This window comes from Mycobacterium palustre (assembly GCF_002101785.1).
Taxonomy (GTDB): domain Bacteria; phylum Actinomycetota; class Actinomycetes; order Mycobacteriales; family Mycobacteriaceae; genus Mycobacterium; species Mycobacterium palustre.
Genome location: NZ_LQPJ01000146.1, coordinates 1 through 45,038, shown reverse-complemented (window position 1 = coordinate 45,038; position 45,038 = coordinate 1). Strand labels below are relative to the sequence as shown.

Genomic DNA, 45,038 nt, shown 5'->3' with positions numbered 1-45,038 from the left:
AACAGCACACCCGCGACCACACAGGTGGGGCCACTTTCGACCGCCCACCCGGGGCCAAATCAGGCTGTCACAGCCAGATTCACCTATCAAACGATCGATCTAGCAGCCAAGAGCGGCGATGGGTCAAGTCCAGGGACGTGGTGTACGTCGTCGTCGTGTGATTGTTCGAGTTGGTGGTTTAGGCGGTTAGTGCCGCGGGGGTGGCCTCCTGTTGGGTCGACGAGTTGTGGTCTGCTCGGGATTTGCTGAGGACCTCGAGGCCGAGGTAGCGCCGCGATTGGGCCCATTCGTCGTGTTGTTCGGCCGGTACCGCCCCGACGAGGCGGATCAGTGCGTCGCGGTCGGGGAAGATGCCGACGACGTAGTGCGTCAAGCACCTCCAGCAAGGCAGACTGGTCCAGGGCCATCGCGATGTTCCTCTCGGTAGTGATTCTTGGTCGTTTCACCACAGAGACTCACGCGATGGCCCCTCCACATCGGCACCGACACGCCGCTATTTACACCACACCCCGGGACGTGAACAATTGCAAGCAAGAAGAAGGCAAGCAAGATAACTGCGTTTGTTGAGGCGCAGGAACAGCTAGCAACCTTCGTCGGCGCAATTGAAGCCGGGCAAGAGAGCCAACGCCAGTACCAAAGTTACTGGCGGACGAGGCAGACTGACGACGGAAACGCCATTGGTATGTCGGTGTCGCAGCTGGAAGAAAACGTCGCCGCAATGGAGCGCGCCTATGACGATGCAGAGCCGCCGTCTGGCCTTACGCCGATTGACGCGGCTTTTGCAAGGGAGCGCGCAGAGAAAACAAGAAGCGCGCTTCTCCCTGTGCTGCAGACTCGGCGCGGCATTCTCGGCAAGATTCGACAGGACGTGTACGACTACCTGATTTCGGTCGAAATGGACCTACTTGCGGGCAAAGCAAACAGCGACATCTTTCGGCGGGCGCAGCTGTATATCAACGAAGCTTTAAGGAAGTACGCGCCTGAAGCTCTCGACATGTTCGTGGCTGCCCAAGAACGCTTGAGCTCGGGAACCAGTGAGGACTACGCGCATGCCTTGACCTCATGCCGCCGAGTCATCAAAGAGCTAGCCGATGCTCTCTACCCAGCTACCGGTGAAGACGTGGAGGGCATCGACGGCGTAAAGCGTGGGATGACCGACGAACGCTACAAGAATCGCCTCACCGAATACGTCCGCACTCAGGTCGAAGGCACACGTCAGCGGCGGACTGTCATGCAAATTGTCAGCGACCTCTACACCCGCCTCAACGCGCTGGATGGCCTCGCAAGCAAGGGAGTCCACGACAAAATCACCCAGGCCGAAGCCGAAACCTGTGTCGTCTGGACCTACATGCTGGCCGGAGACATTGTGCGGATTGCAGACGGGACGTGCGCAGTTGGTCGAAATCGACTGAAGTTGCTGGCCAGCCGCCAGCGGGCAGTTTGGGTGACAAATGGGTGACAAGAGCGGTGCTCGAACACCTGAGCGAAGCTGCTCCGTGCCAGCGATGTCACCCTGACATGCGGCTTCGGTCAGTGCCCCCGGCACGATTCGAACGTGCGACCTAGGGATTAGAAGTTACTCACCGGGCACGCGCACGACCAGCGGCTTCCGACCGCGTACCCGCAGGTAATGAGCCGTTTCCCAGTGGCTGAAGTACGGCCTCAGTACGCGCTCGGTACGGGCCGAATATGCCCCCAGTCGCCGGGGTGACGCCGGGCTGATCGGCGTGTGTGCCTGTAGCTACCTCAGCGCGTGAGTACACTCGCCGGTCGGGACGGGCCGACGATGGAAGGGGCGTGATGCTTCCGCACGGCACAAAGGCCAAGACCATGAAGCTGCGCCGCGTTGCTGATGACGGCACTGTCATCGAATTCGACATCCAGGCCCAAGACTTAGGGCTTGAGCACGGCATCACGTTCAGCGTTGACGCCGATGTCGAGGTCGGCGACGAGGTCACCGACACGCTGCCTAACGGCAAAACGAAGACGATGCGGATATGTGAGGTGCAAGTCCACCAGAGCCCATTTCGGGGAGGCCGCGGCAGGTTAGACCACACGGCCGCGAAGTACGAGGTGGTATCAGCAAAACTCGCTATGCGCCAGCCGACACCAATCAGCCTGCCTGGGCTGCATCCGTTGATCTCTGCTGCCAGTGGATCGCAGGTCGCAAGTGGTCACTACGACAATGCGGTCTTCGACGCCTTTAAGGCCGTTGAGGACCGGGTGAAAGTGTTGGCCGGCCAACCGAAAAACTCGAGTGGAGCTGCACTCAGCGGAAAGGGATTGATGACGGCGGTCTTCAACGAGCAGAGTCCGCTTCTAGACGTTACATCCGACAACGCAGATGCAAATCAGAAGGCAGACGAGCGCGAGGGTTTCAAATTCCTGTTTATGGGCGGGGCGCAAGCATTGCGCAACCCTCGCGGACACGGCCCGAACCTCCGGACAAGCGAGCCGGAAGCTAAGGAGATGCTCGCCACGGCCAGTCTTTTGATGCGGGCACTGGACCGCGCCGAGATCCGTCAACAGGGCGCGCAGCAGTAGCTACCTGCCGCGCTTGCGCTTTGGTCCGGCGCTGCTCTTGGCGCGGCGACCTACCTTAGTGTTGCCCTTAGCGCGGGCGGCCTTGGCGAACTTCGCCCGCGCGGCTGCTTGCTTCTTGGTAGCCATCGGTGTTATTCCCCTTCTCTTGGGGCGGTAGCCGGGGCGGGGAGGTTGGTCGGCAACCCCTCAGAACCCGCCCCGGCCACGTCTTACCCGGCTACCTGCACGCCGTCGCTGTCAACCTCAACGAAGACGGGCGCGTTGGTGCCGTGCTGCTTCTCGTCAATCAGCAGATGGTCCAGCTGGGCGTCGGTGAACTGGCTGGACTCGATGAGAAACCCATTGTCTTTCGACCATACGTGCGTCGCTTTGGGGTCTTTGAGCTCGATGCCTAGGGTGCGCCACTCATGCGGCTGAATGGTGCGCTTATCCGCGGTCCCAACATATTTCACGAACGGCCCAGTGCGGCCTTTCTTGGTGACATGGCGCGTGCGCTTCGTGGCTGATTGGTCATGGTTGCCTCTCTGTTGCCTTATCCACCGAGCGTGTAGCCGGGGAAGCCCTGTGCCTCCTCGCGTGGCCGGCGGTGCTGCCGGGGCGGGCCGACACGTTCAGGGTTGCGCCGTCCAGGCGGATCAATGCGCGGGGCACGCGCGCGGTAGACACCACCCTCGCTCGGCGGCCGGTCATTAAGGTGCGGCGCGACCGGCCCTGGGCCGAAACTGAACTCTGTTGACTGGTCCCCGATTTGGTCGCGATGTAGCCGAAGCGGGTCTTGCGCCCCGCACAACGACTGCCCTGGGGGCGATACCTCGCGGTATGGCTCGGGGTTGTGAGTGTAACGACGGCCCACGGCTTTACGTCTCGATGGCTGGGGCGGTGTAGAGGGCGTTCGTGGTGATCTGGGCGACCACCGCCGCGCCCCGATGGCGCGTGCCCACGCCGAAGCCCCTGGCGAAGAATGACTCCTGGATCGGGTACGGCCCGCGCCCAGGAATGTGTCTGAGGCCGCGATAGGCGGGATTGACGTGCTCGCGGAAGCCGACCGGATTGGCGTCGGAGTTGGGCCCGCCCGTAGCCAGCACTACCGCATACCCAAGCGGCATGTACTGGGACTTCATGACAAAAGCATTTTCGTAGGAGCCCCAGACCTGAAGGCCGTTGTACTCGGCACTCGGTATTGGGCCGTGGATGGTTTCGTTGGAAATCCACGCAGGCATAAGGGCGCTCGGGATGAAGTCATAGTTGGGGACCGTCGCCCCGCCGTAATCAACGCCAGCTTTCCAAGACGCGATTTTCGACAAGTCGAAGTCAACCGGGTTGACGATCAACACGAATTGCGTAGCGGGGTGGACGCCCTACCCCTGCTCATAGACGTGGTAGATCATGGCTTCAACGTCGCCAGAGTCGAGAGTTGTTGAGCCGGTGGTGAGGTAATGCGTGCGGTCACCAGCAAACGTCTTGCCGAGGTAGGGCGGGGGCACCATGCCATCGGCATTCCATAAGCCGTAACATGTGTGGCCCCACTCGTTGAGACTTGTCGCGGGGTCCAGCAAACGACGCAAAATCGTTCCGCAGCAGAGCTTGTTGTCTGCCTCAAATACTCGTGTAACTTGGGCAGTGATTTGCTCAGCGGTGGCTTCTCTAAGAAAACGCCAAGTGGCCCTGAGTGATATGTCAAAATCTTTGAAATTGTACCCAAGTTTGAGGACATCTGCGGGCGGGCTGATTGCGCGCGGCACACCGAATTCAGTTGCCTCCTCAAAGGAGTCACTGCTGATACTCTGCGCGATGGTGTCGGCTACGTTGACGGTCTTGTACGAGAGTAAGTCCGTGATGCTCTTGCGCTCCGTGTTGTAGAGCTGCAGTACGTCTTGGATTTCCGCCCAGACCTCGTTGAGGTCAACACCATCCGCTGTCAGGTTGACGAGCACGTCGCCGTGGGTCGATACACCGCCCTATCGGGGAGCGGGTAGCCCAGGAAGAACACACCCTGACTTAGAGCTATCCCTTCCGCTGCAGGCGTCAACGTCATGCGTTCGTCCACAAGTTTGTTGTCGCCGAGCGCAAAAACTGCAACGTCAGCACCGGATTTGTCAACGGGACGCGTTGGGGCTGAATCTGCTCTTGGAGGTTGTTTTGGTGCTGATGAACCGTCATCGTGCCGCCGCCGGGGAGCGCATCGTCAATGAAGTGCTTAGCCGTGATCAGCCACTGCCGGTCGTGGCGGCTAATCACAAAGCACGTCGCCGAATGGTTGCCGGCGGTGATCCTGAACGTCCGAAGCCAAACTTGCATGGGGACGATCTGGGGCACCGGCGGCGGTCGAAAGGTCATGACTCCATGGTCCCACCGGGCACCGACAGCAGAAGAGGCACGGAGCGCGGGTGTCGCGCTCGACGTGCCTCTTCTCAAGATGTTGGCGGGATTCGAACCCGCGGCCTCCCGCTTAGCAGGCGGGCGCTCTATCCGCTGAGCTACAACATGTCTTCTTCCGCTCTGCATACTACCCCTTGGGTGCGACAATCCGTCGGAACACAACATCTTGTGTTAGGCGTGTCGCTTGAGGTCCGTTCGGCGAGCGCCGGGTGAATCGCCCACCCGCCCGGGTAACGCCCGGGTGAACGACCGCCGCGAGAGCGACCCTACGGCCCCTGGCCGCCTACCAGCCGATACAGAGTGCCCCCGGCACGACTCGAACGTGCGACCTAGGGATTAGAAGGCCCTTGCTCTATCCAGCTGAGCTACGGAGGCAATGCGCAGGTCAGTCTATCGAACCCGACACGCCGGCACGACTCGCCGAGCGCGACGCGCCCGAAACCCCTTCCGCCACCGCGCTTATCGGTTATGGTGTGAAGCCTCGACACACGCACAACACCGGTTGATAAGCAGCCGTTTACCGCAACGAAGCGTGTGCATAACGTCGAGGGGTGGCGTTGCTATGAGCGTGGCCTTGAACCTGACTTCGCGCTGTTCGCGCGCCGGTGCCCAAGCGCTGCGCATGGCGGCCGACGCCAGAGACACCTACCGAGCCGGCGCCTTGCTGCTGCGCGGCTCGCCGTTCGCGGTCGGCTGGTTCGCCGGCTGGCTGACCACCGAATTCCCGCCCCACGTGCTGACCGGACACGCGCTGTCGCGGGTGTCGCCGCCGTCCATCGGCCGCGTCGGCGCCAGCTGGGCCGCACAGAAGGCCGACCGGGCCCTCACCGCCGCGCTCACCGAATGCTTCGGACCCGACTTCCAAGACCTGGTGCGCCACCCGGCCTGCGCCGCGTCGGGCTGCGCGCCGCGCAGCGGGCTGCTGAACCGGCCCGGGCCGCACCGCCGCTACGCCGCGCAAACCTCCGACATCCCCTACGGCCCGGGCGGCACCGCGCACCTGCTCGACATCTGGCGCCGCCACGACCTGGCCCCTGGGCATCGGGCGCCGGTGTTGATCCAGGTCCCCGGCGGGGCGTGGGCCATCGGCGACAAACGGGTGCAGGCCTACACGCTGATGAGCCGGATGGCCGAACTTGGCTGGATCTGCGTGTCGATCAACTACAGCAAGAGCCCGCGCTGCAGCTTCCCCACCCACCTCATCGACGTAAAAAGGGCCATCGCCTGGGTCCGCGAAAACATCGCCGACTACGGCGGCGACCCCGACTTCGTCGCGATCACCGGCGGGTCGGCGGGCGGACACCTGGCCTCGCTGGCCGCGCTCACCCCCAACGACCCCAGGTTCCAGCCCGGTTTCGAGGACGCGGACACCTCCGTGCAGGCCGTCGCGCCGTACTACGGCGTCTACGACTTCACCGACGCTGCGAACATGCACGAGCTGATGCTGCCGTTCCTCGAGCACTTCGTGTTGAAGGCCCGCTACGCCGACGACCCGGAGCGGTTCCGGGCGGCGTCGCCGATCTCGTACGCGCACCGCGGGGCGCCGCCGTTCTTCGTGCTGCACGGCGCCAAGGACGAACTGGTTCCCGCCGGGCAGGCGCGGGCGTTTTGCGCGGCGCTGCGCGCGGCCGGGGCCGCCACGGTGGGCTACGCCGAACTCGCCAACGCCCACCACGCCTTCGACATCACCCCGACGGTCCGGTCCCGGTTGGCCGCCGACGCCGTCGCCAACTTCTTGGGCGTCATCTACGGGCGGCGCTTCGATTCGGTGGCGGATTCGTTGCCGCGGTCGGCATCTTCGGCCAGCTGAGCGCCATCCGGACCGCGCCTTTCACCGGCGCGGCAACCCGACTAGCGTTGTTGCGGTGACAGGGTTGACGCGTCGAGACCGGGATCATGGCTGACTCCGACGGGGCCGTGAAGTTGTCCGACGAGCTCGGACCGGTCGACTACCTGATGCATCGCGGCGAGGCCAACCCCCGCACCCGCTCGGGCATCATGGCGCTGGAACTGCTCGACACCACGCCGGACTGGGAGCGCTTTCGCAGCAGATTCGAAAACGCGTCCCGGCGCGTGCGGCGCCTGCGGCAAAAGGTCGTGGTGCCGACGTTGCCGACGGCCGCCCCCCGGTGGGTGGTCGATCCCGACTTCAACCTCGACTTCCACGTGCGGCGGGTCCGCGTCTCGGGGTCCGGCACGCTGCGCGAGGTGTTCGACCTCGCCGAGGTGATGCTGCAGTCGCCGATGGACATCTCGCGCCCGCTGTGGACGGCCACGCTGGTCGAGGGCCTGGACGACGGCAAGGCTGCGACGCTGCTGCACGTCAGCCACGCCGTCACCGACGGTGTCGGCGGGGTGGAGATGTTCGCCGAAATCTATGACCTCGAACGCGACCCGCCACCCAAACCGACGCCGCCGCAACCCGTTCCGCAGGATCTCACGCCCAACGACCTGATGCTCCAGGGCCTCAGCCGGCTGCCGTTCGCGCTCGTCAACGGAGTGGTGGGCGCGGTGGCCGGGGCGGTGTCGGCCGCCGGCAAGGCGGTGCTCGACCCGGTGTCCACGGTCGGGGGAGCGGTGGGCTACGTCATGTCGGGCATGCGGGTGATGAACCGGGCCGCCGAGCCGTCGCCGCTGCTGCGACGACGCAGCCTGGCCAGCCGCACCGAGGCGATCGACATCCCGCTCTCGGATCTGCACCGGGCGGCCAAGGCCGGCGGCGGATCGATCAACGACGCCTACCTTGCCGGCCTGTCGGGCGCGCTGCGGCGCTACCACCTGGCCCTGGGCGTGCCGATCAGCACGCTGCCGATGGCGGTGCCGGTCAACCTGCGGGCCGAGGCCGACACGGCCGGCGGCAACCGGTTCACCGGCGTCAACCTGGCGGCGCCGCTGGGCACCGCCGACCCGGTCGCCCGGATGAAGAAGATCCGCGCGCAGATGACCCAGCGCCGCGACGAGCCCGCGATGAACATCGTCGGGTCCATCGCCCCGCTGCTGAGCGTGCTGCCCACGCCGGTGCTCGAGGGCCTGACCGGATCGGTGATCGGTTCAGACGTGCAGGCCAGCAACGTGCCGGTGTATCCGGGAGACACCTACATCGCCGGGGCAAAGGTGTTGCGGCAGTATGGGATTGGGCCGCTGCCGGGGGTGGCGATGATGGTGGTGCTGATTTCCCGCGGTGGCTGGTGCACGATCACGGTCCGCTACGATCGGGCCTCGGTGCGCAACGAGGCGTTGTTCGCCCAGTGCCTGCTGGAGGGTTTCGACGAGATCCTGGCGCTGGCCGGTGACCCCGCACCCCACGCGGTGCCGGCCTCGTTCACCGAGCCGGCCACCTCGGCGCGGACGGTAACGGGCTCATGAGCCCGCCGCAAGAACAGGAGACCCCCAAGCCGGGGGAGGACATGCGGCTGCCCGGGTCGGTCGCCGAGATCATGGCGAGCCCGCCGGGTCCCAAGGTCGGCGCGTTCTTCGACCTGGACGGAACACTCGTCGCTGGTTTCACGGCGGTCATCCTGACCCAGGAGCGGCTGCTGCGCCGCGACATGGGCGTCGGCGAGCTGCTCAGCATGGTGCAGGCCGGCCTCAGCCACACGTTGGGGCGCATCGAGTTCGAAGACCTCATCGGCAAGGCGGCCACCGCCCTGGCCGGGCGGCTGCTCGACGACCTCGAGGAGATCGGCGAGCGGCTGTTCGTCCAGCGCATCGAGTCGCGGATCTACCCCGAAATGCGCGAGCTGGTGCGGGCCCACGTGGCGCGCGGCCACACCGTGGTGCTCAGCTCGTCGGCGCTGACCATCCAGGTCAACCCGGTCGCGCGCTTCCTCGGGATCACCAACATGCTCACCAACAAGTTCGAGGTCAACGAGGACGGCATCCTCACCGGGGGCGTGCAGAAGCCGATCCTGTGGGGGCCGGGCAAAGCCGCTGCGGTGCAACGGTTTGCGGCCGAGAACGGCATCGACCTCAAGGACAGCTACTTCTACGCCGACGGCGACGAGGACGTCGCGTTGATGTACTTGGTCGGCAACCCGCGCCCGACGAATCCCGAGGGCAAGATGGCCGCGGTGGCCAAGCGCCGCGGGTGGCCGATTCTGCGATTCGAGAGCCGCGGCCGGGTGGGCATCCGGCGGCAGTTGCGGACGCTCGCCGGCTTCGGCTCGATGTTTCCCGTCGCCGCAGGCGCGGTGGGCATCGGCGTGCTGACCCGCAACCGGCGCCGCGGCGTCAACTTCTTCACCTCGACCTTCTCCCAGTTGTCGCTGGCGATCGCCGGGGTGCGCCTGAACGTCATCGGCGAAGAGAACCTGACCGCGCAGCGACCCGCGGTGTTCATCTTCAACCACCGCAACCAGGTCGACCCCGTCATCGCGGGAGCGCTGGTGCGCGACAACTGGATTGGCGTGGGCAAGAAGGAACTCGAAAAGGACCCGATCATGGGCACGCTCGGCAAGTTGCTCGACGGCGTGTTCATCGACCGGGACGATCCGGTCGCCGCCGTCGAGACGATGCACGAGGTCGAAGAGCGCGCCAAGCGGGGCCTGTCGATCGTCATCGCGCCCGAAGGCACCCGCGTCGACACCACCGAGGTGGGGCCGTTCAAGAAGGGGCCGTTTCGCATCGCCATGGCGGTCGGGATCCCGATCGTCCCGATCGTGATCCGCAACGCCGAGATCGTCGCCGCCAGAAACTCCACGGTGGTCAATCCCGGCACCGTCGACGTCGCGGTGTTCCCGCCGATTTCGGTGGACGACTGGACGCTCGAGACGCTGCCCGACCACATCGCCGAGGTGCGCCAGCTGTACCTGGACACGCTGGCCAATTGGCCGGTCGACCAACTGCCCGACGTCGGGCTCTACGCCGAGAAGAAGGCGGACAGGAAGGCCAAGGCCCGGCCCGCAAAAGCGCCGGCAAAGAAGGCGGCCCCCAAGAAGGCCACGGCGAAGAAGGCCGGCGCCAAGAAGACCGCGGCCAAAAAGCCAGCCAAGGCCACCAAGCACCACTCCAAGGTCACACCCAAAGACGGTGCGGCACAAGGGCCTAACGCCCAGAAGGCCACGGGCGTCGAATCGCCGACCTCGTCGCCCCGAGGGGGGCCGTGACCAAATCGGCCGCCGATCCCAGCGCGGCGCTCACCGCGCAGGATTCGCTGGTGTTGGCGTCGATGGCCTCGCCGGTGGAGCGGGATCTGGTCATGGCCTGGTTGGACCAGAAGCGAACCGCCGACGCCGAGGCGAACTTCGAGGTGCTGGCCCTGCCGGAGCGCGATGCGCCGCCTACGGCGCTCAGCGCGCTGGTCGAGCGGCTCGAATCCGAAGTCGGCGAGGACCGTTCGATCGTGCCGGTGCGGGTGTTCTGGCTGCCGCCGGCCGACCGCGGCAGGGCCGCCAAGCTGGCCGGCCTGCTGCCCGGCCGCGACCCCTATCACCCCAGCCCGCGCCAGCAACGTCAGATCGTGCGCAGCGATCCGCAACGCGCGCGGGTGGTGGCCGGCGAGCCGGCCAAGATCGCCGAGCTGCGCCAGCAATGGCGCGAGACCACCGTCGGGCAAGGCGAGCACGACTTCGCCCAATTCGTCACCCGCCGCGCCATCTTGGCGTTGGAACGCGCCGAATACCGAATCCTGGGGCCGCAGTACAAATCTCCGCGGCTGGTGAAACCGGAGATCTTGGCGTCCGCGCGGTTTCGCGCCGGCCTGAAACGAATCCCGGGTGCCACCGTCGAGGAAGCCGGCAAAATGCTCGACGAACTGGCCACCGGCTGGAGCCGGGTCTCCGTCGACCTGGTGGGCGTCTTGGGCCGGGCCCTGAGCCGCGGCTTCGATCCGGACATCGACTACGACGAGTATCAGGTCGCGGCGATGCGCACCGCGCTCGACAACCACCCGGCGGTGCTGCTGTTTTCGCACCGGTCCTACATCGACGGCGCCGTCGTGCCGGTGGCGATGCAGGAGAACCGGCTGCCGCCGGTGCACGTGTTCGCCGGCATCAACCTGTCGTTCGGGGTGATGGGGCCGCTGCTGCGCCGCTCGGGCGTCATCTTCATCCGCCGCAACATCGGCGAAGACCCGCTCTACAAATACGTGCTGCGCGAGTTCGTCGGCTACATCGTCGAAAAGCGGTTCAACCTGAGCTGGTCCATCGAGGGGACCCGCTCCCGCACCGGCAAGATGCTGCCGCCCAAGCTGGGGCTGCTGTCCTATGTGGCCGACGCTTACCTGGACGGCCGCAGCCAAGACATTCTGTTGCAACCGGTTTCGATCGGCTTCGACCAGCTGCACGAGACCGCCGAGTACGCCGCGTACGCGCGCGGCGGCGAGAAGACGCCGGAGGGTGTCGTCTGGCTCTACAACTTCATCAAGGCGCAGGGCGAGCGCAACTACGGCAAGATCTATGTCCGGTTCCCCGAGGCCGTCTCGATGCGCCAGTACCTCGGGCCGCCGCACGGCCCGCTGGCCCACGATCAGGACGCCAAAAGGCTTGCGCTGCAAAAGATGTCGTTCGAGGTCGCGTGGCGGATCTTGCGGGCCACCCCGGTGACGGCGACCGGTCTGGTGTGCGCGTTGCTGCTGACCACCCGCGGCGCGGCGTTGACGCTCGGTCAGCTGCACCACACCCTGCAGGACTCCCTGGACTATCTGCAACGCAAGCAAACCCCGATGTCGGCGAGCGCGCTGCGGTTGCGCACCCGCGACGGGGTGCGCGCGGCGGTCGACGCGTTGTCCAACGGGCACCCGATCACCCGCGTCGACGGCGGCCGGGAGCCGGTGTGGCGCATCGCTCCTGAGCACGAGCACGCCGCGGCCTTCTACCGCAACTCGTTGATCCATGCGTTCCTGGAGACCTCGATCGTCGAGCTCGCGCTGGCCTGCGCGCGGCGCGCCGAGGGCAACCGCGTCGAGGCGTTCTGGACCCAGGCGATGCGGCTGCGCGACCTGCTGAAGTTCGACTTCTACTTCGCCGACTCGGCGACGTTCAGAAACAACATCGCCGAAGAGATGGGCTGGCACGACAACTGGGAGGCGCACGTCAGCGCCGGCGGCGACGAGATCGACGCGATGCTGTTCGCCAAGCGCCCGTTGATGTGTCATGCGATGCTGCGGGTGTTCTTCGAGGCGTACGGGATCGTCGCCGACGTGTTGCGTGACGCGCCGGCCGGCGTGGGATCCAAGGAACTGACCGAGCTGGCGCTCGGGGTGGGGCGGCAATACGTGGCGCAGACGCGGGTGCGCAGCAGCGAATCGGTGTCGACGCTGCTGTTCGCCACGGCGCGGCAGGTCGCGGACGACCAGGACCTGATCGGGCCCGGCCCCGACCTGGCCCAGCGGCGGGTCGCCTTCCGCCGAGAGTTGCGCGACATTTTGCACGATTTCGACCACGTCGAGCGGATCGCGCGCGAGCAGTTCATCGCCCGCGAGGTCGAGGCCCGCCGCGAGCGGCTGCACAGCCAAATCCGGTAGCCGCGGCGCGCCCAATACGCTGGGTGCATGACGGTGGCCCAACCCCAAGCCAGGCCGCGCGCGCCGGTGTGGGCGCCGCTGGTCGGGGTGGCGGTATTGGCGGGCTGCACGGCCGCCGGGATCGGGGCGCTGTCGCTGGCGGGCGCGCTGACCGCCACCGGCTTGCCGGACCCGGGCCCGGCGACCACGCTGGGGCTGCCCTTCGTGCGGGCGGCCGGGGAGATCGCCGCGGTCCTGGCCGTCGGGTCGTTCCTGTTCGCGGCGTTCCTGGTGCCGCCGCTACCCAGCGGCGTCCTCGACGCCGGCGGGTACCGCGCGCTTCGGCTGGGGACCGTGGCGTCGGGGGTGTGGGCGGTGTGCGCGGCCCTGCTGGTGCCGCTGACCATCTCCGACGTCTCCGGTCATCCGGTGGCCGACCTCGACCCGGGTGCAATCTGGTCGTTGGCGGGCCTGATCAACACCGCGTCGGCGTGGTGCTGGACCGCGATCCTGGCCGCGGTCGTCACCGTGGCGAGCCTGGCGGTGCTGCGCTGGTCCTGGACGCCGCTGCTGCTGGCCGGGGCGTTGCTGACCTTGATCCCGCTCGCGCTGACGGGTCATTCGTCGGCCGGCGGTTCCCACGACCTGGCCACCAACAGCCTACTGATCCACCTGGTGGCCGCCAGCCTGTGGGCCGGCGGCCTGCTCGCGCTGTTCGCCCACGCGCTGCGTCACGGCGACCACACCGGCCTCGCGACGCGGCGCTTCTCGCTGCTGGCGCTGTGGTGCTGGGTCGCGATGGCGCTCAGCGGCTCGGTCAACGCCCTGGTGCGGGTGCTGCCGTCGGACCTGCTGACCACGAGCTACGGGCGGCTGGTGGTCGCCAAGTTTGTCGCGCTGTGCGCGCTGGGCGTGCTGGGCTGGCGCCAGCGGCGCTCGACAGTGCTTGCGCTGCAATCGGATTCGGTCCCGACGAGGGCGCGCAGGGCGCTGATCAGGCTGGCGCTCATCGAGGCCGCGGTGTTCGGCTTGACGTTCGGCGTCGCGGTCGGCCTCGGCCGAACCCCGCCGCCACCGCCCCCAAGCAGGCTCCCGTCCATCGCCGAAGCCGAGATCGGCTACGACTTCGACGGGCCGCCCACCGCCGCGCGCATCCTGTTCGACTGGCGCTTCGACCTGATCTTCGGCACCGCCGCGATCGTTTTCGCCGCGCTGTACGTGGCCGCGGTGGTGCGGCTGCGCCGCCGCGGCGACAGCTGGCCGCCGGGCCGGGTCGCGGCCTGGCTGCTGGGCTGTATGGCGCTGCTCTTCGTGACCTCGTCGGGCGTCGGGCGCTACATGCCGGCGATGTTCAGCATGCACATGGTGGCCCACATGGGGTTGTCGATGCTGGTGCCGATCCTGCTGGTGCTGGGTGCGCCGGTCAGCCTGGCGCTGCGGGCGCTGCCCGCTGCCGGCCGCGGCGACCCGCCCGGCATGCGGGAGTGGCTGCTCGCGGCCCTGCACAGCCGCTACTCGCGGTTCCTGACCAACCCCCTGGTCGCGACCCTGTTGTTCGTGGCCGGGTTCTACGGGCTCTACCTGTCAAGCCTTTTCGACACCGCCGTGAGCAGCCATGCCGGGCACGTGGCGATGAACGTGCACTTCTTGCTCAGCGGCTACCTCTTCTATTGGGTCGTGATCGGGGTCGACCCGACGCCACGGCCGATCCCGCCGCTGGCCAAGGTGGGCGTGGTGTTCGCCTCGCTGCCGCTGCACGCCTTCTTCGGCGTGGTCCTGATGGGCTGGCGAAGAGTCCTCGGCGCCGACTACTACGGCTCGCTCGGGCTGAGCTGGCACACCGATCTGCTGGGGGATCAGCACTTGGGCGGCGGGATCGCCTGGGCGGCCGGGGAGGTGCCACTGGTGATCGTGATGCTCGCGCTGCTGATCCAGTGGGCGCGCAGCGACCGGCGCACCGCCAAGCGGCTGGACCGCGCGGCCGACCGCGACGACGACGCCGACCTGGTGGCCTACAACGCGATGCTGGCCGAACTGGCGCGACGCGAGAAGCCCGGGAGCGCGCAGCCGCGCTGACCATCTCAGGCGGGGTTCAGGGCGTCGCTGTCGGCGGTGACCCCCGCGGCGGGGGCGATCGGCATCGCTTCCAAGTCGGAGGCCGCGAGCATCTCCTCGATGCAGGCTTGGGAGCCGCCGAGATAGGTGCTGTCGAGGTCGATGTCGGTGGCCACGCACCACGCGCGGTCGTCGGGCCACCACAAGTTGCACGAGCGGTGCGAAAAAGGACCGGTTCCCACCGACTGGGCCGCCGCGGTGACCGGACCGCGCGCCAGGTGGTAGCTGCGCTGCGGTAGCCGGAACGTCGGGCGGCCATGAAACGCCTCGTCGAGGTCCCCGTGCCCGTACCACACGGCGAACCAGCAGCGCTGGGCGGTCGCGGTGTGCCCGGCCAGGGCGCGCGCCAGCGACGCGGCGACATCGGCGGGTAGCGTCCCGACCTCCGGCGCCTCGTCGAAGACGCCGGGTTGGTTGGCGGGGTACCCGGGGCAATACCGCGACCGGTAGCCGATCAACCGCGTGAACTGCATCTCCGGGTGCACGGTCCTGCGGTTGGTGCGGGCGATCTGCGCCCAGCGCACGGGTAGCCCGCCGTCGCGGGCGGGGTGAAACACCCGGGCGTAGGCGGCGAAGACGGCCGGAACGAGCGACCCCACGTCGAGGGCAAAGCTACGGATGCTCTCGGTCAGCCAACGCGCCGGGCTCAGATCGTCGACGACCTCGAGCGCACCGACCGACACCACGCCGTCCACCGTAGGGTGCGCGTCGCGATCAGGTGTAGTGGTAACGGGCTTGGAAGATTTGCATGCCATCGCCGACCACGCGGTAGACGAGCCGATGCTCCGGGGTGATCCGCCGAGACCAGGCGCCGACCAGCCCGTATGTCAACGGCTCCGGCTTACCGATGCTCCCCTGAGGCACTCGGCGAGTTATCCACAGTCACGGTTTTCTCCACAAGGGCGGCGGGTGGGACGGCGCGTCGAGGGGGACTCGTCGGTGGTGCCGAGCTGAATGAAGGCCGGATAGGGCGGGTGACGCGGTCGCCGCGCCAAGAGAGAAATGCAACCGAGAAGGGATCAGCCCATGTTCGAGACACCGCTGACGGTCGTCGGCCACATCGTCAACAACCCCGAGCGCCGACAGGTCGGCACCCAGGAGGTCATGAAGTTTCGCGTCGCCAGCAATTCCCGCCGGCGCACCGCCGACGGCGAGTGGGAGCCCGGCAACTCGCTGTTCATCAACGTCAACTGCTGGGGCAGGTTGGTCACCGGCGTGGGCGCCGCGCTGGGCAAGGGCGCACCGGTGATCGTGGTGGGCCACGTCTACACGAGCGAGTACGAAGACCGCGACGGCAACCGACGCTCGTCGCTGGAGATGCGTGCCACTTCCGTCGGACCCGACGTGTCCCGCGCGATCGTGCGCATCGAGCGGCCGGGCTACACCGGTCCGACGGCGGACGAAGCCACCTCACCTGCTGCGGATGCGGCCGAAGCCGCCGGCGAGGACGCCGAGGCCGGTGACGGCGCCGAGTCCGCCGGCACGGGCCCGCTGCCGCTGTCGGCCTAGCGGCCCGGCCGGGGCCGCGCGGCGGTTGCCTAGGATGGTCCGCGAGACCAATCCGGATCAGAAAGGCATAACCGCGCATGGCTGAGTTCATCTACACGATGAAGAAGGTCCGCAAGGCGCACGGCGACAAGGTGATCCTGGACGACGTCACGTTGAGCTTCTTCCCGGGCGCCAAGATCGGTGTCGTCGGCCCCAACGGCGCCGGCAAGTCGAGCGTCTTGCGGATCATGGCCGGCCTGGACAAGCCGAACAACGGCGAAGCCTTCCTGGCCAACGACGCCACCGTCGGCATCCTGCAGCAGGAGCCGCCGCTGAACGAGGAGAAGACCGTTCGCGGCAACGTCGAGGAGGGCCTGGGCGACATCAAGGTCAAGCTCGACCGCTTCAACGAGGTCGCCGAGCTGATGGCCACCGACTACTCCGACGAGCTGATGGAGGAGATGGGCCGGCTGCAAGAGGAGCTCGACCACGCCGACGCGTGGGACCTCGACTCGCAGCTCGAGCAGGCGATGGACGCGCTGCGCTGCCCGCCGCCGGACGAGCCGGTCACCAACCTGTCCGGCGGGGAGCGGCGCCGCGTGGCGCTGTGCAAGCTGCTGCTGTCCAAGCCCGACCTGTTGCTGCTCGACGAGCCGACCAACCACCTCGACGCCGAGAGCGTGCAGTGGCTCGAACAGCATCTGGCCAGTTACGCCGGGGCGATCCTGGCCGTGACCCACGACCGGTACTTCCTGGACAACGTCGCCGAATGGATCCTCGAGCTCGACCGCGGCCGCGCCTACCCGTACGAGGGCAACTACTCGACCTACCTGGAGAAGAAGGCCGAGCGGCTGGCGGTGCAGGGCCGCAAGGACGCCAAGCTGCAAAAGCGGCTGACCGAGGAGCTGGCCTGGGTCCGGTCCGGGGCCAAGGCCCGTCAGGCCAAGAGCAAGGCCCGCCTGCAGCGCTACGAGGAGATGGCCGCCGAGGCGGAGAAGTCGCGCAAGCTCGACTTCGAGGAGATCCAGATCCCGGTCGGCCCGCGGCTGGGCAACGTCGTCGTCGAGGTGGAGCACCTGGACAAGGGCTTCGGCGGGCGCACCCTGATCAAGGATCTTTCGTTCACCCTGCCGCGCAACGGCATCGTCGGGGTCATCGGCCCCAACGGCGTCGGCAAGACCACGCTGTTCAAGACGATCGTCGGGCTCGAGCAGCCGGACAGCGGCACGGTCAAGGTGGGGGAGACCGTCAAGCTGAGCTACGTCGACCAAAGTCGCGCCGGCATCGACCCCAAGAAGACGGTGTGGGAAGTCGTCTCGGACGGGCTGGACTACATCGAAGTCGGCCAGAACGAGATCCCGTCGCGGGCGTATGTCTCGGCGTTCGGATTCAAGGGCCCCGACCAGCAAAAACCCGCTGGCGTGTTGTCCGGCGGCGAGCGCAACCGGCTGAACCTGGCGCTCACCCTCAAAGAGGGCGGGAACCTGATCCTGCTCGACGAGCCGACCAACGACCTGGACGTCGAAACCCTGAGCTCGCTCGAGAACGCGCTGGAAAAGTTCCCCGGCTGCGCGGTGGTGATCTCGCACGACCGCTGGTTCCTCGACCGCACCTGCACACACATCCTGGCGTGGGAGGGCGACGAGGACAACGAGGCCAAATGGTTTTGGTTCGAGGGCAACTTCGGCGCCTACGAGGAAAACAAGGTGGAACGGCTCGGGGTGGAAGCCGCCAGGCCGCACCGGGTTACCCACCGCAAGCTCACGCGCGACTAGTGTCAGCTCTGCCCCGCGACGACGCGGCCCGGGCGGCCGTCGAGGGCGGGGGCGGCACACGGCACACGCGTCCGTCGCGAGTTGGGAGCAATCGGCATGGCGATCGATCCCGGGGCTAAGCACGACTTCAAGCCCTGGACCACGTTCACCAAAAACGAAGACATCCCGGACTGGATCGCCAACGCCTACATCGAGAGCTATCGCGGCCCCCGCGGCGACGAGCCGGGAGCCGCGGAAGCCGCGCGCGTCGACCCGGCCGCCTTGGTCACCCCGGCCATGCTGCGCGCGCACTATCGCCTCGGCGAGTGCCGACCCGAGTCCGGAAGCTGCGTGTGCGTCCACCCGGCCGACGACCCCGAAGGGTTCGGGCCCTCGCTGCAGGTGGTCACCCATCACGGCAGCATGCTGTTGGATTCCGTCACCGTGCTGCTGCACCGGCTCGGCGTCGCCTACGCCGGGATCATGACCCCGGTGTTCGACGTGCACCGCAGCCCCACCGGCGACCTGCTCAGCGTCGAACCCAAAGCCCCAGGCAGCTCGCAATACGACGGCGAGGCCTGGATCTACGTCCCGCTGTCGCCCTCGGTCGACAGCAAGGTCCTCGCCGAGGTCGAGCAGCTGCTGCCCAAGGTCCTCAGCGACGTCGAACAGGTCGCCACCGACGCCGCGACGCTGATCACCACCCTGAGCGAGCTGGCCGCGGCCGTCGATACCAACGCCGACGGTCACTTTTCGGCACCCGACCGCCAGGACGTCGCCGAGCTGCTGCGCTGGCTGGGTAACGGAAACTTCCTGCTGCTCGGCTATCAGCGGTGCCGGGTGCACGACGGACTCGTATCGCCCGCCGGCGCAACGGGTCTCGGCGTGCTACGCAGCCGCACCGGCTCCCGGCCCCGGCTGACCGACGACGACCACCTGCTGGTCCTGGCCCAGTCGGTGGTCGGCAGCTATCTGCGCTACGGCGCCTACCCCTACGCGATCGCGGTGCGCGAATACGTCGGCAGCGAGGTCATCGAACACCGCTTCGTCGGGCTCTTCACCGTCGCCGCCATGAACGCCGACGTCCTGGAGATCCCGATGATCTCGCGGCGCGTCCGCGAGGCGCTCGCGATGGCCGATGGCGACCCCATCCACCCCGGCCAGCTGCTGCTCGACGTCATCCAGACCGTGCCGCGCTCGGAGCTGTTCACCCTGAGCGCCGAGCGGCTTTTGGCGATGGCTAAAGCGGTGCTGGACCTGGGGTCCCAACAACGCGCGCTGTTGTTTTTGCGCGCCGACCGGCTGCAGTACTTCGTGTCGTGCCTGGTGTATCTGCCGCGCGACCGCTACACCACGGCGGTGCGGCTGCAGATCGAGGACATCCTGGTCCGCGAATTCGGCGGCACGCGCCTGGAGTTCACCGCACGTGTCAGCGAATCGCCTTGGGCGCTTATGCATTTCATGGTCCGGCTGCCCCAAAAAGAGGAAGGCGCCGCGCCGGTCGACGTCTCGGAAGCCAACCGGGTCCGGATCCAGGGGTTGCTGAGCGAGGCCGCGCGGACCTGGGGTGACCGCCTAATCGCCGCGACGGCCAACCTCGCCGACGGCACCGTCAACCGCGCCGACGCCGAGCACTACGCCACCGCCTTTTCCGAGGTGTACAAGCAGGCCGTCACGCCCACCGACGCCATCGAGCACATCGCGATCATCAAAGCGCTGTCCGATGATTCGGTGAAGCTGGTGTTCTCGGCCCGCGGCGACGAGGGCGCCGCCCAGCTGACCTGGTTTCTGGGCGGGCACACCGCGTCGTTGAGCCAGCTGCTGCCGATGCTGCAAAGCATGGGCGTCGTGGTGCTCGAGGAGCGACCGTTCAACGTCACCCGCGCGGACGGCATGCCGGTGTGGATCTACCAGTTCAAGATCCAACCCCACCCGACGATCCGGCTCTCGCCGACGACCGAAACCGATTCCACCGCAGAGCGTTTCGCCGACGCGGTCACCGCGATCTGGCAGGGCCGCGTCGAAATCGACCGGTTCAACGAGCTGGTGCTGCGGGCGCAGCTGACCTGGCAGCAGGTGGTGCTGTTGCGCGCGTACGCGAAATACCTACGCCAGGCCGGCTTTCCGTACAGCCAGTCGCACATCGAATCGGTGCTCAACGAGCACCCCTCCACGGTGCGCTCGCTGGTCACGCTGTTCGAGGCGCTGTTCGATCCGCGGGCGTCTTTTTCCACGGGCTCGCAGACCAGCCGCGACGCCCAAGCGGCCGCCGCCGCGGTCGCCGCGGACATCGACGCTTTGGTGAGCCTGGACACCGACCGCATCCTGCGCGCGTTCGCGTCGCTGGTCCAGGCGACCCTGCGCACCAACTACTTTGTGACGCGGCCGGGTTCGGCCCGGGCCCGCGACGTACTCGCGCTCAAGTTGGACGCCCAGCTGATCGACGAGCTTCCGCTGCCGCGCCCCAAGTTCGAGATCTTCGTGTACTCGCCCCGGGTCGAAGGCGTGCACCTGCGCTTCGGCCCGGTCGCCCGCGGCGGCCTGCGCTGGTCCGACCGCCGCGACGACTTCCGCACCGAAATCCTCGGTTTGGTCAAGGCGCAAGCGGTGAAGAACGCCGTCATCGTGCCCGTCGGCGCCAAAGGGGGATTCGTCGTCAAACGGCCGCCGCTGCCGTCGGGCGAGGCCGCCGCCGACCGCGACGCCAGCCGCGCCGAGGGCGTCGCCTGCTATCAGCTGTTCATCTCGGGGCTGCTCGACGTCACCGACAACGTCGACCATGCCACCAAGAAGGTCAGCCCGCCGCCGGAGGTGATACGCCGCGACGGCGACGACGCCTATTTGGTGGTGGCCGCCGACAAAGGCACCGCCACCTTCTCCGACATCGCCAACGACGTCGCCAAGTCCTACGGGTTTTGGCTGGGTGACGCGTTCGCGTCCGGGGGATCGGTGGGCTACGACCACAAGGCCATGGGCATCACCGCCAAGGGCGCGTGGGAGGCCGTCAAGCGCCACTTCCGCGAGATGGGCGTCGACACCCAGTCCGAGGACTTCACCGTCGTCGGCATCGGCGACATGAGCGGCGACGTGTTCGGCAACGGGATGCTGCTGAGCAAGCACATCCGGCTGATCGCCGCGTTCGACCACCGGCACATCTTTTTGGACCCCGACCCCGACGCCGCCACCTCGTGGGAGGAGCGCCGGCGCATGTTCGACCTGCCCCGATCGAGCTGGGACGACTACGACAAGTCGCTGATCAGCGAGGGCGGCGGGGTGTACAGCCGCCAACACAAGGCCATCCCGATCACCCCGCAGGTCCGCCACGCCCTCGGCATCGACGGCGACGCCGACGAGATGGCCCCGCCGGACCTGATCAAGGCGATCCTGCAGGCCCCCGTCGACCTGCTGTTCAACGGCGGCATCGGCACCTACATCAAGGCCGAATCCGAGTCCGACGCCGACGTCGGCGACCGGGCCAACGACCCGGTGCGGGTCAACGCAAACCAGGTGCGCGCCAAGGTGATCGGCGAAGGCGGCAACCTCGGGGTGACCGCGCTGGGCCGCGTCGAGTTCGACCTCGCGGGCGGGCGGATCAACACCGACGCGATGGACAACTCCGCAGGCGTGGACTGCTCCGACCACGAAGTCAACATCAAGATTTTGATCGACTCGCTGGTCACCGCCGGCAAGGTCAAAGCCGACGAGCGCAAAGAGCTGCTGGAGTCGATGACCGACGAGGTCGCCCAACTGGTGCTCACCGACAACGAGGAGCAGAACGACCTGATCGGTACCAGCCGCGCCAACGCCGCCAGCCTGCTGCCGGTGCACGCGATGCAGATCAAGTACCTGGAAGGGCGCGGGCTCAACCGCGAGCTGGAGGCGCTGCCGTCGGAGAAGGAGATTCACCGGCGCATCGAGGCCGGCATCGGGCTCACCTCCCCGGAGCTGTGCACCCTGATGGCACACGTCAAGCTCGCGCTCAAAGAGGACATGCTGACCACCGAGCTGCCCGAGCAGGACGTCTTCGCATCCCGGCTGCCGCAATACTTTCCGACGCCGCTGCGCGAACGGTTCACCCCGGAGATCCGCGCGCACCAGCTGCGCCGCGAGATCGTCACCACGATGCTGGTCAACGATCTGGTCGACGCCGCGGGCATCAGCTACGCCTTCCGGATTACCGAGGACGTCGGCGTCGGGCCGATCGACGCCATACGCACCTACGTGGCCACCGACGCCATCTTCGGCATCGGTCACATCTGGCGGCGCATCCGCGCGGCCAACCTGCCCGTCGCGCTATCGGACCGGATGACGCTGGACACCCGGCGGCTGGTCGACCGGGCCGGGCGCTGGCTGCTCAACTACCGCCCGCAGCCCTTGGCCGTCGGCGCCGAGATCAACCGATTCGCCGCCAAGGTCAAAGACCTCTCGCCGCGAATGTCGGAGTGGCTGCGCGGCGACGACAAGGCCATCGTGGACAAGGAGGCCGCGGAATTCGCCGAGCAGGGCGCGCCACCGGATTTGGCCTACCGGGTCGCGGTCGGCCTGTATCGCTTCAGCCTGCTCGACATCATCGACATCGCCGACATCACCGAGATCGACCCCGCCGAGGTGGCCGACACCTATTTCGCCCTGATGGACCGGCTGGGCACCGACGGGCTGCTGACCGCGATCTCCGAGCTACCACGCGCCGACCGCTGGCAATCGTTGGCGCGCTTGGCGATTCGTGACGACATCTACGCCTCTCTGCGCTCGCTGTGCTTCGACGTGCTGGCCGTCGGGGAGCCTGACGAAAGCGGCGAGGAAAAGATCGCCGAGTGGGAACACATCAGCGCGTCCCGCGTGGAGCGCGCGCGCCGCACGCTGACCGAGATCCAGGAAAGCGGGGCAAAGGATCTCGCGACGCTCTCGGTGGCGGCACGGCAGATCCGCCGCATGACCCGCACCAGCGGAAGGGGCTCGTCGAGTTGAGCGTGGGATTCGTCGCGCCAGTGCCGGTGCGCTGGTCCGACATCGACATGTATCAGCACATCAACCACGCCACCATGGTCACGATCCTCGAAGAGGCGCGGGTGCCGTTCCTGTCCGAACCGTTCGGCGCCGACATCACCACCGTCGGGTTGCTGATCGCCGACGTCCGCGTCACCTACAAAGATCAACTGCGGCTGGCCGATTCGCCGCTACAGGTGACCATCTGGACCAAGCGGCTGCGGGCCGTCGACTTCACGCTGGGCTACGAGGTGCGATCGGTCAACGCCGATCCGCAGTCCAAACCCGCGGTGATCGCCGAGTCGCAGTTGGCCGCCGTGCACATCCAGGAGCAGCGGCTGGTGCGCCTCTCGCCGACCCATCGGGAATATCTGCAGCGGTGGTTACGGGACTAGGGGAGGGCAACGGGGGGGCCGCCGAGCGCGGGCTGTGGCTCGGCGACGCCGCCCACCGCGACGACCTCGCCACCTTCGTCGATCACGCGCTGCGACTCGACGACACCGCTGTCATCCGATTGCGGTCGCGCTCCGCCGGGCTGCTGAGTGCTTGGGTGGCAACGGGTTTCGACGTGCTGGCCAGCCGGGTGGTCGTCGGCAGGGTGCGCCCCGACGACCTGTCCGTGGGTGCGGACGCCCTGGCACGCGGCCTGCCGGCGATGGACGCCTCGGGCTACGTCGATCCGGGCTTCGCGATGGACTCCGCGTGGCGCGGGGCGCTGCCGCCGCAATCGGGCTTCACCCATCTCGACGACGTGCCCGCCGGTGTGATGCTCGACCTGGCGCAGCGCGGCGCCCAGCTGGCCAAGGACCATGGCAGCGCCCACGGCCCGCCGGCCTCGCTGCTCGATCAGGAGGTCGTCCGGGTCAGTTCAGCCTCCGACGGGGCCAGGGTCAGCGTCGGCGTCCCGATGCGCTGTGTATTCGCCCTTACCGCAATGGGTTTCCTGCCGCCGTCACCGGTCGGCGTCGACGAGCTGGTCCGGGTCCGGATTATGCCGAACTGGCTGCGGGTCGACGCGAGGTTCGGTTCGGTGTACCGGCGCCGCGGTCACCCGGCGCTGGTATTGCGCTGAACGGTCGAAATCACACGCCGGCAGACGAACGGCCCGGGCCGTACGAGCCGATCACGGTGACATGCTTCGGCGTCGGCGGTTCACCCGCAACGGCTTTGGCGATCGCCTCCTGTACACCGCGCGCTGCGGCGATGCCCGGTAGCGGATTCTCGACTCCGTCGGCCAGTTCCAGGATCGCCCCGAATTCGGTGTCGCCCGGGCCTTGCCAGTAAGTCCACCGAATGCCCTCGGGCTGCCGCTCGTTCGCTGCGGCGAAGGCGACTTCAACGGCCTCCACGATGTCGTCGACGTGCTCGGGCACCACCTCGTACCGCACGATCAATGCCGGCATAGCAAGCTCCTTCGTCAGTCAGTCGATCATGTTGCTCCGACACACTTCTGACGTTTCGTGCCCGCCAAAGGTGACCCGCGGCGCCGCGTGACGCGGCGCTGTGCCCTGCCGAGTCAGACCAGCCAGGCCGCCGCGTCGGGGGGAAGCATTCCGTCGACCAGCGGCGCGCTGACCAGGATCGGCTCTCCCGGCGGCAAAACCAGCGGGCGGACACCGGCGTTCAGGGCGCACACCAGGCTGCCGCCGTTGCGCTCGAATATCACCGCGTCGCGGGGCGCGGCCAGCCATTCGAGCTCGCCGCCCTCGAATTCGGTTCGCTCCCTGCGCAATTGCAGCGCGCGGCGAAAGAACGACAGCGTCGAGTCAGGGTCGGCGCGCTGCTTGTCGACGGTCAGCGCCGCCCAGTCGGCCGGCATCGGCAACCAGGTGTCGGCGCTGCTGGAGAACCCGAACGGTGGCGCGTCACCCGACCAGGGAATCGGCACCCGGCACTTGTCGCGGCCGCGCTCGGTGTGTCCCGAGCGTTCCCACGTCGGGTCCTGCAGCACCTCGTCGGGCAGGTCCAACACGTCGGGCAGGCCCAGTTCCTCGCCGTTGTAGATGAACACGGCGCCCGGCAGCGCGAGCATCACCATGGCCATGGCCCGCGCCCGGCGCAGCCCGGTCGGCCCGTCGCCGTAGCGGGTGACCTCGCGGCCGACGTCGTGGTTGGACAAAGTCCAAGTGGGCGTGGCGTTTTCGATGGCCGTGGCGGCCAGCGAGTTGACGATCGCGTCATGGATTTCCCCGGCGTCGAAGTCGATCTGCGCGAGCCGGAAGTTGAAACCCAGGTGCAGCTCGTCGGGCCGCAGGTATTCCGCCCAGCGGGCGTTGTCGGTGACCCACACCTCGCCGACCGTGACCGCCCCGGGATAGCCGTCGACGACCGCGCGGATGCCGCGGTGGATTTCGTGCACGCTCGGGTGGTTGAAGCGGGGGTCGTTGTCGCTGTGGTGCAACACCTTGATCTCGCCCTCCGGGGCGTCGGGCAGGTCGGCGGGCTTGGCCATCCCGTGCGCGACGTCGATGCGGAAGCCGTCCACACCGCGCTCCAGCCAAAAACGGAGCGTCTTCTCGAAGTCGTCGAACACGTCCGGGTGCTCCCAGTTCAGGTCCGGTTGCTCCGCGTCGAACAGGTGCAGATACCACTGGCCGGGCTTGCCGTCGGGTTCGACGACCCGGGTCCAGGCCGGCCCGCCGAACACCGACGTCCAGTTGTTCGGCGGCAGCTCCCCGGCGGCCCCTCGCCCGTCGCGAAAGAAATACCGCGCCCTGGCGTCGGTCCCCGGCCCGGCGGCCAGCGCCGCCTGAAACCAGGGGTGTTGCGAACTGGTGTGATTGGGCACCACGTCCATGGTGATCTTGATGCCGCGCCGGTGCGCCGCGGCGATCAGCCGTTCGATCGCGGCCATCCCGCCGAACACCGGGTCGATGTCGCGCGGGTCGGCCACGTCGTAGCCATGATCGGCCATCGGCGAGACGGTCACCGGGTTGAGCCAGATGGCGTCGACGCCCAGGTACTGCAGGTGGTCCAAGCGGGCCGTCACGCCGTCCAGGTCGCCGACCCCGTCGCCGTTGCTGTCGGCGAACGACCGTGGGTAGACCTGGTAGAAGACCGCGCTCGACCACCACGGCTCGGGGCTCAATCTCGCTCCGTTCGAAATCAGAAGGTCGAATTGACCAGGGAGTGTGCGGCCATTTCAAGGTAGTCGAGCAGCTCGCGGCGGTGCTCGTCGTCGAGGGTCTGCGAGTCGATGGAGGCCACGGCGGTGTGCATGCACCGCAGCCAGGCGTCACGTTCGATGGGCGTGATCCGAAACGGCGCGTGCCGCATCCGCAGCCGCGGATGGCCGCGCCGCTCGGAGTACGTCCGCGGGCCGCCCCAGTACTGCTCGAGGAACATGCGCAGCCGCTCTTCGGCGCCGGCCAGGTCGTCGGCGGGGTAGAGCTCCCGCAAAATCTCGTCCTCGGGGACCTGCGCGTAAAAGCGCGACACGATCGCGTGGAAGGTCTCGGCCCCGCCGACGGCGTCGTAGAAGGACTGTTGCTGGGAATCCATCGCCTCCATTGTGGTGCATCGGTGCGGTAGGGCTACGAGACGGGGCTCGAGCGTTCGTGGGCGCTCCTGGTGTTCACCGGTTCGACACGGGGCGCACCTGCAATAAGGGTGCGTTTGGCGGCGAATCATGGTGGACTATCCGCGGAGGATCTATGGCGCATGGCAAGAGACGCCGCAGCCACCGCAGTTCGGTTGCCGCGGCAGGGTTAACCGGGCCCCCAACCGCGTCATCCCTGCATAGCGTCGAAACCCATCCGCCGACCCGGCACGACGGGGCCTCGATCTGGAGTCGCCGCCGGGTGCTGCTGCTGAATTCCACCTACGAGCCGCTGACCGCGCTGCCGATGCGGCGCGCCATCGTGATGGTGATCTGCGGCAAGGCCGACGTGGTCCACCACGACCCGGCCGGCCCGGTGATCCACTCGGCGACCAGCTCGATCGTGGTGCCGTCGGTGATCCAGCTGCGGAACTACGTCCGGGTCCCCTACCGCGCCCGCGTCCCGATGACCCGGGCCGCGCTCATGCACCGCGACCGCTTCAGCTGCGCCTACTGCGGGGCCAAGGCCGACACCGTCGACCATGTGGTGCCGCGCAGCCGCGGCGGCGACCACTCCTGGGAAAACTGCGTCGCCTGCTGCTCCACCTGCAACCATCGCAAGGGCGACAAGCTGCTCACCGAGCTGGGGTGGACGCTGCGCCGCGCGCCGCTGCCGCCGACGGGACAGCACTGGCGGCTGCTGTCGACGGTCAAGGAACTCGACCCGGCCTGGGCCCGCTACCTCGGCGAGGGCGCCGCCTAGGCCTGATTGGCCGGTGTCTCGCTGTGCCCCCGCATCGCCGGTGGGATACGGTTTGCGTCGTGAGCCTAACGGAGATTCACCTGTACTTCATCGGCATACCGCTGCTGCTGGTGGTCGTGCTGTCGGCGCTGATCTTGTCGCGCAAGGGGCCGCACCCGGCGACCTACACACTGGCGGAGAAGTGGACGCATCCGCCGATCCTGTGGGCCGCCACCGACGAGGACGTCGGCGGTGCGCACGGCGGGCACGGCGCCGCGGAGTTCTCGGTGGGAGGTGGCGCCAGTGGCACGTGGTGAGGTAGCGACGATCGAGCGCAGCGAGCTGCGCAAGGGCTCGGCGATCACGACCAGCGGCCGGATCTCGAGGGTCACCGAGCCCGGCGAGGTGTCGGTGCACTTCCCGTTCCCGATCAAGGACCTGGTCGCCATCGACGACGCGCTGAAGTACGGCTCGCGGGCGTCCCGGGCCCGGTTCGCCATCTACCTCGGCGACCTGGGCAGCGACACCGCGGCGCGGGCCCGCGAGATCCTGGCCCACGTCCCGACCCCGGACAACGCCGTGCTGCTCGCGGTCTCGCCCGACCAGCACGTCATCGAGGTGGTCTACGGCTCGCGCGTGCGGGGCCGCGGCGCCGAGTCGGCCGCTCCGCTGGGCGTGGCCGCCGCCGCTTCGGCGTTCGAGCAGGGCAACCTGGTCGACGGGCTGGTCAGCGCGATCCGCGTGCTGAGCTCCGGGATCTCCCCGGCCTAGTCGCCGCCGCCTCGCATCGAGACTGCGTCCAAAGCGCCGCAGGCGCTGAGCGCAGGCTCGATCAGGACGCGTCGAACTTGCGGGCCCGTAAGGCCCGCTTCACCCCTGCCTGGCCCTCGAGCACCAACCGGCGCAGGGCCGGCGGCACCTCCGGGTCGCTCAGGAACTCGTCGGCGGCCGCGATGCCGGAGTCGCTGATGTCGGTGTGCGGATACAGGCCAACCACCACCGTCTGGGCGACCTCGCTGGACCGCCGCGCCCACACCCCGGGTATCGCCTCGAAGTAGCGCGCGGTGAACGGCTTGAGCAGCTCGGCCTGCCCCGGCGCCGCGATGCCCGCGATGATCGCGCGGGCCGTGATGTTGGGCAGGGTGTCGTCCTCGACCACCGTGGTCCACGCCTGCTCCTTGACCTGCGGCTGCGGGCGCGCCGCCGCCGCCTGGGCGCCGTGTCGCTTGCCGGCGGCGGTCGGGTCGCGCTGCACCTCGGCGTCGATGAACGGCGTCTCGGGCCCGTCGGCGTCGACGTCGCCGGCGGTGGCCAGCGCGGTCACGATGCGCCAGCGCAGGTCGGTGTCGACTTCCAGGCCGGCCAGGCCCAGCTCGGCGGGATCGTGGTCGAGCAGGTCCGCCAGCGTCACGACGTGCCGGGTCGACAGCACCGACGAGCACAGTGCGTTGACGAAGGCCAGCTGGTGATCCGATCCGGGTTGCGCGGCGCGCGCCAATTCCAGCATCCGGTCGGCGAATTGGGGCCAGCCGTGTCCGCGGGCCCAGCCCTGCTCGGCGTAGGAGTTCAGCGCCGTCTGGGCCTGCAGCAGCAACCGCTGCGCCACCCCGACCTCCGATTCGGCCTGAACACCGCCGGAGACGAGCGCCACGAAGTCGCGCGCCCGCAGCTCGGCCTCGCGGGTCATTTCCCACGCCGCCGACCACACCAGCGTGCGGGGCAACGGCTCGGCGATGTCGGCGATCCGCTCCAGCGCGGTCCGCAGCGACTCGGGGTCCAGCCGCAGCGAACAGTAGGTCAGGTCGTCGTCGTTGACCAGGATCAGCTTTCCCCGCGAAACACCAACCAGCGCAGGAACTTCCGTTTCCGGTCCCTCGACGTCGAGTTCCTCGCGGTGCACCCGGACCAGCTTGCCGGCACCGCCGGAACCATCCTCGTCGTAGATGCCGACCGCCAACCGGTGCACGCGGGTCTCACCGGCGCCCGGGGCGGCGCCGCTCTGCGTCACCGCGAACCGGGTGAACCTGCCGTCCGCGTCGACGTCGAAATCGGCCCGAAGTGTGTTCAGCCCAGTGGTTTTCAACCACTGGGCGCCCCAGGTGGACAGGTCGCGCCCGGACGCCTTCTCCAGCGCTGCGAGTAGGTCGTCGAAGGTGGCGTTGGCGTAGGCGTGGGCGCGGAAGTAGTCGCGCAGCCCGGCCAGGAATTGCTCCAGCCCGACGTAGGCGACGAGCTGCTTGAGCACCGAGGCGCCCTTGACGTAGGTGATGCCGTCGAAGTTCACCTCGACGGCGGCGAGGTCGGGGATGTCGGCGGCGATCGGGTGCGTCGACGGCAGCTGGTCCTGGCGGTACGCCCAGGACTTCTCGACGTTGGCGAACGTCGTCCACGCCTCGGTGAATTCCGTTGCCTCGCTGAGGCACAGCACCGACGCGAAGGTCGCGAACGACTCGTTGAGCCACAGGTCGTCCCACCACGTCATCGTGACCAGGTCGCCGAACCACATGTGCGCCATCTCGTGCAGCACGGTCTCGGCGCGCCGCTCGTAGGAGGCCCGGGTCACCTTGCTGCGGAAGACGTAGTCCTCGAGGAAGGTCACCGCGCCGGCGTTTTCCATTGCGCCGGCGTTGAACTCGGGGACGAACAGCTGATCGTACTTGCCGAACGCGTAGGGCACCCCGAAGTTCTTGTGGTAAAAGCCGAATCCCTGCTTGGTCTCGGTGAACAACCGCTCGGCGTCCATGTGCTGGGCCAGCGACGCCCGGCAGTAGATGGCCAGCGGGATCTCGCCGTGCTCGTCGACGTAGGAGTCCTTCCACCGGGCGTAGGGGCCGGCGATCAGGGCGACCAGGTACGTGCTCATCCTCGGCGTGGTGGCAAAGGTGTGCACCCCGTCCTCGATCGAGACGGTCGCGCCGTTGGAGATCACCTTCCAGTGCGCGGGCGCGACGACGCGCACGTCGAACGTGGCCTTGAGGTCGGGCTGGTCGAAGCAGGCGAACATCCGCTTGGCGTCGGCGGTTTCGAATTGCGAATACAGGTAGGTCTCGTCGTCGACCGGGTCGACGAAGCGATGCAATCCCTCGCCGGTGTTGGAGTAACGGCAATCGGCGTCGACGACGACGACGTTGCGCTTGTCGAGCCCGCTCAGCGGGATGCCGACCGATTCGTCGTAGCCGGACACGTCGAGGTCGCGCCCGTTGAGGCTGGCGCTGCGAATGGTGTCGGCGGCGATGTCGATGACCGTGTCGGCGCCGGGCAGGGCGTCGAACACCACGGTGGTAGTGGAGCGGAAGGTTCGCTCGCCGGGCGCACCCGAGCCGTCGGTGACGTCCAGGCTGATCTGGTAGCTCTGGACGGTGATCAGCGCGGCGCGCTCGACGGCCTGGTCCCGGGTGAGGTTAGGAAGGGCCACGTGTCCAACTTAAACGTGTCGGTGAATTCGAGGTAACCCGTGCGGCGGGGCGGGAACAGCCTCGCGATGACTACGGTTGTGCTGGACGGTGTTCTGACCGTCCCTAACCGTGCAGGAGAGGACCGCTGCGATGTCCGAGAAGGCCACGAAAAACCAAGCCGACTTCTGGTTCGACCCGCTGTGCCCGTGGTGTTGGATCACGTCGCGCTGGATCCTCGAAGTGGAAAAGGTCCGCGACATCGAGGTGCACTTCCACGTCATGAGCCTGGCCATCCTCAACGAAAACCGCGAGGGCCTTTCCGACAAGTACCGCGAGATGATGAAGCACGCGTGGGGCCCGGTGCGGGTGGCGATCGCCGCCGAGCAGGCCCACGGCGCCGAGGTGTTGAGCCCGCTCTACACCGCGATGGGCACCCGGATCCACAACGAGGACAACAAGAACCTCGAGGAGGTCATCAAGCTGTCGCTGGCCGACGCCGGCCTGCCGGCCGAGCTCGCCGAGGCCGCGCACAGCGAGGCCTACGACGACGCGCTGCGCAAGAGCCACCATGCGGGGATGGACGCCGTCGGCGACGACGTCGGCACGCCGACCATCCACGTCAACGGGGTGGCGTTCTTCGGGCCGGTGCTCTCGAAAATCCCGCGCGGCGAGGAAGCGGGCAAGCTGTGGGACGCCTCGGTGACCTTCGCGTCCTACCCGCACTTCTTCGAACTCAAGCGGACCCGCACCGAAAAGCCCGAATTCGACTGAGTAGGTCGGGCGGCGACCCGCTGCGCCCGGCTTCGCCGCGCTGGCGATCGCCGCGGGTCGGTCGGGCGGCGACCCGCTGCGCCCGGGTTGGCCGCGCTGGCGATCGCCGCGGGTCGATCGGGCCCGGCATGCAAAGATGTCGGGCATGCGCGTCTACCTCGGTTCTGACCACGCCGGATTCGAGCTCAAGCAACAGATCATCGAGCACCTCAAAGCGTCCGGGCACGAGCCGATCGACTGCGGCGCCTTCAGCTACGACGCCGAGGACGACTACCCGGCGTTTTGCATCGCCGCCGCCACCCGCACGGTGGCCGACCCCGACAGCCTGGGCATCGTGCTGGGCGGGTCGGGCAACGGCGAGCAGATCGCGGCCAACAAGGTGCCCGGGGCCCGGTGCGCGCTGGCGTGGAGTGTGGAGACGGCGACATTGGCCCGCGAACACAACGACGCCCAGCTGATCGGGATCGGCGGTCGCATGCACACCGTCCCGGAGGCGCTGGCGATCGTGGACGCGTTTTTGAATGCGCAATGGTCGAAAGCCGAACGCCACCAACGGCGTATCGACATCCTCGCCGAATACGAACGCACCCACCAAGCGCCACCGGTGCCCGGCGCGCCGAATTAGGAGGGGCCGAAGCGTTGCCCGAAGGGCATACCCTGCACCGGCTGGCCCGGTTGCATCAGCGCCGATTCGGCGGCGCACCGGTCGCGGTGTCCAGCCCGCAGGGCCGCTTCGCGGCCGACGTGGTGGACGGCCGGGTGCTGCAGCGGACCAGCGCCTGGGGCAAGCACCTGTTCCATCACTACGCCGGCGGCCCGATCGTGCACGTGCACCTGGGTCTGTACGGCGCCTTCACCGAATGGGCGACGCCCCGGGGCGCCGACGGCGCCGCGCTCCCAGAAGCGGTCGGGCAGGTGCGGATGCGGATGGTGGGCGGCGGCTACGGCACCGACCTGCGCGGCCCGACGGTGTGCGAAGTGATCGACGAAGGTCAGGTCAGCGACGTGCTGGCCAGGCTTGGCCCCGACCCGCTGCGCGCCGACGCCGACCCGTCGTGGGCGTGGGCCCGAATCACCAAGTCCCGCAGGCCGATTGGGGCTCTGCTGATGGACCAGACCGTCATCGCCGGTGTCGGCAACGTGTACCGCAACGAGTTGCTGTTCCGCCACGGGATCGACCCCTTGCGGCCCGGCCGCGGGATCGGCGAGGCCGAGTTCGACGCGATGTGGACCGACCTGGTGGCGCTGATGAAGGTGGGCTTGCGTCGCGGCAAGATCATCGTGGTCCGGCCCGAGCACGACCACGGGCCGCCGTCGTACCTGCCGGGCCGGCCCCGCACCTACGTCTACCGGCGTCCCGGTGAGGCGTGCCGGGTGTGTGGCGGGCCGATCGGCACCGCGGTGCTCGAGGGCCGAAACCTGTTCTGGTGCCCCGCCTGCCAGAAGTGACGAAGCTCACCGCCGGCGCCGTGGTCGAAAGCGCAGGTGGGCGGGCCGGTAGCGCGACTTTCAGGAAACTGCCAGGAAGAAACGCTGGCGTCTACTGTTTAACCGGCGCCACCGCGAGGTATTGGTAGCCCTCGTGAAAACTCATCCACGTTTGATTGCAACGATATTCGCGATATTCATCGGTCTGGGCCTGGCGGGCCTGGGCGCCGCGACCGAGGCTCAGGCGCAGCCCGGCCCGCTCCCGCAGTGGTGTCCGGGAGACTTCTGGGACCCGGGCTGGGGCGATAACTGGGACCTCGGGCACTGCCATGACAACTGGCGCGGGCCCGGCCCGAACCCACATCCCGAGCCGTTCCGCGGGCCCGGGGGACCGGGTGGACCCGGGGGCCCCGGCTGGGACCATCGCTGACCCGTCACTTCCAAGCAACCGCACCCCGCTGTCGGCGGGGTGCGGTTTACGTGGTGGCCCGCTCGATGACGCCCAGCGCGGCGTAGACCTCGTTGCTGAGGGCGACGCTGCGCGGGTCGGCGTTGGCCTTGGTGGCGTCGAAGCGGTTCATCACGTAGGCGTAGCCGATCCGGTGCTCGAGGTCGACGAAGCCGAACGAGCCGCCCAGCCCGCCGTGGCCGAAGATCTTGGGGTTTGGGCCGTTGACGCAGCGCTGGTTGAGCATGTAGCCCAGACCCCACCCGTGGTCGGCGACGCGAGGCCCCAGCACCAGGTCTGGCTCGAAGCCGCCCTGCGACACCCGGACCAACTCCATGTGCTTCCGGCTGAGCAGCTTCTCCTGCGCGAGCGCGTTGTAGAAGGTCGCCAATCCCAGCGCCGACACCTGCCCGTTGGTGCCGGGAAACTCCAGCGCTCGCCACAGCTGTAGATCGTGGGACCCCAGCTCGTCGTCGGGGGCGAACCCCATCGAGATCGACAGCGCCGCCTTGGGGTGCTCGGCCAGGCTGGTCGGGTAGCCGGGGGCGTCCACCTCGGCCAACAGGTCGCGGGCGTGCGGCTTGTTGACCCGCTCGGCGCAGCGGCGCTGCTCGGCCGGCGGCAGGCCGATGTGCACGTCGACGCCCAGCGGTTCGGCGATCTCGCTGCGCAGGTACTGGCCGATCGTTCGGCCGGTGACCCGGCGGAACACCTCACCGAGGATGAAGCCGAACGTCGTCATGTGGTAGCCCTGGGCGGTGCCGGGCTCCCACCACGGTTCGGCGGCCGCCAGCTGCGTGCAGACAAAGTCCCAGTCGGCGACCTGCTCCCAGCTCATCCGGGTGCGCGGGCCGATGACGCCGGAGCGGTGGCCCATCACCATCGCCAGCGTGATGTCTTGCTTGCCGGCCTGGCCGAACTCGGGCCAGTAGCGTGCCACCGGGGCGTGCAGGTCCAGCTCGCCGCGGTCGGCGAGTTGGTGGACGCAGGTGGCCGACAGCCCTTTGGTGCCCGAGAGCACCGTCGTGAGGGTGTTCTGCTGCCAGGGCCGGGTGCGCGCCGCGTCGGCCCAGCCGCCCCACAGGTTGACGACCAGCTCGCCGTCCACCCACACGGCGACCGCCGCGCCGACCTCCTGGCGCAGCACGAAGTTGCGCTCAAACGCGTCGCGCACTCCTACGAAGTCCGACGCGCATGAGCCCTTGATTTGGACGTCGCTCATGGCGCCTTTCTGTCGAGTAGAACGTGTCCGAGCGGGCGACGGGAATCGAACCCGCGTCGCTAGTTTGGAAGACTAGGGCTCTACCATTGAGCTACGCCCGCAAGTTTTAGTCGAGCGAGACTGTATCTGGCGACGAACATCAAATCTAATCGAAGCGGTTTTGTGATCGCGTCGTGAGGTCTCGAGCTCGCCCCGCAGCCGGTGGCCAACCTGGTGATCACGGGCCGTAGGATCGCGAGGTCAGCGCGGGGTGTAGCGCAGCTTGGTAGCGCATCCGCTTTGGGAGCGGAAGGCCGCAGGTTCAAATCCTGTCACCCCGACCAGCGCCACCCGCCCCGCGCCGCGAACGCGGCCACACCGACCATCGAGGAGCACCACCGTGAAGAGCAGCGTCGAGCAGTTGAGCCCCACCCGGGTGCGGATCAACGTGGAGGTGCCGTTCACCGAACTGGAACCCGATTTCCAGCGCGCCTACAAGGAGCTGGCCAAGCAGGTGCGGCTGCCCGGCTTCCGGCCCGGCAAGGCCCCCGCCAAGCTGCTCGAGGCCCGGTTCGGCCGGGAGGCGATGCTCGACCAGGTCGTCAGCGAGGCGCTGCCGGCCCGGTACGGGCAGGCGGTGGTGGAGTCCGAGGTCCAGCCGCTCGGCCAGCCCAGCATCGAGGTCACCAAGAAGGAGTACGGCCAGGAACTGGCGTTCACCGCCGAGGTCGACGTCCGTCCCAAGCTCACCCTCCCCGACCTAGGCGAGCTGAAGGTCACCGTGGACCCGGTCGAGGTCCGCGACGAGGACGTCGACGCCGAGCTGGAATCGCTGCGCGCCCGGTTCGCCTCCCTGGAAGAGGTGGACCGCCCGGTGGAGCAGGGCGACTTTCTCACCATCGACCTGTCGGCAACCGTCGGCGGCGAGGACGTGCCGAACGCGCGCGCCGAGGGGCTGTCCTACGAGGTCGGCTCGGGCCGGCTCATCGCCGGACTCGACGACGCGGTGGTGGGGCTCTCCGTCGACGAGTCCAAGGAATTCACCGCGAAGATGGCGGCCGGCGAACACGCCGGCGAAGACGCCCAGGTCACCGTCACCGTCAGGTCGATCAAGGCGCGCAAGCTCGAGGAGCTCAACGACGAATTCGCCCAAATGGCAAGCGAATTCGACACCATCGACGAACTGCGCTCCAACCTGCGCGACCAGGTGGGTCAGGCCAAGCGCGCCCAGCAGGCGCAGCAGATCCGCGACGCCACCATCGAGGCGCTCCTCGAGCGCGTCGAGGTGCCGCTGCCGGAGGCGGTCGTCAAGGCCCAGGTCGACGGCGCGGTCCACAATGCGCTGCACAGCTTCGACCACGACGAGGCCAAGTTCGCCGAGGCCCTGCGGGCGCAAGGCCAGTCGCGCCAGCAGTTCGAGGTCGACGCGCACAACGCCGCGGAGACAGAGGTCAAGAAGCAACTGCTGCTCGACGCGCTGGCCGACGAGCTCGACGTGCAGGTCGGCCAGGACGACCTGACCGAGCGGCTGGTGGCGACGTCGCGGCAGTACGGCATCGAGCCGCAGCAGCTGTTCGGCTATCTGCAGGAGAACAACCAGCTGCCGGCCATGTTCGCCGACGTGCGGCGCAGCCTGGCCATCGCCGCCGCGGTGCGGGCGGCCACCGTCACCGACTCCGAGGGCAACACGATCGACACGAGCGAGTTCTTCGGCAATCGGGCTTCGGAGGCTGAGGAGGCCGACAATCGGGCTTCGGAGGCTGACGATGCCGAGCCGGTAGGCGAGGCTGAGGAGGCCGACGCGGCCGACGCCGACGCGACCGACAAAACCGACGAAGCCGGAGGCGACGCGGAACCGACCGAGTCTTGACGCTGTGAGCGAACGCGCCCATTCCAGGGGGTGCGTGGCCGCCCGACAGCGGGCTCGGTTGGTTAGGGTCGGTGCATAGAAGAACTCGAGAAAGCAGGTAACCCAGTCGTGACTGACATGCGTGTGCCCTCGCAGGGTCTCACCCTTACGGACTCGGTCTACGAGCGCTTGCTCTCCGAGCGCATCATCTTCCTCGGCTCGGAGGTCAACGACGAGGTCGCCAACCGGCTGTGCGCTCAGATCCTGCTGCTCGCCGCCGAGGACACCGACAAGGACATCTCCCTATACATCAACTCCCCGGGTGGATCGATCAGCGCCGGGATGGCGATCTACGACACCATGGTCCTGGCGCCGTGCGACATCGCCACCTACGCGATGGGCATGGCCGCCTCCATGGGTGAATTCCTGCTCGCCGCCGGCACCAAGGGCAAGCGCTATGCGCTGCCGCATGCCCGCATCCTGATGCACCAGCCGCTGGGCGGCGTGACCGGCAGCGCGGCCGACATCGCCATCCAGGCCGAGCAGTTCACCGTCATCAAGAAGGAGATGTTCCGGCTCAACGCCGAATTCACCGGGCAGCCGATCGAACGCATCGAGGCGGACTCCGACCGCGACCGTTGGTTCACCGCCCAGGAAGCCCTGGAATACGGCTTCGTCGACCACATCATCACCCGCGCCGCCACCATCACCAACGGAGAAGCCCAGTGAGTCCCCTCAATCCCCACACCCAGCCCCAGGCGCGGTACATCCTGCCGTCGTTCATCGAGCACTCGAGCTTCGGCGTCAAGGAGTCCAACCCCTACAACAAGCTGTTCGAGGAACGCATCATCTTCCTCGGCGTGCAGGTCGACGACGCGTCGGCGAACGACATCATGGCCCAGCTGCTGGTGCTCGAGTCGCTCGACCCCGACCGCGACATCACCATGTACATCAACTCGCCCGGTGGCGGATTCACCTCGCTGATGGCGATCTACGACACCATGCAGTACGTGCGCGCCGACATCCAGACGGTGTGCCTGGGCCAGGCCGCGTCGGCGGCGGCGGTGCTGCTGGCCGCCGGCACGCCCGGGAAGCGGATGGCGCTGCCCAACGCGCGGGTGCTGATCCACCAGCCGTCGCTGTCCGGGGTGATCCAGGGCCAGTTCTCCGACCTGGAAATCCAGGCCGCCGAGATCGAGCGGATGCGCACCCTGATGGAGACGACGCTGGCCCGCCACACCGGCAAGGATGCCTCGGTCATCCGCAAGGACACCGACCGCGACAAGATCCTGACCGCCGAAGAGGCCAAGGACTACGGGATCATCGACACGGTTCTCGAGTACCGCAAGCTTTCGGCGCAAACCGCCTGACACCTACAGGCTCGGTGCAAGCGCCGTCGCCACTTCGGCGATGTCGGCCGGCCCTACGCGGCAGCATCCCCCGACGATGCGCGCCCCGGCGGCGACCCACTGCCTCGCCAGTCGGGCTCGAAACCGCGACGGCCCGGTCCACGCCCGCCCATCCCACCGCTCGCCGCTGTTGGGATAGGCGATCACCGGCTTGCCGACGGCGCGGGCCGTCTCGACCGCGGGCAGCACGTCGTCGGGCGCGCAGCAGTTGACGCCGATCGCCACGATCTGCGAAACCCCGGCGGCCACCGCGAACGCCTCCGCGAGCGACTGTCCGGCGCGGGTCTGGGCCCCGGCGATCGTGTAGCTCAGCCAGGCCGGCACCCCGACCGACCGAACGAGGTCGACCAGCGCCTCGGCCTCGTCGACGTCGGGCACCGTCTCGAGCGCGAGCACGTCCGCGCCGGCGCCGGCGAGGATCTCCAGCCGGGGCCGGTGCCACCGCTTCAGCGCGGCAATCGAAAGCCCGTAGCGCCCACGGTATTCGGACCCGTCGGCCAGCGCCGCACCGTACGGGCCGATCGAAGCCGCGACGCGCAGCGCGTCGTCGCCGGCCTCGGCGCGCGCCGCCTTGGCCAGCTCGACGCTGCGGCGCAGCAGCCCGGCCGCGTCGTCCCGGCCGATCCCGCGGGCCGCGAAGCCCTCGAACGACGCCTGGTAGCTGGCCGTCGTCGCGATCCTGGCGCCGGCGCGAAAGTAGGCGGCATGCACGGCGACGATCTGCCGCGGATCGTCGGCCAGCAGCCTGGCCGACCACAGCGGATCGGACAGGTCATGGCCGCGCGCCTCCAGCTCGGTTGCCAGGCCGCCGTCGCTGATCAGCGCGGATTCGCCGCCCGGAACCCATCCCACCCCGCCACTGTAGGGTTGTTGCCTGGTGGTCTGCGTCGGTCGAGTTACGACCGCGACACGCCAAAGACACGGAATGCGCGTCTCGGCGAGTGACAGGCGCCGTCTGCCTATATGTTTCATCCAGACGAAACGGCATGTAATCCACGAATATCAACGACGCGATTCGGTGTTAACGGTCGCATCGGGCCCAAGCAAGCGGGTAGCGTCGGGGATTACATGCGGCACAGCTATACGAACGGCGACAAGGAAGTAGGCCCTCAGCAACATGGCGCGCATCGGAGACGGCGGTGACCTGCTGAAGTGCTCGTTCTGCGGGAAGAGCCAAAAGCAGGTCAAGAAACTCATTGCTGGACCCGGTGTCTACATCTGCGATGAGTGCATCGATCTCTGCAACGAGATCATCGAAGAGGAGCTCGCCGACGCCGACGACGTCAAGCTTGATGAACTGCCCAAGCCGGCCGAGATCCGCGAATTCCTCGAGGGATACGTCATCGGCCAGGACACCGCCAAGCGGACGCTGGCCGTCGCGGTCTACAACCACTACAAGCGCATCCAGGCCGGCGAAAAGGGCCGCGACTCCCGCTCCGAGCCGGTCGAGCTGACCAAGTCGAACATCTTGATGCTCGGCCCCACCGGCTGCGGCAAGACCTACCTCGCGCAGACGCTGGCCAAGATGCTCAACGTGCCGTTCGCCATCGCCGACGCCACCGCGCTCACCGAGGCCGGCTATGTCGGCGAGGACGTCGAGAACATTTTGCTCAAGCTCATCCAGGCCGCCGACTACGACGTCAAGCGCGCCGAGACCGGGATCATCTACATCGACGAGGTCGACAAGATCGCCCGCAAGAGCGAGAACCCGTCGATCACCCGTGACGTCTCGGGCGAGGGCGTCCAGCAGGCGCTGCTGAAGATCCTCGAGGGCACCCAGGCCTCGGTCCCGCCGCAGGGCGGCCGCAAGCACCCGCACCAAGAGTTCATCCAGATCGACACCACCAACGTGTTGTTCATCGTCGCGGGGGCGTTCGCCGGGCTGGAGAAGATCATCTACGAGCGCGTCGGCAAGCGCGGCCTGGGCTTCGGCGCGGAGGTCCGCTCCAAGGCCGAGATCGACACCACCGACCACTTCGCCGAAGTGATGCCCGAGGACCTGATCAAGTACGGCCTGATTCCCGAGTTCATCGGCCGGCTCCCCGTGGTCGCCTCGGTCACCAACTTGGACATGGAGTCGTTGGTCAAGATCTTGTCCGAGCCGAAGAACGCTCTGGTCAAGCAGTACACCCGGCTGTTCGAGATGGACGGCGTGGAGCTGGAGTTCACCGACGACGCGCTGGAGGCCATCGCCGAGCAGGCGATCCACCGCGGCACCGGCGCTCGCGGCCTGCGGGCGATCATGGAAGAGGTGCTGCTGCCGGTGATGTACGACATCCCGAGCCGCGACGACGTCGCCAAGGTCGTGGTGACCAAGGAGACCGTGCAGGACAACGTGCTGCCGACGATCGTGCCGCGCAAGCCGTCGCGCAGCGAGCGCCGCGACAAGAGCGCCTAACCACTCGGCGATGACGGCGGCACTGCCGCCTGTCGCTTCGGCGAGCCCTGCCGAGGTTCCGCGGCCCGGTGGCGCGCGGGTTTAAGACGGTCGGGCCCCTGGACGTGACCAATAACACAGTTTGGTGTTTTCCGCGCCGCGATCGGGCCCTGACTACGGGTTTTTACAATAATTCCGCCACATGTAATGCCACCGAGACGCTCATATAACCCTTAGAGAAGTGCCATACTTGGTACTACTAGTGACACACAAGCTCGCGGGCGCGGGAGTCGCCTAATCGGCGCGTAACCTAAAGCTCCAGCGGAGTGCCTATCCGGTTAACGAATTAGGAAGGCGGAGACGTGGATCCGATCGGCAGCGGAGCCGGCTCTGATTCTCACAATGGCTCCTCTGGCAACGGGGCACCCTCGCACAACGGAGCCGAACGCCAGCGCCTGGAACAGGTCGTCATTCGATTCGCCGGGGACTCCGGCGACGGCATGCAGCTGACCGGCGACCGGTTCACCTCCGAGGCGGCGCTTTTCGGCAACGACCTGGCCACCCAGCCGAACTATCCCGCCGAGATCCGCGCCCCCGCAGGCACATTGCCCGGGGTCTCGTCCTTCCAGATCCAGATCGCCGACTACGACATCCTGACCGCCGGCGACCGCCCGGACGTTTTGGTCGCCATGAACCCGGCGGCGCTGAAGGCCAACATCGGTGACTTGCCGCGCGGCGGCATGGTGATCGCCAATTCCGACGAGTTCACCAAGCGCAACCTGACCAAGGTGGGCTACGTCACCAACCCGCTGGAGTCCGACGAGCTGGACGACTACGTCGTGCATTCGGTGGCCATGACCACGCTTACGCTCGGTGCCGTCGAGTCGATCGGCGCATCGAAGAAGGACGGCCAGCGCGCCAAAAACATGTTCGCCCTTGGCCTTCTGTCGTGGATGTACGGGCGACCCATCGAAACCAGCGAGCGGTTCATCCGCGAGAAGTTCGCCCGCAAGCCCGAGATCGCCGAGGCCAACGTGCTGGCGCTCAAGGCGGGCTGGAACTACGGCGAAACGACCGAGGCCTTCGGCACCACCTACGAGGTGTCGCGGGCGACCCTGCCCGCCGGCGAATACCGCCAGGTCTCCGGCAACACCGCGCTGGCCTACGGCATCGTCGCGGCCGGTCAGCTGGCCAACCTGCAGGTGGTGCTCGGTAGCTACCCGATCACGCCGGCCTCCGACATCCTGCACGAGCTGTCCAAGCACAAGAACTTCAACGTCATCACCTTCCAGGCCGAGGACGAGATCGGCGGCATCTGCGCGGCGATCGGGGCTTCCTACGGCGGCGCCCTCGGGGTCACCAGCACGTCCGGACCCGGCATTTCGCTGAAGTCGGAGGCGCTCGGCCTCGCGGTCATGACGGAGCTGCCGTTGCTGGTCATCGACGTGCAGCGGGGCGGCCCGTCGACGGGGCTGCCCACCAAGACCGAGCAGGCCGACCTGCTGCAGGCGCTGTATGGCCGCAACGGGGAATCGCCGGTGGCGGTGCTGGCGCCGCGCTCGCCGTCCGACTGCTTCGAGACCGCGCTGGAGGCCGCGCGCATCGCGGTGTCCTACCACACCCCGGTGATCGTGCTGTCCGACGGCGCGATCGCCAACGGCTCCGAGCCGTGGCGCATCCCGGACGTCGAAACGCTGCGGCCCATCAAGCACCCGTTCGCGAAGGCGGACGAACCGTTCCAGCCGTACAACCGCGACCCCGAAACCCTGGCCCGCCAGTTCGCGATCCCGGGCACACCCGGGCTCGAACACCGCATCGGCGGGCTGGAAGCGGCGAACGGCTCCGGCAACATCTCCTACGAGCCGGTCAACCACGACCTGATGGTCCGGCTGCGCCAGGCCAAGATCGACGGCATCGAGGTGCCCGACCTGCAGGTCGACGATCCGACCGGGGACGCCGAGCTGCTGCTGATCGGGTGGGGCAGCTCGTACGGCCCGATCGGGGAAGCGTGCCGGCGGGCGCGCCGCAAGGGCATCAAGGTCGCCCACGCCCACCTGCGCTACCTCAGCCCGTTCCCGGCGAACCTCGGCGACGTGCTGCGGCGCTACCCGCAGGTGGTGTGCCCCGAGATGAACCTCGGGCAGCTGGCGCTGCTGCTGCGCGGCAAGTACCTGGTCGACGTGCAATCCGTCACCAAGGTCCAGGGTGTGGCGTTCCTCGCCGACGAGATCGGGCGCCTCATCCGCGCCGCCCTCGGCGGGACGCTGGCCGAAATCGAGCAAGACAAGGTGATGGTCGCCCGGATGGCGGCGGCAACGGTTGGAGCGGGAGCTATCGAATGACCGACCTGGTAGGCAACTTGGTAGGTACGGACCTGGACGTGACTTCGAGGTTGACCAAGAACGACGGCGTGCCCGCTTTGTCTCCTGAGGACCAGCCGCAGAAGGCCAAGGACTTCACCAGCGACCAGGAGGTGCGTTGGTGCCCGGGCTGCGGTGACTACGTCATCCTCAACACCATCCGCAACTTCCTGCCGGAGCTGGGCCTGCGCCGCGAGAACATCGTCTTCATCAGCGGCATCGGCTGCTCCAGCCGGTTCCCGTACTACCTGGAGACCTACGGGTTCCACTCGATCCACGGCCGCGCGCCGGCCATCGCGACCGGGCTGGCGCTGGCCCGCGAGGACCTGTCGGTGTGGGTTGTCACCGGCGACGGCGACGCGCTGTCGATCGGCGGCAATCACCTGATCCACGCGCTGCGCCGCAACGTCAACATCACCATCCTGCTGTTCAACAACCGGATCTACGGGCTGACCAAGGGCCAGTACTCGCCGACGTCGGAGGTCGGCAAGATCACCAAGTCGACGCCGATGGGGTCGCTGGACCAGCCGTTCAACCCGGTGTCGCTGGCGCTGGGCGCGGAGGCGACATTCGTCGGGCGCGCCCTGGATTCCGACCGCGCCGGCCTGACCGAGGTGCTGCGCGCCGCCGCTGAGCACCGGGGCGCCGCGGTGGTCGAAATCCTGCAGGACTGCCCGATTTTCAACGACGGCTCGTTCGACGCGCTGCGCAAGGAGGGCGCCGAGGAGCGGGTGATCAGGGTCCACCACGGCGAGCCAATCGTGTTCGGCGCCAACGGCGAATTCTGCGTGGTCAAGTCGGGGTTCAGCCTGGAGGTGGCCAAGACCGCCGACGTGGCCGTCGAGGAAATCGTGGTGCACGACGCGCACGCGGACGAGTCGGCCTACGCGTTCGCGCTGTCGCGGCTGTCCGACCAGAACCTCGACCACACGGTGTTGGGCATCTTCCGCGACATCAAGCGGCCCACCTACGACGACGCGGCCCGCTCGCAGGTCCGCGCCGCCCGGTCGTCCAAGCCGTTCGACTCCGCCGCCCTGCAGTCGCTGTTGCGCGGGCGCGACACCTGGACCGTCGACTGACGTGGCCGAGCTCAAGCCCGACGCAGTGTCACTGGCCGGGGTGATCCTCGCGGGTGGCGAATCGCGGCGCATGGGCCGCGACAAGGCCACGCTGCCCGGACCCGGCGGGGCCGCCACCATGGTCGAGTACGTCGTCGGCATCGTCGGGCAGCGCTGCGAGCCGGTGTTCGTCGTGGCCGCCCCCGGACAACCGTTGCCCGCCTTGAACGCTCGCATCGTGCGTGACGAGGTGCGGGGCCTGGGGCCGTTGCCCGCGGCCGGGAGGGGACTGCGCGCGGCCGGGGAGGCGGGCGCGAAGTTCGCTTTCGTCGGCGCCGTCGACATGCCGTTGCTCAAGCCCGAATTGATCGACGATCTGGTCCGCCTCGCGGTGGAGACCAACGCCGAGGTGGTGTTGCCGTGGGACGGTCGCAGCCACTACCTGGCGGCGGTGTACCGCACCGATCTGGCGGACCGGATCCAGGCGCTGGTGGCCGCCGGCGAGCGCAGGATGAGCGCCCTGATCGACGCCTCCGATGCCCAGCAGATCGTCCTGCCGGATTCGCGGTCGCTGGCAAACGTCAACACGGAAGCCGAACTACGCGCGCTCGTGAAGCCCGGCGTCTGAATTCGGCGCAAAGCGGTTTATGGCTTTTATTTAGAAGCTTTACGCGATCAATTGCGCGGCGACTTCGACCATTCTTTTTGCCGTAAATCAATTGCGATCGCGTAATTGCTCGCTCGGCGCCCCGCCTTCCGATCGATTTCGGATTCGGTTGCCCCGGCGGTGATTTCGGCATCGTCGCGATTCGCCGGTGCGGCCGTGCGGTCCGTTTCGGCCGATCCGTCCGCAGCGGCCACCGACGGACGAATTCGCTTGAGGTATAAGGCGGTCGGCACGCGCGGTCCAAGCGACGCCACGGGCGGGCCCGGCATGAGCCTTCCGGAAGCCGTTGCGTCACAACGAGTTCAGCGTCGCGGCGCCCCGAGTACCGTAACGGCGTGTCGCACGTCACTTCGACGGCACTTGCTGTAGCATGCGCGGACCCTCGCGCGCCCCGCGGCGCGCTGTTTCGTGCCCGTCGCGGCGCCTGCGCGCCACCCAAACGTGTTCCAGTTCACAATATCTGCGTGATTCGGGTCACGGTTTGAGAGAAATCCTCGCGGCCGCACGCGCGGCGAAAACGCGCGGTTGACCTGGAAAAATGGCGGCGCGATCGCGGCGTGATCGGCTCGTAATCGAAACGAGATATCCGAAATCCCGAGATGACGAATGCGATCCGTTTTCGTACGGTCCCTGGTAGCCCGAAACGGGTTAACGGAGAAGTAATCGAAAAATTGAATCCACGGACCCGCGTGCGAGCGGGGTTGCGGGCGGCGTAGGCCGCGCCGCGGCCAGGGGCAGTGCCCCGCCGGGCAGATCCAGACTGAGCCCGCCGCTGTCGTGCCTGAACGAGACGGCACGTTCCAAGCAGCTATTCCGCAGCAATCAAGCATCCCAGCCCACCGCCGTGGGCTTGCTTTGGCGCGCGCGCACCGCGAAAGGAAGAAATTTGAAGAACGTCCGCAAGACGCTCATCCTCGCCGCGATCACAGGAACGCTGGTGACGGTGCCATCCGCCACGGCCAGCGCGGAGCCGATGGGCATTGACCCGAACGTTTCCCCGATCGGTGCCCCCGACCTGCCCCCGCCACCGGCTCCGGACGCCCCGCCGGCGGCGCCCGTGGGCTTCGACCCCAACGCTGCGCCGCCGG

38 protein-coding genes, 3 tRNA genes and 3 pseudogenes are annotated in these 45,038 nt (G+C 67.7%); 28 read left to right on the top strand and 16 right to left on the bottom strand.

The window, feature by feature from the left end; genetic code table 11:
• Positions 1-178: 178 nt before the first annotated feature.
• Positions 179-358, bottom strand: a pseudogene (locus AWC19_RS26470) (transposase); the annotation flags it as partial.
• Positions 359-688: 330 nt separating this feature from the next.
• Here AWC19_RS26470 and AWC19_RS26465 point away from each other — a divergent pair.
• Both AWC19_RS26465 and AWC19_RS26460 read left to right on the top strand, forming a co-directional pair.
• A complete protein-coding gene (locus AWC19_RS26465) occupies positions 689-1,459 on the top strand; it encodes a hypothetical protein (RefSeq protein WP_142281431.1) in 771 nt (256 codons plus the stop codon).
• 341 nt (positions 1,460-1,800) lie between these two features.
• Positions 1,801-2,544, top strand: a complete 744-nt coding sequence (locus tag AWC19_RS26460) for a TIGR02391 family protein (RefSeq protein ID WP_245849360.1) — start codon at positions 1,801-1,803, stop codon at positions 2,542-2,544.
• A 209-nt stretch (positions 2,545-2,753) separates the two neighbouring features.
• On the opposite strand, the gene AWC19_RS26455 is transcribed toward AWC19_RS26460, so the two are convergent.
• The 5 genes from AWC19_RS26455 to AWC19_RS26435 all read right to left on the bottom strand — a co-directional run bounded on the left by AWC19_RS26455 (position 2,754) and on the right by AWC19_RS26435 (position 5,298).
• Complete coding sequence (locus AWC19_RS26455; RefSeq protein WP_085081045.1) at positions 2,754-2,996, bottom strand: hypothetical protein; 243 nt, start codon at positions 2,994-2,996, stop codon at positions 2,754-2,756.
• A 405-nt stretch (positions 2,997-3,401) separates the two neighbouring features.
• Positions 3,402-3,875 carry a hypothetical protein gene (locus AWC19_RS30995; RefSeq protein WP_245849357.1) on the bottom strand — a complete coding sequence of 158 codons (474 nt, stop codon included), beginning with the start codon at positions 3,873-3,875 and terminating at the stop codon, positions 3,402-3,404.
• Between the two features lie 27 nt (positions 3,876-3,902).
• Positions 3,903-4,478 carry a hypothetical protein gene (locus AWC19_RS30990; protein WP_245849355.1) on the bottom strand — a complete coding sequence of 192 codons (576 nt, stop codon included), beginning with the start codon at positions 4,476-4,478 and terminating at the stop codon, positions 3,903-3,905.
• 97 nt (positions 4,479-4,575) lie between these two features.
• Entirely contained in the window at positions 4,576-4,881 is a 306-nt protein-coding gene (locus AWC19_RS26445; protein WP_085081044.1) for a hypothetical protein, read from the bottom strand.
• A 343-nt stretch (positions 4,882-5,224) separates the two neighbouring features.
• Positions 5,225-5,298 (bottom strand) — tRNA-Arg (locus AWC19_RS26435).
• Between the two features lie 187 nt (positions 5,299-5,485).
• On the opposite strand from AWC19_RS26435, the gene lipQ reads away from it, so the two are divergent.
• From lipQ to AWC19_RS26410, 5 genes are all read left to right on the top strand, one after another.
• Positions 5,486-6,733 carry an esterase LipQ gene (gene lipQ / locus AWC19_RS26430; RefSeq protein WP_085081043.1) on the top strand — a complete coding sequence of 416 codons (1,248 nt, stop codon included), beginning with the start codon at positions 5,486-5,488 and terminating at the stop codon, positions 6,731-6,733.
• Between the two features lie 86 nt (positions 6,734-6,819).
• A complete protein-coding gene (locus AWC19_RS26425) occupies positions 6,820-8,289 on the top strand; it encodes a WS/DGAT/MGAT family O-acyltransferase (RefSeq protein ID WP_085081042.1) in 1,470 nt (489 codons plus the stop codon).
• The gene (locus AWC19_RS26420; RefSeq protein ID WP_085081041.1) at positions 8,286-10,028 is read left to right on the top strand and encodes an HAD-IB family hydrolase/lysophospholipid acyltransferase family protein; all 1,743 of its coding nucleotides are present in this window, start codon (positions 8,286-8,288) and stop codon (positions 10,026-10,028) included. Before AWC19_RS26425 ends, AWC19_RS26420 begins: the two co-directional genes overlap by 4 nt.
• Positions 10,025-12,385: a glycerol-3-phosphate 1-O-acyltransferase gene (locus AWC19_RS26415; RefSeq protein ID WP_085081040.1), complete on the top strand. Its 2,361-nt coding sequence runs from the start codon at positions 10,025-10,027 to the stop codon at positions 12,383-12,385. The genes AWC19_RS26420 and AWC19_RS26415 overlap by 4 nt, the downstream gene beginning before the upstream one ends.
• A gap of 27 nt (positions 12,386-12,412) precedes the next feature.
• Positions 12,413-14,440, top strand: coding sequence for a bifunctional copper resistance protein CopD/cytochrome c oxidase assembly protein (locus AWC19_RS26410; protein WP_085081039.1), 2,028 nt, complete (start codon positions 12,413-12,415; stop codon positions 14,438-14,440).
• A 5-nt stretch (positions 14,441-14,445) separates the two neighbouring features.
• On the opposite strand, the gene AWC19_RS26405 is transcribed toward AWC19_RS26410, so the two are convergent.
• Both AWC19_RS26405 and AWC19_RS26400 read right to left on the bottom strand, forming a co-directional pair.
• Entirely contained in the window at positions 14,446-15,165 is a 720-nt protein-coding gene (locus tag AWC19_RS26405; RefSeq protein WP_085081050.1) for a hypothetical protein, read from the bottom strand.
• Positions 15,166-15,193: 28 nt separating this feature from the next.
• Positions 15,194-15,346, bottom strand: a pseudogene (locus tag AWC19_RS26400) (Txe/YoeB family addiction module toxin); the annotation flags it as partial.
• A gap of 159 nt (positions 15,347-15,505) precedes the next feature.
• On the opposite strand from AWC19_RS26400, the gene AWC19_RS26395 reads away from it, so the two are divergent.
• The 5 genes from AWC19_RS26395 to AWC19_RS26375 all read left to right on the top strand — a co-directional run bounded on the left by AWC19_RS26395 (position 15,506) and on the right by AWC19_RS26375 (position 23,779).
• A complete protein-coding gene (locus AWC19_RS26395; protein WP_085081037.1) occupies positions 15,506-15,988 on the top strand; it encodes a single-stranded DNA-binding protein in 483 nt (160 codons plus the stop codon).
• Positions 15,989-16,065: 77 nt separating this feature from the next.
• Complete coding sequence (gene ettA, locus AWC19_RS26390) at positions 16,066-17,742, top strand: energy-dependent translational throttle protein EttA (protein ID WP_085081036.1); 1,677 nt, start codon at positions 16,066-16,068, stop codon at positions 17,740-17,742.
• A 96-nt stretch (positions 17,743-17,838) separates the two neighbouring features.
• Positions 17,839-22,689, top strand: coding sequence for an NAD-glutamate dehydrogenase (locus AWC19_RS26385; protein ID WP_085081035.1), 4,851 nt, complete (start codon positions 17,839-17,841; stop codon positions 22,687-22,689).
• On the top strand, positions 22,686-23,102 hold the full coding sequence (locus AWC19_RS26380) for an acyl-CoA thioesterase (RefSeq protein WP_085081034.1): 417 nt from the start codon (positions 22,686-22,688) through the stop codon (positions 23,100-23,102). The genes AWC19_RS26385 and AWC19_RS26380 overlap by 4 nt, the downstream gene beginning before the upstream one ends.
• Positions 23,087-23,779, top strand: a complete 693-nt coding sequence (locus tag AWC19_RS26375; protein WP_085081033.1) for a DUF8010 domain-containing protein — start codon at positions 23,087-23,089, stop codon at positions 23,777-23,779. Before AWC19_RS26380 ends, AWC19_RS26375 begins: the two co-directional genes overlap by 16 nt.
• Before the next feature lie 10 nt (positions 23,780-23,789).
• Here the strand turns inward: AWC19_RS26375 and AWC19_RS26370 are convergent, their stop codons facing one another.
• The 3 genes from AWC19_RS26370 to glbO form a co-directional block, all read right to left on the bottom strand.
• Entirely contained in the window at positions 23,790-24,110 is a 321-nt protein-coding gene (locus AWC19_RS26370) for a hypothetical protein (protein WP_085081032.1), read from the bottom strand.
• A gap of 113 nt (positions 24,111-24,223) precedes the next feature.
• On the bottom strand, positions 24,224-25,816 hold the full coding sequence (locus tag AWC19_RS26365; RefSeq protein WP_372508686.1) for a glycoside hydrolase family 13 protein: 1,593 nt from the start codon (positions 25,814-25,816) through the stop codon (positions 24,224-24,226).
• Positions 25,813-26,208, bottom strand: a complete 396-nt coding sequence (glbO, locus tag AWC19_RS26360) for a group 2 truncated hemoglobin GlbO (protein WP_085081049.1) — start codon at positions 26,206-26,208, stop codon at positions 25,813-25,815. The genes AWC19_RS26365 and glbO overlap by 4 nt, the downstream gene beginning before the upstream one ends.
• A 152-nt stretch (positions 26,209-26,360) precedes the next feature.
• Here glbO and AWC19_RS26355 point away from each other — a divergent pair, with 152 nt between their 5' ends.
• From AWC19_RS26355 to AWC19_RS26345, 3 genes are read left to right on the top strand one after another with little or no spacing between them, the layout of a single operon-like run.
• On the top strand, positions 26,361-27,008 hold the full coding sequence (locus tag AWC19_RS26355) for an HNH endonuclease (protein WP_085081030.1): 648 nt from the start codon (positions 26,361-26,363) through the stop codon (positions 27,006-27,008).
• 59 nt (positions 27,009-27,067) lie between these two features.
• Positions 27,068-27,304 carry an aa3-type cytochrome oxidase subunit CtaJ gene (gene ctaJ, locus AWC19_RS26350; protein WP_085081029.1) on the top strand — a complete coding sequence of 79 codons (237 nt, stop codon included), beginning with the start codon at positions 27,068-27,070 and terminating at the stop codon, positions 27,302-27,304.
• Positions 27,291-27,758, top strand: coding sequence for a DUF5130 domain-containing protein (locus tag AWC19_RS26345; RefSeq protein ID WP_085081028.1), 468 nt, complete (start codon positions 27,291-27,293; stop codon positions 27,756-27,758). Before ctaJ ends, AWC19_RS26345 begins: the two co-directional genes overlap by 14 nt.
• A 61-nt stretch (positions 27,759-27,819) precedes the next feature.
• Here the strand turns inward: AWC19_RS26345 and pepN are convergent, their stop codons facing one another.
• Positions 27,820-30,402, bottom strand: a complete 2,583-nt coding sequence (gene pepN, locus AWC19_RS26340) for an aminopeptidase N (protein ID WP_085081027.1) — start codon at positions 30,400-30,402, stop codon at positions 27,820-27,822.
• Between the two features lie 130 nt (positions 30,403-30,532).
• On the opposite strand from pepN, the gene AWC19_RS26335 reads away from it, so the two are divergent.
• The 4 genes from AWC19_RS26335 (at position 30,533) to AWC19_RS26320 (ending at position 33,011) form a co-directional block, all read left to right on the top strand.
• A complete protein-coding gene (locus AWC19_RS26335) occupies positions 30,533-31,153 on the top strand; it encodes a mycothiol-dependent nitroreductase Rv2466c family protein (RefSeq protein ID WP_085081026.1) in 621 nt (206 codons plus the stop codon).
• Positions 31,154-31,298: 145 nt separating this feature from the next.
• On the top strand, positions 31,299-31,778 hold the full coding sequence (locus AWC19_RS26330) for a ribose-5-phosphate isomerase (protein ID WP_085081048.1): 480 nt from the start codon (positions 31,299-31,301) through the stop codon (positions 31,776-31,778).
• Positions 31,779-31,792: 14 nt separating this feature from the next.
• A complete protein-coding gene (locus AWC19_RS26325) occupies positions 31,793-32,602 on the top strand; it encodes an Fpg/Nei family DNA glycosylase (RefSeq protein ID WP_085081025.1) in 810 nt (269 codons plus the stop codon).
• Between the two features lie 151 nt (positions 32,603-32,753).
• Positions 32,754-33,011 (top strand): Mtp family mycobacterial-type pilin, encoded by a 258-nt coding sequence (locus AWC19_RS26320; RefSeq protein ID WP_169718153.1) that lies wholly within the window; start codon positions 32,754-32,756, stop codon positions 33,009-33,011.
• A 46-nt stretch (positions 33,012-33,057) separates the two neighbouring features.
• On the opposite strand, the gene AWC19_RS26315 is transcribed toward AWC19_RS26320, so the two are convergent.
• Positions 33,058-34,251 (bottom strand): serine hydrolase domain-containing protein, encoded by a 1,194-nt coding sequence (locus tag AWC19_RS26315; RefSeq protein WP_085081023.1) that lies wholly within the window; start codon positions 34,249-34,251, stop codon positions 33,058-33,060.
• Positions 34,252-34,281: 30 nt separating this feature from the next.
• Positions 34,282-34,352, bottom strand: a tRNA-Gly gene (locus tag AWC19_RS26310).
• Between the two features lie 145 nt (positions 34,353-34,497).
• Here AWC19_RS26310 and AWC19_RS26305 point away from each other — a divergent pair.
• The 4 genes from AWC19_RS26305 to clpP2 all read left to right on the top strand — a co-directional run bounded on the left by AWC19_RS26305 (position 34,498) and on the right by clpP2 (position 37,449).
• Positions 34,498-34,574 (top strand) — tRNA-Pro (locus tag AWC19_RS26305).
• Positions 34,575-34,630: 56 nt separating this feature from the next.
• A complete protein-coding gene (gene tig / locus AWC19_RS26300; RefSeq protein WP_085081022.1) occupies positions 34,631-36,100 on the top strand; it encodes a trigger factor in 1,470 nt (489 codons plus the stop codon).
• 117 nt (positions 36,101-36,217) lie between these two features.
• On the top strand, positions 36,218-36,808 hold the full coding sequence (locus tag AWC19_RS26295) for an ATP-dependent Clp protease proteolytic subunit (RefSeq protein WP_085081021.1): 591 nt from the start codon (positions 36,218-36,220) through the stop codon (positions 36,806-36,808).
• Positions 36,805-37,449 carry an ATP-dependent CLP protease proteolytic subunit ClpP2 gene (gene clpP2, locus AWC19_RS26290; protein WP_085081020.1) on the top strand — a complete coding sequence of 215 codons (645 nt, stop codon included), beginning with the start codon at positions 36,805-36,807 and terminating at the stop codon, positions 37,447-37,449. Before AWC19_RS26295 ends, clpP2 begins: the two co-directional genes overlap by 4 nt.
• Positions 37,450-37,452: 3 nt before the next feature.
• Here the strand turns inward: clpP2 and mmuM are convergent, their stop codons facing one another.
• Positions 37,453-38,340 carry a homocysteine S-methyltransferase gene (mmuM, locus tag AWC19_RS26285; RefSeq protein WP_245849352.1) on the bottom strand — a complete coding sequence of 296 codons (888 nt, stop codon included), beginning with the start codon at positions 38,338-38,340 and terminating at the stop codon, positions 37,453-37,455.
• Positions 38,341-38,605: 265 nt separating this feature from the next.
• Here mmuM and clpX point away from each other — a divergent pair, with 265 nt between their 5' ends.
• The 4 genes from clpX (at position 38,606) to mobA (ending at position 43,911) form a co-directional block, all read left to right on the top strand.
• On the top strand, positions 38,606-39,886 hold the full coding sequence (gene clpX, locus AWC19_RS26280) for an ATP-dependent Clp protease ATP-binding subunit ClpX (RefSeq protein ID WP_085081018.1): 1,281 nt from the start codon (positions 38,606-38,608) through the stop codon (positions 39,884-39,886).
• A gap of 341 nt (positions 39,887-40,227) precedes the next feature.
• Complete coding sequence (locus AWC19_RS26275; protein WP_085081017.1) at positions 40,228-42,207, top strand: 2-oxoacid:acceptor oxidoreductase subunit alpha; 1,980 nt, start codon at positions 40,228-40,230, stop codon at positions 42,205-42,207.
• Positions 42,204-43,304 carry a 2-oxoacid:ferredoxin oxidoreductase subunit beta gene (locus tag AWC19_RS26270; RefSeq protein ID WP_085081016.1) on the top strand — a complete coding sequence of 367 codons (1,101 nt, stop codon included), beginning with the start codon at positions 42,204-42,206 and terminating at the stop codon, positions 43,302-43,304. The genes AWC19_RS26275 and AWC19_RS26270 overlap by 4 nt, the downstream gene beginning before the upstream one ends.
• A 1-nt stretch (position 43,305) precedes the next feature.
• Positions 43,306-43,911, top strand: a complete 606-nt coding sequence (gene mobA, locus AWC19_RS26265) for a molybdenum cofactor guanylyltransferase (protein WP_085081015.1) — start codon at positions 43,306-43,308, stop codon at positions 43,909-43,911.
• A 47-nt stretch (positions 43,912-43,958) separates the two neighbouring features.
• Here mobA and AWC19_RS26260 read toward each other — a convergent pair whose 3' ends face one another.
• Entirely contained in the window at positions 43,959-44,219 is a 261-nt protein-coding gene (locus tag AWC19_RS26260) for a hypothetical protein (protein WP_085081014.1), read from the bottom strand.
• A gap of 617 nt (positions 44,220-44,836) precedes the next feature.
• Here AWC19_RS26260 and AWC19_RS30185 point away from each other — a divergent pair.
• A pseudogene (locus AWC19_RS30185) lies at positions 44,837-45,038 on the top strand (transglycosylase family protein); the annotation flags it as partial.

What these genes read in the sequence shown, in the direction of transcription:
- AWC19_RS26460 (WP_245849360.1), top strand. Translation starts at nt 1,801, where the DNA reads ATGCTTCCGCACGGCACAAAGGCCAAGACCATGAAGCTGCGCCGCGTT.
- AWC19_RS26445 (WP_085081044.1), bottom strand. Translation starts at nt 4,881, where the DNA reads ATGACCTTTCGACCGCCGCCGGTGCCCCAGATCGTCCCCATGCAAGTT.
- lipQ (WP_085081043.1), top strand. Translation starts at nt 5,486, where the DNA reads ATGAGCGTGGCCTTGAACCTGACTTCGCGCTGTTCGCGCGCCGGTGCC.
- AWC19_RS26425 (WP_085081042.1), top strand. Translation starts at nt 6,820, where the DNA reads ATGGCTGACTCCGACGGGGCCGTGAAGTTGTCCGACGAGCTCGGACCG.
- AWC19_RS26420 (WP_085081041.1), top strand. Translation starts at nt 8,286, where the DNA reads ATGAGCCCGCCGCAAGAACAGGAGACCCCCAAGCCGGGGGAGGACATG.
- AWC19_RS26410 (WP_085081039.1), top strand. Translation starts at nt 12,413, where the DNA reads ATGACGGTGGCCCAACCCCAAGCCAGGCCGCGCGCGCCGGTGTGGGCG.
- AWC19_RS26395 (WP_085081037.1), top strand. Translation starts at nt 15,506, where the DNA reads ATGTTCGAGACACCGCTGACGGTCGTCGGCCACATCGTCAACAACCCC.
- ettA (WP_085081036.1), top strand. Translation starts at nt 16,066, where the DNA reads ATGGCTGAGTTCATCTACACGATGAAGAAGGTCCGCAAGGCGCACGGC.
- AWC19_RS26385 (WP_085081035.1), top strand. Translation starts at nt 17,839, where the DNA reads ATGGCGATCGATCCCGGGGCTAAGCACGACTTCAAGCCCTGGACCACG.
- AWC19_RS26370 (WP_085081032.1), bottom strand. Translation starts at nt 24,110, where the DNA reads ATGCCGGCATTGATCGTGCGGTACGAGGTGGTGCCCGAGCACGTCGAC.
- glbO (WP_085081049.1), bottom strand. Translation starts at nt 26,208, where the DNA reads ATGGATTCCCAGCAACAGTCCTTCTACGACGCCGTCGGCGGGGCCGAG.
- AWC19_RS26355 (WP_085081030.1), top strand. Translation starts at nt 26,361, where the DNA reads ATGGCGCATGGCAAGAGACGCCGCAGCCACCGCAGTTCGGTTGCCGCG.
- AWC19_RS26335 (WP_085081026.1), top strand. Translation starts at nt 30,533, where the DNA reads ATGTCCGAGAAGGCCACGAAAAACCAAGCCGACTTCTGGTTCGACCCG.
- AWC19_RS26330 (WP_085081048.1), top strand. Translation starts at nt 31,299, where the DNA reads ATGCGCGTCTACCTCGGTTCTGACCACGCCGGATTCGAGCTCAAGCAA.
- AWC19_RS26315 (WP_085081023.1), bottom strand. Translation starts at nt 34,251, where the DNA reads ATGAGCGACGTCCAAATCAAGGGCTCATGCGCGTCGGACTTCGTAGGA.
- AWC19_RS26295 (WP_085081021.1), top strand. Translation starts at nt 36,218, where the DNA reads ATGCGTGTGCCCTCGCAGGGTCTCACCCTTACGGACTCGGTCTACGAG.
- clpX (WP_085081018.1), top strand. Translation starts at nt 38,606, where the DNA reads ATGGCGCGCATCGGAGACGGCGGTGACCTGCTGAAGTGCTCGTTCTGC.
- AWC19_RS26270 (WP_085081016.1), top strand. Translation starts at nt 42,204, where the DNA reads ATGACCGACCTGGTAGGCAACTTGGTAGGTACGGACCTGGACGTGACT.
- AWC19_RS26260 (WP_085081014.1), bottom strand. Translation starts at nt 44,219, where the DNA reads ATGCCGGGCCCGCCCGTGGCGTCGCTTGGACCGCGCGTGCCGACCGCC.